Source organism: Collinsella sp. AM18-10, assembly GCF_003471585.1.
In the GTDB taxonomy this organism is placed as follows: Bacteria; Actinomycetota; Coriobacteriia; order Coriobacteriales; family Coriobacteriaceae; genus Collinsella.
Map to the genome: position 1 here is coordinate 1 of NZ_QRJO01000011.1, position 57,671 is coordinate 57,671.

The 57,671-nt window shown below is 57.6% G+C and carries 51 protein-coding genes and 2 tRNA genes (1 of these 53 running past the window's edge); 11 read left to right on the forward strand and 42 right to left on the reverse strand.

Annotation, left to right across the window (positions count from 1 at the left end):
- Positions 1-79: 79 nt before the first annotated feature.
- From DW211_RS07205 to rpsP, 8 genes are read right to left on the reverse strand one after another with little or no spacing between them, the layout of a single operon-like run.
- Positions 80-955: a pyruvate, water dikinase regulatory protein gene (locus DW211_RS07205; RefSeq protein ID WP_118260042.1), complete on the reverse strand. Its 876-nt coding sequence runs from the start codon at positions 953-955 to the stop codon at positions 80-82.
- A gap of 34 nt (positions 956-989) precedes the next feature.
- On the reverse strand, positions 990-3,086 hold the full coding sequence (gene glyS / locus DW211_RS07210; protein WP_118260043.1) for a glycine--tRNA ligase subunit beta: 2,097 nt from the start codon (positions 3,084-3,086) through the stop codon (positions 990-992).
- A gap of 3 nt (positions 3,087-3,089) precedes the next feature.
- Positions 3,090-4,001 carry a glycine--tRNA ligase subunit alpha gene (locus tag DW211_RS07215; RefSeq protein WP_006236091.1) on the reverse strand — a complete coding sequence of 304 codons (912 nt, stop codon included), beginning with the start codon at positions 3,999-4,001 and terminating at the stop codon, positions 3,090-3,092.
- Positions 4,002-4,060: 59 nt separating this feature from the next.
- Positions 4,061-4,624: a signal peptidase I gene (gene lepB, locus DW211_RS07220; RefSeq protein WP_118260044.1), complete on the reverse strand. Its 564-nt coding sequence runs from the start codon at positions 4,622-4,624 to the stop codon at positions 4,061-4,063.
- 2 nt (positions 4,625-4,626) lie between these two features.
- Positions 4,627-5,385 (reverse strand): tRNA (guanosine(37)-N1)-methyltransferase TrmD, encoded by a 759-nt coding sequence (gene trmD / locus DW211_RS07225; protein ID WP_006236088.1) that lies wholly within the window; start codon positions 5,383-5,385, stop codon positions 4,627-4,629.
- A 10-nt stretch (positions 5,386-5,395) separates the two neighbouring features.
- Entirely contained in the window at positions 5,396-5,917 is a 522-nt protein-coding gene (gene rimM, locus DW211_RS07230) for a ribosome maturation factor RimM (protein WP_118260046.1), read from the reverse strand.
- A gap of 4 nt (positions 5,918-5,921) precedes the next feature.
- The gene (locus DW211_RS07235; protein WP_171021534.1) at positions 5,922-6,167 is read right to left on the reverse strand and encodes a KH domain-containing protein; all 246 of its coding nucleotides are present in this window, start codon (positions 6,165-6,167) and stop codon (positions 5,922-5,924) included.
- A 42-nt stretch (positions 6,168-6,209) separates the two neighbouring features.
- Entirely contained in the window at positions 6,210-6,551 is a 342-nt protein-coding gene (rpsP, locus tag DW211_RS07240) for a 30S ribosomal protein S16 (RefSeq protein WP_022094749.1), read from the reverse strand.
- Between the two features lie 201 nt (positions 6,552-6,752).
- Between rpsP and dinB the strand changes: the two genes are divergently transcribed.
- Positions 6,753-8,006, forward strand: coding sequence for a DNA polymerase IV (gene dinB / locus DW211_RS07245; RefSeq protein ID WP_089573447.1), 1,254 nt, complete (start codon positions 6,753-6,755; stop codon positions 8,004-8,006).
- A gap of 98 nt (positions 8,007-8,104) precedes the next feature.
- Here the strand turns inward: dinB and rsfS are convergent, their stop codons facing one another.
- From rsfS to DW211_RS07340, 19 genes are all read right to left on the reverse strand, one after another.
- Entirely contained in the window at positions 8,105-8,560 is a 456-nt protein-coding gene (gene rsfS, locus DW211_RS07250) for a ribosome silencing factor (protein WP_006236081.1), read from the reverse strand.
- Between the two features lie 28 nt (positions 8,561-8,588).
- Positions 8,589-9,122, reverse strand: a complete 534-nt coding sequence (gene yqeK / locus DW211_RS07255) for a bis(5'-nucleosyl)-tetraphosphatase (symmetrical) YqeK (protein ID WP_199576729.1) — start codon at positions 9,120-9,122, stop codon at positions 8,589-8,591.
- A gap of 86 nt (positions 9,123-9,208) precedes the next feature.
- Positions 9,209-9,886 carry a nicotinate-nucleotide adenylyltransferase gene (nadD, locus tag DW211_RS07260; protein WP_117637231.1) on the reverse strand — a complete coding sequence of 226 codons (678 nt, stop codon included), beginning with the start codon at positions 9,884-9,886 and terminating at the stop codon, positions 9,209-9,211.
- Between the two features lie 3 nt (positions 9,887-9,889).
- A complete protein-coding gene (gene obgE / locus DW211_RS07265) occupies positions 9,890-11,356 on the reverse strand; it encodes a GTPase ObgE (RefSeq protein ID WP_199576727.1) in 1,467 nt (488 codons plus the stop codon).
- Between the two features lie 84 nt (positions 11,357-11,440).
- Positions 11,441-11,698, reverse strand: coding sequence for a 50S ribosomal protein L27 (gene rpmA, locus DW211_RS07270; RefSeq protein ID WP_006236075.1), 258 nt, complete (start codon positions 11,696-11,698; stop codon positions 11,441-11,443).
- Positions 11,699-11,731: 33 nt separating this feature from the next.
- Positions 11,732-12,106, reverse strand: a complete 375-nt coding sequence (rplU, locus tag DW211_RS07275) for a 50S ribosomal protein L21 (protein ID WP_035138585.1) — start codon at positions 12,104-12,106, stop codon at positions 11,732-11,734.
- Positions 12,107-12,173: 67 nt separating this feature from the next.
- The gene (locus tag DW211_RS07280) at positions 12,174-12,986 is read right to left on the reverse strand and encodes a TIGR03936 family radical SAM-associated protein (RefSeq protein WP_118260050.1); all 813 of its coding nucleotides are present in this window, start codon (positions 12,984-12,986) and stop codon (positions 12,174-12,176) included.
- The gene (locus DW211_RS07285) at positions 12,983-14,860 is read right to left on the reverse strand and encodes a TIGR03960 family B12-binding radical SAM protein (RefSeq protein WP_118260052.1); all 1,878 of its coding nucleotides are present in this window, start codon (positions 14,858-14,860) and stop codon (positions 12,983-12,985) included. The genes DW211_RS07280 and DW211_RS07285 overlap by 4 nt, the downstream gene beginning before the upstream one ends.
- Positions 14,861-14,870: 10 nt before the next feature.
- Positions 14,871-15,800 (reverse strand): YcjF family protein, encoded by a 930-nt coding sequence (locus tag DW211_RS07290; protein WP_117800147.1) that lies wholly within the window; start codon positions 15,798-15,800, stop codon positions 14,871-14,873.
- Positions 15,801-15,818: 18 nt separating this feature from the next.
- Positions 15,819-17,045 (reverse strand): FtsW/RodA/SpoVE family cell cycle protein, encoded by a 1,227-nt coding sequence (locus DW211_RS07295; protein ID WP_055249988.1) that lies wholly within the window; start codon positions 17,043-17,045, stop codon positions 15,819-15,821.
- Between the two features lie 9 nt (positions 17,046-17,054).
- Positions 17,055-19,124, reverse strand: a complete 2,070-nt coding sequence (gene mrdA, locus DW211_RS07300; RefSeq protein WP_118260053.1) for a penicillin-binding protein 2 — start codon at positions 19,122-19,124, stop codon at positions 17,055-17,057.
- Between the two features lie 13 nt (positions 19,125-19,137).
- The gene (locus DW211_RS07305) at positions 19,138-19,704 is read right to left on the reverse strand and encodes a hypothetical protein (RefSeq protein WP_118260055.1); all 567 of its coding nucleotides are present in this window, start codon (positions 19,702-19,704) and stop codon (positions 19,138-19,140) included.
- Positions 19,705-19,715: 11 nt separating this feature from the next.
- The gene (mreC, locus tag DW211_RS07310) at positions 19,716-20,657 is read right to left on the reverse strand and encodes a rod shape-determining protein MreC (protein ID WP_118260057.1); all 942 of its coding nucleotides are present in this window, start codon (positions 20,655-20,657) and stop codon (positions 19,716-19,718) included.
- A gap of 78 nt (positions 20,658-20,735) precedes the next feature.
- Entirely contained in the window at positions 20,736-21,767 is a 1,032-nt protein-coding gene (locus tag DW211_RS07315) for a rod shape-determining protein (protein WP_006236061.1), read from the reverse strand.
- Positions 21,768-21,894: 127 nt separating this feature from the next.
- Complete coding sequence (locus tag DW211_RS07320) at positions 21,895-23,199, reverse strand: tetratricopeptide repeat protein (RefSeq protein ID WP_233540970.1); 1,305 nt, start codon at positions 23,197-23,199, stop codon at positions 21,895-21,897.
- 11 nt (positions 23,200-23,210) lie between these two features.
- On the reverse strand, positions 23,211-23,753 hold the full coding sequence (locus DW211_RS07325; RefSeq protein WP_118260059.1) for a peptidylprolyl isomerase: 543 nt from the start codon (positions 23,751-23,753) through the stop codon (positions 23,211-23,213).
- Between the two features lie 107 nt (positions 23,754-23,860).
- Positions 23,861-25,003, reverse strand: coding sequence for a zinc ribbon domain-containing protein (locus DW211_RS07330; RefSeq protein WP_158568507.1), 1,143 nt, complete (start codon positions 25,001-25,003; stop codon positions 23,861-23,863).
- 103 nt (positions 25,004-25,106) lie between these two features.
- Positions 25,107-27,824 carry an HAD-IC family P-type ATPase gene (locus DW211_RS07335; RefSeq protein ID WP_118260063.1) on the reverse strand — a complete coding sequence of 906 codons (2,718 nt, stop codon included), beginning with the start codon at positions 27,822-27,824 and terminating at the stop codon, positions 25,107-25,109.
- A 75-nt stretch (positions 27,825-27,899) separates the two neighbouring features.
- Positions 27,900-27,976 (reverse strand) — tRNA-Arg (locus DW211_RS07340).
- A gap of 204 nt (positions 27,977-28,180) precedes the next feature.
- Between DW211_RS07340 and aroF the strand changes: the two genes are divergently transcribed.
- From aroF to glf, 9 genes are all read left to right on the forward strand, one after another.
- The gene (gene aroF, locus DW211_RS07345) at positions 28,181-29,203 is read left to right on the forward strand and encodes a 3-deoxy-7-phosphoheptulonate synthase (RefSeq protein WP_118260064.1); all 1,023 of its coding nucleotides are present in this window, start codon (positions 28,181-28,183) and stop codon (positions 29,201-29,203) included.
- A 3-nt stretch (positions 29,204-29,206) separates the two neighbouring features.
- Positions 29,207-30,121 (forward strand): prephenate dehydrogenase/arogenate dehydrogenase family protein, encoded by a 915-nt coding sequence (locus DW211_RS07350; protein ID WP_117564237.1) that lies wholly within the window; start codon positions 29,207-29,209, stop codon positions 30,119-30,121.
- A gap of 36 nt (positions 30,122-30,157) precedes the next feature.
- On the forward strand, positions 30,158-31,264 hold the full coding sequence (gene aroB / locus DW211_RS07355) for a 3-dehydroquinate synthase (RefSeq protein ID WP_118260066.1): 1,107 nt from the start codon (positions 30,158-30,160) through the stop codon (positions 31,262-31,264).
- Positions 31,258-32,577 carry a 3-phosphoshikimate 1-carboxyvinyltransferase gene (gene aroA / locus DW211_RS07360; protein ID WP_118260068.1) on the forward strand — a complete coding sequence of 440 codons (1,320 nt, stop codon included), beginning with the start codon at positions 31,258-31,260 and terminating at the stop codon, positions 32,575-32,577. The genes aroB and aroA overlap by 7 nt, the downstream gene beginning before the upstream one ends.
- Position 32,578: 1 nt before the next feature.
- Positions 32,579-33,676 carry a chorismate synthase gene (gene aroC / locus DW211_RS07365; RefSeq protein WP_117635292.1) on the forward strand — a complete coding sequence of 366 codons (1,098 nt, stop codon included), beginning with the start codon at positions 32,579-32,581 and terminating at the stop codon, positions 33,674-33,676.
- A 43-nt stretch (positions 33,677-33,719) separates the two neighbouring features.
- The gene (pheA, locus tag DW211_RS07370) at positions 33,720-34,865 is read left to right on the forward strand and encodes a prephenate dehydratase (protein ID WP_118260070.1); all 1,146 of its coding nucleotides are present in this window, start codon (positions 33,720-33,722) and stop codon (positions 34,863-34,865) included.
- Positions 34,866-36,116, forward strand: coding sequence for a shikimate kinase (locus DW211_RS07375; RefSeq protein ID WP_118260072.1), 1,251 nt, complete (start codon positions 34,866-34,868; stop codon positions 36,114-36,116). It abuts the gene before it with no gap.
- 86 nt (positions 36,117-36,202) lie between these two features.
- Positions 36,203-36,640 carry a type II 3-dehydroquinate dehydratase gene (gene aroQ / locus DW211_RS07380; RefSeq protein ID WP_118260074.1) on the forward strand — a complete coding sequence of 146 codons (438 nt, stop codon included), beginning with the start codon at positions 36,203-36,205 and terminating at the stop codon, positions 36,638-36,640.
- A gap of 78 nt (positions 36,641-36,718) precedes the next feature.
- Complete coding sequence (glf, locus tag DW211_RS07385) at positions 36,719-37,843, forward strand: UDP-galactopyranose mutase (protein WP_118260076.1); 1,125 nt, start codon at positions 36,719-36,721, stop codon at positions 37,841-37,843.
- A gap of 155 nt (positions 37,844-37,998) precedes the next feature.
- On the opposite strand, the gene DW211_RS07390 is transcribed toward glf, so the two are convergent.
- The 3 genes from DW211_RS07390 to DW211_RS07400 all read right to left on the reverse strand — a co-directional run bounded on the left by DW211_RS07390 (position 37,999) and on the right by DW211_RS07400 (position 39,754).
- Positions 37,999-38,075, reverse strand: a tRNA-Arg gene (locus DW211_RS07390).
- 53 nt (positions 38,076-38,128) lie between these two features.
- On the reverse strand, positions 38,129-38,896 hold the full coding sequence (locus DW211_RS07395; protein ID WP_117635297.1) for an ABC transporter ATP-binding protein: 768 nt from the start codon (positions 38,894-38,896) through the stop codon (positions 38,129-38,131).
- 12 nt (positions 38,897-38,908) lie between these two features.
- Positions 38,909-39,754, reverse strand: a complete 846-nt coding sequence (locus tag DW211_RS07400; RefSeq protein ID WP_233540971.1) for an ABC transporter permease — start codon at positions 39,752-39,754, stop codon at positions 38,909-38,911.
- Positions 39,755-39,915: 161 nt separating this feature from the next.
- Between DW211_RS07400 and DW211_RS07405 the strand changes: the two genes are divergently transcribed.
- The gene (locus DW211_RS07405; protein WP_118260080.1) at positions 39,916-40,845 is read left to right on the forward strand and encodes a glycosyltransferase family 2 protein; all 930 of its coding nucleotides are present in this window, start codon (positions 39,916-39,918) and stop codon (positions 40,843-40,845) included.
- A gap of 31 nt (positions 40,846-40,876) precedes the next feature.
- Here DW211_RS07405 and DW211_RS07410 read toward each other — a convergent pair whose 3' ends face one another.
- The 12 genes from DW211_RS07410 to DW211_RS07460 all read right to left on the reverse strand — a co-directional run.
- Positions 40,877-42,718 (reverse strand): glycosyltransferase, encoded by a 1,842-nt coding sequence (locus tag DW211_RS07410; protein WP_118260082.1) that lies wholly within the window; start codon positions 42,716-42,718, stop codon positions 40,877-40,879.
- Positions 42,719-42,750: 32 nt separating this feature from the next.
- Positions 42,751-43,938 (reverse strand): LicD family protein, encoded by a 1,188-nt coding sequence (locus DW211_RS07415; RefSeq protein ID WP_118260084.1) that lies wholly within the window; start codon positions 43,936-43,938, stop codon positions 42,751-42,753.
- 99 nt (positions 43,939-44,037) lie between these two features.
- The gene (locus DW211_RS07420; protein WP_118260086.1) at positions 44,038-45,918 is read right to left on the reverse strand and encodes a glycosyltransferase; all 1,881 of its coding nucleotides are present in this window, start codon (positions 45,916-45,918) and stop codon (positions 44,038-44,040) included.
- A 111-nt stretch (positions 45,919-46,029) separates the two neighbouring features.
- Positions 46,030-47,478 carry a sugar nucleotide-binding protein gene (locus DW211_RS07425; protein WP_118260088.1) on the reverse strand — a complete coding sequence of 483 codons (1,449 nt, stop codon included), beginning with the start codon at positions 47,476-47,478 and terminating at the stop codon, positions 46,030-46,032.
- 14 nt (positions 47,479-47,492) lie between these two features.
- A complete protein-coding gene (gene rfbB, locus DW211_RS07430; RefSeq protein ID WP_118260090.1) occupies positions 47,493-48,515 on the reverse strand; it encodes a dTDP-glucose 4,6-dehydratase in 1,023 nt (340 codons plus the stop codon).
- A gap of 24 nt (positions 48,516-48,539) precedes the next feature.
- Complete coding sequence (gene rfbA, locus DW211_RS07435) at positions 48,540-49,439, reverse strand: glucose-1-phosphate thymidylyltransferase RfbA (RefSeq protein ID WP_118260094.1); 900 nt, start codon at positions 49,437-49,439, stop codon at positions 48,540-48,542.
- Positions 49,440-49,455: 16 nt separating this feature from the next.
- Positions 49,456-50,271: a glycosyltransferase gene (locus DW211_RS07440; RefSeq protein ID WP_118260096.1), complete on the reverse strand. Its 816-nt coding sequence runs from the start codon at positions 50,269-50,271 to the stop codon at positions 49,456-49,458.
- Positions 50,264-51,244: a glycosyltransferase family 2 protein gene (locus DW211_RS07445; RefSeq protein ID WP_117776177.1), complete on the reverse strand. Its 981-nt coding sequence runs from the start codon at positions 51,242-51,244 to the stop codon at positions 50,264-50,266. The genes DW211_RS07440 and DW211_RS07445 overlap by 8 nt, the downstream gene beginning before the upstream one ends.
- Before the next feature lie 11 nt (positions 51,245-51,255).
- Positions 51,256-51,648 (reverse strand): GtrA family protein, encoded by a 393-nt coding sequence (locus DW211_RS10440; protein ID WP_117776176.1) that lies wholly within the window; start codon positions 51,646-51,648, stop codon positions 51,256-51,258.
- Between the two features lie 20 nt (positions 51,649-51,668).
- Positions 51,669-53,294, reverse strand: a complete 1,626-nt coding sequence (locus DW211_RS10045) for a hypothetical protein (RefSeq protein WP_147357251.1) — start codon at positions 53,292-53,294, stop codon at positions 51,669-51,671.
- Between the two features lie 142 nt (positions 53,295-53,436).
- Positions 53,437-56,601, reverse strand: a complete 3,165-nt coding sequence (locus DW211_RS07455) for a hypothetical protein (protein WP_118260098.1) — start codon at positions 56,599-56,601, stop codon at positions 53,437-53,439.
- 184 nt (positions 56,602-56,785) lie between these two features.
- On the reverse strand, positions 56,786-57,671 hold the 3' end of the coding sequence (locus DW211_RS07460) for a L,D-transpeptidase family protein (RefSeq protein ID WP_118260100.1). Its footprint extends 2,150 nt past the window's final position; 886 of the gene's 3,036 nt are visible here — the last part of the coding sequence; the start codon falls outside the window, past its right edge; the stop codon is at positions 56,786-56,788.

The following is a 57,671-nucleotide window of genomic DNA, read 5'->3' on the forward strand; positions in this document are numbered from 1 at the left end:
GATGATGGGGCGGAATGTCAATCCTGGTCTAACAGAGCCTTTTTTAATCCCCATCCCAGAAAAATCATCACAGAAAGGACTACTGCTGTTGAGCGCGGCGGGCGGCACGGCGGGCTCTTGCCTCTTGAATCTCTTCGAGGTGAGCAATGATCTCGGCAGCGCTTTCCTCGATGGCTTTGCCGTCGGTACGTACAACAAAGCAGCCTAAGCGCTTCATGAGGGCACGAGCTTCCTCAAGCTCGCTGCGCACGCTCTCAGGCTCGGCATAGGAGCCGGCAACGGCACGGGCGTAGTCATCGCCCAAGCGGCTATCGCGAATCTCAGAAATAACGTCGACGGTCGAAATCAGGCCGAACAGGTGCATCGGGTCAACCTCGTAAATCGACTTGGGCGGCTCCATGCCATGCGCCAGTGGGACATTGGCGACCTTGTAGCCCTGATAGGCTAAATACATCGACAGCGGCGTCTTGGATGTACGCGACACACCCAGCAGCACGATATCGGCACCCGACAGATCGTCGCAACCACGACCGTCATCGTGCTCAACGAAATACTCCATGGCCTCGATACGATGGAAATAGCGGTCATCGGTCTTGTGAATCACGCCCGCAACGCACTTGGGCGGCACACCGATGAGCGACGACAGCACGGCAAGCGTCGGGCCGATCAGGTCGACCGAACGGATATGCAGCATACCCAGGTAATCGAGCACGCGGGCGCGAAGCGCCGGATCGACAATGGTATGGAACACGGCGACATCGCGATGGTCGGCATCGACGCGCGGCCCCACAAATGACTTGACCTGCTCCACCGAGGTCACCTTGGGCAGGCGCAAAACGCGAAAAGCCCCTTCATCAAATTGCCCGGACGCCGCAAGCACCACCTCACAAGCGGTATCGCCGAGCGAGTCGGAGATAACGATAACGGTGGGACGAGCGGTGACCGGGCAATCCATGCGGGGCTCCTTTTGCGCTTATGCGCAGGCTGGCTTACTTTTTGCGGGCAAGCTCACCGATGTTGGCAATGCCGGAGAAAACGGCCTCGAAGCGGTTGAGCAGCTTAAGGCGATTATCGCGAAGCTGCTCGTCCTTGTCCATGACCATGACCTCATCGAAGAAACGGTCGATGGGCGCGCGCAGGGCGGCGAGGGCGGCAAATGCGGCCGGGTAGTCCTCGGCAGCAAGGGCGGCATCGACGGCGGTCTGAGCAGCCTCGGAGGCGTCGGCGAGCGCAAGCTCGACCTCGCCCATCAGGCTGCGGTCATACTCCGCACCCAGCTCGGGCTTGGAGATATGCGCGGCGCGGGCATAGGCGGTCGCCAGGTTGTCGAACGTCTCAGCGTCGTTCTTGCGGGCCTCGTCGAGGGCGGCGCAGCGGGCGAAGAAGACGGACGGGGCGATGATGTGCACCGCGGAGACGGCGGCGACGGTATCGGCCGGAATCTTTTCGTCGCGGGCCATGCTCACCAGGCGGCCATGGAAGAAGTCACGAACCTGCTGGGCGACCTCGGCGGCGTCGAACTCAATGCCCTGCTCACTGTAGAGTTCGAGGGCAAAATCGATGAGCGACGTGGGGTCGATCGGCAGACGGTCGCGCAGGATGTTGATAATGCCGATAGCGGCACGACGCAGCGCGTAGGGGTCGGAGGAGCCGGTCGGGGGCTCGCCGATGGCAAAGATACCGGCGATGGTATCGAGCTTGTCGGCGCAGGCCACGATGCAGCCAGCGGTGCCCTCGGGCAGCTCGTCACCGGCAAAACGGGGACGATAGTGATCGCGAATAGCATGGGCGACCTCGTCGTTCTCCCCCATCGCGGTCGCGTAATAACCGCCCATCACGCCCTGCTGGCTCGTGAACTCGACGACGGCGTTGGACACCAGGTCTGCCTTGCACAGGTGTGCGGCGCGAGCAGCGTCGGCGGCAAGATGGGCGCCCAGGTGAGCCTCGCGGGCGATAGCGAGCGCGAGCTGCTCGATGCGCTCGGACTTGGCGAGCACGCTACCGAGCTTCTCCTGGAAGGCAACCTTGGACAGACGCTCACGGAACTCGTCGAGGGAGATCTTCAGGTCCTCCTCGTAGAAGAACTTGGCGTCGTCCAGACGGGCGCGCACGACGCGCTCGTTGCCGTCGATCACGCGCTCGGCATTCTCGGGCTTGCTGTTGGAAACGACCACGAACTCACGCGTAAGCTTACCCTCGCCGTCATAGATCGGGAAGTAGCGCTGGTTGGTGAGCATGGACTCGCAGATGATCTCGTGCGGGACCTTGAGGAACTCCTCATCGAAGGTACCGACGAGCACCGTCGGCCACTCGCAGAGGTTGATGACCTCCTCAAAAACCTTCTTGGGCGTGTCGACATGGCAACCGGGGCGAGCAGCCTCGACCTCGGCGATACCGGCAAGGATGGCCTCGCGACGGCGCTCGGCGGAGAGCACACCAGCGTTCTCGAGTACCTGCTCGTAGACGGCGGGGCTGACGACCACGTGGTCACCGGGGCCAAGCACGCGATGGCCGCGCGTGGTGTTGCCACTCGTCACATCGGCAAACGACACGGGCACAACGTCCTCGCCCAGAAGGCAGCAGATCCAACGCACCGGACGAACAAATGTAGCGTGCTCGTGACCCCAGCGCTGAGAGCGGTAGTTGGGCCACTGCAGGCCGGCGATGGTCTTCTCGCACAGAGCGGTCAGAATCGGCGTAGCCGGTGCAGACGGAATGTTCTTCTCGGCGAACACATACTCGCGACCGTCAGTGTCCTCGCGACGGACCAGGTCCTCGGCAGCCACACCGCACTTGCGGGCGAAGCCTTGGGCGGCCTTGGTGGCGTTGCCGTCGGCATCAAAGGCAATGTTTGCCGCAGGGCCGCGCTTGACCTCGTGAACCTCATCGGTCGCGGTGGCGACGTTGGCCACGAGCGCGGCCAGACGACGCGGACTCGAGATCACGCGGACCTCGCCATGGGCCAGACCGGCCTCGTCGAGGCCCTTGGCGATCATGGTGCCAAGCTGCTTGACGGCATTGTTCAGCGGTGCGGAGGGCATTTCCTCCGTACCGATCTCAAACAGGAAATCCTTAGCGTCTGCCATGGCTTACGCCACCTCGCCTTCCTGGTCGGCATTCTCGTTGACTCCGGCGACCTCGGCCATATAGGCCTCGCAGCACGCCTTGGCGACGGCGCGGACGCGCAGGATGTAGTTGGCACGCTCGACCGCGGATAGTGCGCCGCGGGCATCGAGCAGGTTGAAGGCATGGCTGCACTTCATGACGCAGTCGTAAGCGGGCAGCGGCAGCTTGCGCTCAAGGCAGGAGTGGCACTCGGCCTCGTAGTCGTCAAACTTCTGACGCATCATCTCGACATTGGCGACCTCAAAGTTGTAGGCGCTAAACTCACGCTCGTTCTCCAGGAACACGTCGCCATAAGTCATCGGCGTGCCGTCGGGCAGATAGCTCCACACCAGGTCGTAGACGGAGTTGACGCCCTGGGCGTACATGGCGATACGCTCCAGGCCGTAGGTGATCTCGACGGGCACGGGGTCGACCTCGATGCCGCCCACCTGCTGGAAATACGTAAACTGCGTGACCTCCATGCCGTTGAGCCAGACCTCCCAGCCAAGGCCCCAGGCGCCCAGCGTCGGGCTCTCCCAGTCGTCCTCGACAAAACGGACGTCATGGTCGTTGGGGTCCAGGCCGATAGCGGCAAGAGACCCCAGGTAAAGCTCCTGGGCGTTAACCGGCGACGGCTTGATGAGCACCTGGAACTGATAGTAGTGCTGCATGCGGTTGGGGTTCTCGCCGTAGCGGCCGTCGGCAGGACGGCGGCAAGGCTGAGCGTAGCAGGTGCGCCACTCGGCGGGACCGAGCGAGCGCAGCGTGGTCGCGGTGTGGAAGGTACCGGCACCGACCTCGGAGTCATAAGGCTGCATAATAACACAGCCCTGCTCGCCCCAGTACTGCTGGAGGCGCAGGATGATGTCTTGGAAGGAAAGCGATGAAGCGTTCATGCCTCTAATATCCCCTCGTCGAAACGATTACACGGTTAGGTACTGTACTATAGCGGTTTTTAGTCGATAGTGCCGATGCGGTTGAGCGGCCAGTAGCGCACAAGCGCCACGGCGATCAAATCAGAGCGATCGACGGGGCCAAAGTAGCGCGAGTCGGCAGAGTTTTCGCGGTTGTCGCCCATCACCCACACGCACCCGTCGGGAACGGTGTAGGGATAGCTTACCTGAGCGCCGGGAGCTTGGGCCGAAAGCGGCCAGCTCATGCCGGTCGTATAGCCCTCGTCGAGCGCTTGACCGTCAACGACCACCTTGCCGTCCTGAAGGTCGACCGTCTGGCCGGCCGTGGCAATAACACGCTTGACGAGAACATCGTGCTCGGAGGTGCCATCGGGGTTGTGGAACACCACGATATCGCCTTGGCTGACGGGCTGGCCGAGCTCAAGGCTCACCTTTTGCGCCAGGATCTGGTCGCCGATCTCGATCGTGGACTCCATGGAGCCGGTGGGCACCACAAAGGGTTCAACCACAAAAGAGCGAATCAAGAAGGTAGCGACCAGTGCGATCGCGACGACCGCGATCCACTCAAACGCACCCTTTAGCACGGAATGCTGCGATGGAACCATTCTCACTCCTTGCTCTGCGAATACGACGCGTCCAGAATGTCCTGCGCGTATGCGCGCTCCTCGGGCGTAAGCCGCGCCGTCTCGATCAGGTCGGGACGCCAGCGGCAGGTGCGCTCGATGGCATTCTTACGGCGCCAGGCGTCAACCTTGGCATGGTCACCGCTCACGAGCACCGGCGGCACGCCCTCGCCGTTGAACTCGGCGGGACGGGTGTACTGCGCGTACTCGAGCAGGCCACCGTCCTCGGCAGTCGAGAACGACTCATCGACGTTGCTCATCTCGTCACCAAGGGCGCCGGGAATCAGACGCACGACGGCGTCGGCAACGACCATGGCGGGAAGCTCGCCGCCCGTAAGCACGTAGTCGCCGATCGACAGGCGCTCGTCGGCATACGCATACGCGCGCTCGTCGACGCCCTCGTAGCGGCTGCATACAAACAGTAGACGCTCGCTTTTGAGCAGGCGCTCGGCCACATGCTGCGTAAAGGGTTCGCCGCAGGGCGTAAAGAACACCACGGTGGGCTTGGGGCCCTCGGAGCTAATAGCCTCGATGGCCTCGGCGATGGGCTCGACCTTCATGAGCATGCCCTGCCCGCCGCCGTACGGCTCGTCATCGACGGTACGATGACGGTCGTGCGTCCAGTCACGCAGGTTGTAGGCCTTAAAATCAAAAAGGCCGGCCTTGCGGGCGCGGCCCAAGATCGATGTGGACATGACGGGCTCAAACATCTCGGGAAAGACCGAAAGGGTCTCGATCAGCATGTTGTCCTCCCTACTTGTCCATATCGATCAAACCGTCCATAACGTGGACGGAAATTGTCCCCTGATCGGGAAGATCGAGCACAACCTGCTCGATCACGGGAATCAGCGCCTCGCCGTACCGATCGCCCTCGACAACCCAAACATCGTTGGCGGGCGTCGACATGATCTCGACAATCGTGCCGAGCGAGCCAAAGCGCTCGTCAACCACCTCGCGACCCATCAGGTCGGTATAGGCGGCGTCGAGCGAATCGAGCTCAAAGTCGTCACGATTTGCCAGCACGTAGCATCCGGTGATGCCCTCGGCGGCCGTCAAGTCGTCAATGCCCTCAAACGAGACCAGATCGCCATCGCCCGTATCGGTGACGGATGTGACCGTGCAAAAACGGTCGCGCTTGAGCGCCGGTGGCGTCAAGGCGACGCGCATACCCGGCGTCAATACAGAAGGAAGCCCCCGCAGCGGCTGCGCGAGGACCTCCCCCTTCCTTCCGTGCGGCTTGACCACACGGGCGATGTTTTTGTACTGGGACCTCAAGGTCCTAGCCCAGAACCTCTACCTCGACTGCAGTGTCGAGGCGAGCGGCCAGTGCACGGGCGAGCGTGCGAATGGCCTTGATGGTACGGCCACGACGGCCGATGACCTTAGCGACGTCATCCTCGGCAACCGAAACCTCAATCGTGGAGGCGTCGTCACCGTCGATGACCTCAAGGCTCACGGAATCCGGGTCGTCGACGATCTGAACAACGAGATATTCGACGAGATCGGCGATGCGATCTGAGAGCATTGCCTCACCCTCGAGCTGTGCAGCGTCAACCTCAGGCACGATTTACTCCTCGGCGCCCTCAGCGGCCTCAGCGGCAGCCTTAGCGGCCTCGGCCTCTTTGGCGAGCTGCTTCTTGGACTTCTTGACGACGGTCTCGGTCTTCTCGCCCTCGTTGGCGGCCTTGACCAGAGCAGCGACAGCGTCGGTGAGCTGAGCGCCCTTGGACTGCCAGTCGGCGATCTTCTCGAGATCGAGGTTGATGGTCTTGGGGGCGGTCATCGGGTTGTAGCGGCCAACCTCCTCGATGATACGACCGTCACGCGGGGCGCGGGAATCGGCGACGACGACACGGTAGTACGGACGCTTCTTAGCGCCGTGACGAGCAAGGCGAATCTTGACTGCCAAAGGAAACTCCTCCAACCAAGCAGCTTTAGGCTGCAACTACAAACAAACAGTTGAACATAATACGCCATCGACGCGGGCAGGTGAAGTCCGTGAGACCAACTTCTTCGGTGTAGTCGAAGGCAAATCCATATCTTAGACAAGAATTCGCGATTTGCAAGCACATCCACGCACCCCACATGAGCTGCGCGGTATACTCATGCCATGAAAAGACGCGAACATACATACGGTTATGAAGATGCTGCGGGCGTCACGCCGCCGCCCTGGACGGGGCCGGCGGTGGGCCTCATGGATCTCGATGCGTTTTTTGCGAGCGTGGAAATGCTCGACCATCCCGAGTGGCGCGGCAAGCCACTCATCGTGGGTGGCGATGCCGATTCCCGCGGCGTTGTATCCACCTGCTCATACGAGGCGCGTCGCTTTGGCGTGCACTCCGCCATGCCCTCGGCCGAGGCACGGCGCCTCTGTCCGCAGGCCATTTGGACGCATGGGCACTTTGATCGCTACCGCGAGGTGAGCGCGCAGGTCATGGCGATTCTTGCCGAAGAGACGCCGCGCGTTGAGCGCGTATCCATCGACGAAGCCTTTATCGATATCACACCGGGTCGTTTTGCGCCCGAGGACCCGCTGCTGGTTGCACGGCGCATAAGCGACCGCGTGGCAGCGCTGGGAGTGACCTGTTCCATTGGCGTGGGCTGCAACAAGACGGTCGCAAAGATCGCAAGCGAGCGGGATAAGCCGTTTGGGCTGACCATCGTGCGCCCCGGAACCGAGCAGCGCTTTTTGGCCGCGCTGCCGGTATCTGCCATGAGCGGCATCGGGCGCTCGGCCGAGGAGCGACTGCGCCGCATGCGCATCTACACGCTCGGCGAGCTGTCACGCGCGCCGGAATCCACGCTAGCTGCAATTTTTGGCGTCAACGGCGAACGCATGCGCCAGCGTGCGCTGGGGCTCGAAATATCCGAAGTAACAAGCCTCGATGAGGAACGCGAGGTTAAATCCGTGAGCAATGAGCGCACCTTTGCGAAAGATTTGACTGAGCGTGGGGACATCGAAGCGGCGATTGCGCTGTTGGGAGAGTCGGTTGGACGCCGCCTGCGCCGTCAGGGACTGACGGGCGGCACGGTAACGCTCAAGCTTAAGTATTCGTATGGCAGCGGACGCACGGCGCAGCGGCGGCTTCCCCACCCCACCGACGACGAGAATATCTTTGTGGCGGTTGCGCTCGAACTGCTCGACAACATCTGGCAGGAAGGCATGCATGTTCGCTTAGCAGGCATCGGCATGAGCGACTTTGACCATCAAGGCGGCATCCAGACCGACCTGTTCTGCGAAGTCGACGACCGCGGAGCCCAATCAAGCGACCGTCGCGACCTCTCCGTCGCGATCGATGCCGTCCGAGACAAGTTCGGCGACACCGCCCTATCTTTCGGCCGCCAATCCCGCTTCGACGATTAACCGCCTTTGGGCAAAAAGAAAGCCGGGCAGGTGCGGAAAACCGCAACTGCCCGGCGAAATGCGCGAGGCTAGCTAAAAGCCCCATATTAAATGAGCCACTAGAGGAGGTCGAGGGGGAGCTGGGGGGCGTCACCCCAGAGCTTTTCTAGGCGGTAAAAGTCGCGGGCTTCGGGAGTGAAGACGTGGACGACAACCGAACCGTAGTCCATGAGCATCCAGGTCTTCTGCTCGCGGCCCTCGATGGAGAACGGATGCTCGCCGCAAGCCTCGGCAACCTTCTCCTCGATCTCGTCGACAATCGAATCGACCTGGCGGTTGTTGGTACCGGTGGCAAGCACAAAGTAGTCGCACACGTCGGAAAGCTCGGTCAGGTCGAGCACCTGCACGTCCTCGCCCTTCTTGTCGTAGGCGGCCTGCGCGGCGGCGCGGGCGACATCCTCGGCGGCGACACCGCTCGCGGACAGCGAGGCGGCGGTGCGGTCGGACGTGGCAACGAAACTCTTGTGCTCCACACCTTCAAGAATCTGCTCGTCAGTCATGGTCTCGTCGGCCATGGAATACCTCTTTCTAGACACACCCGAGCTAGCGCAGCTGGGCGTAATGGTTGTAAATCGTAATAGCCGTGGGATAAAGATAGCGCCCGGACTGGATCACATAGACCAGACCCTGCGCAAAACAGGAGAAGAACAACTCATCGAGCGAGAACTTCCCCACCATCTTGCGCAGCGCATGGGCATAGTCGCCGTGACGGTTGGGCTCGATGGCATCTGCCACAAAGACCACCATATCGAGCGGCGTCATGTCGCAGGCACCCACGGTGTGACGGTCGACAGCCTGGAAAACGGCCGGTGACAGCTCGGGAAAAAGCTGCGGAAGCTCATAGGCGGCAACAGGGCCATGCAAAAGCGGCGTCGCGGCGGAAGGAGAGCCGGCAACCTTGATGCCATAGTGAAGCGCGCGGGCCACGAGCTCGTCATCGGAAAGAACCTTGTCCCAGTCGTGAATTAAGCCGGCGGCAGCCGCATCAAAGCGGTCAACGCCGTAGACCTCGGCCAGATGAAGTGCGGTCTCGGCAACACCCAGCGAATGCACATAGCGCTTGCGCTTATCTTTCATGCGAACATCGAGCAGCTCTTGAATGCGCTTGAGCAGCGCGCGCTCATCGCCCTCAAACTGATCCTCTACCGACAACGTAGCCCCCATCACTCAAAATCTTCTTGGCCCAAATCGGCATATAGCCTGCGCTTGCGAATGTAGCCGAGCACGGACTCGCTCGTAAGATAGCGCACGCTCATGCCGCGGGCAACTCGCTTACGAATGTTCGTCGAGCTGATCGCCAGCGCCGGAATCTGAATATAGCGCACGTCGAACGGCAGCCCCGACTCTTTGATTCGGGCACGCGCCGTATCGATATCAAAGCCCGGTCGCGTCGCCGCAATAAAGGTAGCAAGCTCAGCGATTCGTTCGGCATCATGCCAGGTCACAATATCGATAATCGCATCGGCGCCCGTAATAAAGTAGAGCTTTACCTGCGGCGGGTAAAAATCGCGAAGGGCATGAAGCGTATCGGCCGTATAGGTTACACCCGGACGGTCAATCTCGAACCGGCTCGCCAAAAAGGCCGGGTTCGCGGCGGTGGCGAGGACCGTCATGGCATAACGGTCCTCGGCAGGCGTAACCGGCTTGTCAAGCTTAAAGGCGGGAGAGCCCGCCGGCATAAAGAGCACAGCGTCCAAGTCGAGCGACTCGCGCGCCTGCTCGGCAGTCACCAGGTGCCCGTAATGAATCGGGTCGAATGTGCCGCCCATAATGCCAAGCCGAAACTCCTTGCCCTCTTTTATGGGCAGCTCGGGCAAACCGATTCCACCGCGCAGCGACATGGCTTACTCGCCCTCCGAGGTCTCGGCATCGTCCGCGGCATCCGCCGCATCGATAGCCTCGACGCCCTCATCCGCAGCATCGGCCACGTCAATGGCCTCAACGGCAACGTCCTCGCCAGCGTCCTCGAGCTCCTCGTACTCCGAGAAGTCCTCAGCGCCCTCAAAGTCAAAGGCGCGCTGGCAAATGCGGACCTCGTCGCCCGCACGGCAACCGGCCTTCTCGAGCGCGTCGTCAACACCCATGCGCGCAAACTTGTGCTGCAGGTAGATGACGGCTTCCTCGTTTTCCCAGTCGGTCTGGATAACCATGCGCTCGATGGCGCGACCGGCCACGCGGAAGGCACCGGGCTCTTCCTGAACAATGCGGAAACGCTTCTCGCGCTGCAGGCGACGGCGCTCCCACTCCTCGTCGCGAAGATCGACCGGCTCATCGGAGACCGCCAGCTCGGCGCGCAGCTTAGCCACCTGCTCGCCCACGGCAAGCATCAGCGTGTTGAGGCCGGCGCCCGTCACGGCGGACACGGCAAAGAACATATGTCCATCGTCGAGCGCGGCGCGCTTAAGGTCGGCAATCTTGTCGGCCGTGCCCGGCGCATCGCACTTGTTGGCGACGACGATCTGCGGACGCTCCGAAAGCTCGGCGCCATACTGCTCGAGCTCACGGTTGATGATACGGTAATCCTCAACCGGGTCGCGATCCTCAAACCCGCCCGTCATGTCAACGACATGCATGATGAGCGCCGTGCGCTCAATGTGGCGCAGGAACTGATGGCCCAGGCCCTTGCCCTCGCTTGCGCCCTCGATCAAACCAGGAACGTCGGCAACGACGTAAGAATACTCACCGGCACGCACCATGCCGAGGTTCGGCACGAGCGTTGTAAACGGATAGTCGGCGATCTTGGGACGGGCGGCACTCATGCGCGCGATGAGCGAAGACTTACCCACCGAGGGAAAGCCCACGAGCGCAGCATCGGCCATAAGCTTCATCTCAAGCTCAATCCAATGCTCCTCGGCCGGTTCGCCCAGCTGAGCGAACGCGGGCGCGCGGCGCACCGACGTCACAAAGTGCGTGTTGCCCAGGCCACCGGCACCGCCGGGCGCCACGACAACGCGCTCGCCATCATGCACCAGATCGGCAATCTCGAACATCGGGGTCTGCGTCTCGGGGTCGAGCTCGCGCACCACGGTACCCATGGGAACCTTGAGAATAAGGTCCTCGCCGCTCTTACCGTTACGACGGGCACCCTGCCCGTGCGTGCCGCGTTCGGCGCGGAAGTGATGCTTAAAGCGGTAATCGATCAACGAAGACAGCTGAGCATCGGCCTGGATGACGACATTGCCGCCACGACCGCCGTCGCCGCCATCGGGGCCGCCCTTGGGGACAAATGCCTCGCGCCTAAACGACATGCATCCGGCTCCGCCGTCGCCGCCGCACACGTTAATGCGGCTGATATCGGTGAACTGTGACAACAGAATCGCCTCCTACAAAAAGAGGGAGACCCTTGAATCCTAAAACTCAAGTGCCTCCCACATATGTGCTCTATGAAGGGTGAATTACGCGTTCGCGAGCGGGCGTACGCTGACCCTGTGCTTGATACCCTTGTGGAACTCAACGGTACCGTCGACCAGCGCGAACAGCGTGTCGTCCTTGCCACGGCCAACGTTCTCACCCGGGTGGATGTGAGTGCCGTGCTGACGGACGAGAATCGTGCCCGTGGTTACCGTCTGGCCGGCATAGCGCTTCGTGCCAAGGCGCTGACCGCGGGAGTCACGGCCATTACGGGAGGAACCGAGTCCTTTTTTGTGTGCCATTGTGTATACCTACTCTTTCGTTACGAGTGTAATCTACTCGGCGACGGGAGCCTCGGCAACAGCCTCGGCCTCTGCCTTGACAGCCTTCTTGGCGCGGGACGTAGCCTGGACCTTCACGATCTTCAGCTTGGTGAGCTGCTGACGGTGACCCTTCAGACGACGATAGCGCTTGCGCTTGTGGAACTTGAAGACCAGCTGCTTCTCGCCCTTGAACTGCTCAACGATCTGAGCGGTAACCTTGGCCTTGGCCAGCTTGTCGGGATCGGTGACGATCTTCTTACCATCGTTGAGGAAGATGACCGGCAGGGTGACCTTGTCGCCCTCATTGCCCTCGATCTTCTCGACGGTGATGACATCGTCGGTGGCGACCTTGTACTGCTTGCCGCCCGTGTTAACGATTGCGTACATGTTTACTTGCCCTTCATGCATCAGTTAGTGCAACAGTCGAATATAGTAGCAGGCGAAAATACCCCCGTCAACGAGTATGTGGAGCAAATCCACAAGTTCGCACAGGTATGGGGCTGACGAGTCGGCCCTCGTTGTCCTCGCATGCTTGATTCTGACGCTCGACATCGTAGGAGCAGATGGTCACGAGGTCTTGCATACCGGTGGAAACAATAGGTGCATCCACGCCCGGGGTCAAGCCCTGCAACAAAACATCAGCAGCAGAAAGCAAAATTTCCGGACGCATGGAGCCCTCGTTGTCGGCATGGGTGTCGAGCATGAGCACCAAATGGTCCGGGCGCTCCCCCGCCGTGAGCTCATAGCCCACGAGCGTGTGATCCAAATCCAAGCGCTTGCTCTTTTTGCCGCGCGCGTAGTCGATGCCATGGTCCGCGCGCAGCGTGTCGATCGCACGACGCACCTCGTCGGCGCTTACGGGCGCCTCGGGATCCAAGTGCAGGTCGATGCGATACGACAGACGCGTGAGTTGCGCCGTCAACGCCGGCGTGCGCACGTCGATATACGCCGCCTCGATGGGCGCCAGATCGGCCGGAGACGCCGCAGCCAGGCGCCCAAACGCCTCGTCGAGCGCCACGAACTCGGTCATAAACAGGTCATACCACTCGCAGATCGACGACGTACCCACCGGTAGCGCCGAAGAGAAGCCCACTCGCATGTGCGGAGAGAAGCCCTGCGTGACGGCATAGGGAAGTCCCGCACGGCGCACGATGCGCTCAATGGTATGGATTACTTCGAGATGGCCCAGGTACTTAAGGCGATCGCGCTTGCCATAGCGAACACGAAGTCTAAAGAGCGTGGGGTTGTCGGTCAGGCGCTCACTCATGCGCGATCACCCATCAATACATTCTTGGCGTGGAGCGTGGGGCAGATTCCGCAGCCGGTGCACGACGTGCGGGTGCAGTCGGGAGTCGTGACACCCTCGAGCGAGCGACGGTACTCGCGCTCGAGGAAGCCGCGCGTGCAACCGGGGCTCACATGCTCCCACGGCAGACGCCAGTCCAACTCGTAGGGCAGGTGCACGAGCTCATTGAGGTCGATGCCGTTTTTGGCAGCAGCCTCCTTCCAGTTATCGAGCGAGAAATGCTCTACCCAGGCGTCAAAGCGAGACCCCGAGCGCCAAGCATCGATGATGACGGGCGTCATGTCACGACCGGCGCGGGAGAGCGCGGCCTCGACGAGCGAGGTCTCGGCATCGTGGTAATGCACGCGTACGGCGCGATTGCGCACGCTCGTGATGAGCAGCTTTTGGCGACGCTTGACGTCGTCATAGTCGAGCTGCGGGCACCATTGGAACGGCGTTGCCGCCTTGGGAATAAACACCGAAACTGAGATGGACACCGAGATGGAACCGCGACGCGCCTTGGGCACCACGGAACGGCCAAGCTCCAGCACGTGATCGGCCAGGTTGGCGATGGCCACGATATCCTCGTCGCGCTCACCGGGAAGACCCATCATAAAATAGAGCTTCATGCGGTTCCAGCCTGCCTCGAAGGCCGCCTTGGCCGCGCGGTCCAGGTCCTCCTCCGTCACGTTCTTGTTGATGATATCGCGCATGCGCTGGCTACCGGCCTCGGGGGCAAACGTCAGGCCGCCCTTCTTTTCACCGGCGACCGACTCGGCCATATCCACGCCAAACGAATCCAGGCGCTGCGAGGGAATGGATACGCGAATGCCCGTATCTTCCAGACGGCGGTTAAGGCGACCGAGCACATCGCGGATGCAGGAGTGATCGGTGGTCGAAAGCGAGGTAAGCGACACCTCGTCATAGCCGGTCTTTTCCAGACCCTGAATCACCGAGGACACGATCTGATCAGCCGAGCGCTCGCGCACCGGGCGATACGTCATGCCAGCCTGGCAAAAACGACAGCCGCGAGCGCAGCCGCGCAGGATCTCGATAGACAGGCGATCGTGGACGAGCTGTGCGTAGGGCACGCACGACTGCGACAACGGATTGGTAGCGCCAAAGTCCTCGACGACGCGCTTGTAGACCACCGGCGGCACGTCCTTACCCTCGCGCGGCACGATATAGCCGTGGGGCGAACAAGGCTCGTCGTGGCGCACCTCGTACAAGGACGGCACATAGGTACCGGCGACCGTCGCGAGCTGCTCGACAATCTGGACGCGCGGGACGCCCTCGTCACGCAGGCGGCGATGCAGCTGACAGATCTCGAGCAGCGACTCCTCACCCTCGCCGATGAGGATGGCATCGAAGAAGGCCGCGTACGGCTCGGGGTTGTACACCGAGGGGCCGCCGGCGATGATGATGGGGTCGTCTTCACCTCGGTCGGCCGCTAACAGCGGAATGCCAGCGAGATCGAGTGCCTCAAGGAAGTTCGTCACCGCCATCTCGTGCGGCACATGCAGGCCGACGATATCAAACGAAGCGACCGGCGCTGCACCCTCGAGCGAGAGCAGCGGAATGCCTGCCTCGCGCATAGCGTCACCCATATCGGGCCACGGCACATAGCCACGCTCGCAGGAGATGCCCTCGGCCTGGTTAAGGATGTTGTAGAGGATGGCGATACCCTGGTTGGGCAGACCAACCTCGTACACATCCGGGTAGATCAGGCAGCAACGGTAGTCGGCATCGGCCTTGGAAAGTGTGCCCCACTCGTGATCGATATAGCGACTCGGCTTTTCGACCTTGGCGAGCAGCGGCTCAATTAAATGAAAACAGTCTTGATACGGAACGCGCAACGGAAAACCCCTAAGCAGCGAGATCGGACGCGTCTTGGTAGGACGCCATAGGACGGGTAGCGCCCGCGACCGTGGTCACCAGATCGCGAACGCGGGAGAACGTGGCAGTGACCACCTCGTTGGCACGGCTGTAGTCGACATCGCGCTCGTAGAGCGAAACGAGCGCACGGCCCATGCCATAGGTGCCCGCGGCAGCAGTGAGCGCCTTGACGGCAAACCCAATATGCGGCGTCTGCTTGACGAGCGCGCGGGTGACCGCGCGGATCACAAGACCGCCGACAAGCACGCCCGCGACCTCGTAGCCGCGCTCAGGCTTAATGCCGCGTCCAAAGACGGCAGCGAGCTCAAAGAGCATGCCCACCTGCGCCAGCGCCATAACGGGATAATCGGCGCCCGGCAAAAACACCAGCGCACCGGTCGCCATATTGGTGAGCGCGCACGAGGTGATGATACGATTGGCCGCCGCGATGCGCATGAAGGCAAAGTTCGCCGCAAAAGCCGTTTCCTTTTCGGTGCGATCGAGAATCCAGCGGGCAAGCGTCTCGAGCAGATACGTCTTATCGGTTGCCGCTACCACGCCGAGCACAGGCGTGGACTCCTCGATAAACGGCACCTCCACAGCAGACTCGGCAAGCACGCACACGGGGGCGCCGGCGATCACGAGCTCCTGCACGGCACTCTCCAAGCGGTCGGAGCCGCACGAGAGCACCAGCACCACATCGGTATCGGTCTTTGGAGCAATTCGCTCCTCCCCCAGACGCTCGACGCGCACAATGCCCGAGGTCGTCTGCGGTACAAAGGCGTCACGCACCGTCTCGGCCAGAAAGCGCGAGGCGGACGAATCCAAATAGACCGAGACGCGCACCGGCGTATCGGAATCCTTCTTAACGGACGCGCCCATCTTAAAAGCGCGGGTCAGCTTATCTACGGGAATTTTCATAGCAAACCCCTCCAGCGGTTACGCGGCGCCCGAACGATGCCGCCATATGGATTGTACGATACCCACCGTCAGCAGCTGAATCATCATCGAAGACGAACCGAAGCTAATAAACGGTAGCGGAATACCGGTAATCGGCATCATGCCGATGCACATGCCGATGTTTTCGAAGGTCTGGAACGCCCACATGCCAACGATGCCCACACACGATAGGCGCAAGAACAGCGACTCACACTTAAAGGCGACGCGAATCGTCGAAAAGATCAGCAGCACGTAGAGGCACAGGAGCAAAAAGGAACCGCAAAAGCCAAAGGTCTCGGACAGGAAGGCGAAGACGAAGTCGGTGTGGAACTCGGGCAGAAAGCCGCCGGCCGACTGCGTCGCATGGCCCAAACCCTTACCAAAGAAGCCGCCCGAGCCAACGGCGATAAGCGACTGCTGCAGGTTGTAGGCATCGTCCGAATCGGCATTATCGGGGTCGATAAAGACCGTCAGGCGGTTCATCTGATACTGCTTGATGAGCACATCGTGGCCGAGCAACGAATCAAAGACCGAATCGAGCGCCAGGACGAGGGCCACCAGGCCCACAAGCAGGGCCAGGGTCGACAGCACCCATTCGCGGCGCGCACCGCTCATGCAGATGACGATGGCGCCCGAGACCAGCACGACCAGGCCCGAGCCCAGGTCGCCCATGGCAACGACGGCCAAAAACGGGATGGACAGCATGCCGCAGAGCTTGACGTAGTCGCGAACGGTATCGATGCGGCCGTTATACTGCGAGCCAAGCGTGGCGATAAAGAAGATGGTGATGAGCTTGGCAAGCTCAACCGGCTGGAATGTCAAGCCGATACCGGGAATCTTGATCCAGCCCGTCATGCCCAGACCGCCCGTATAGGACAGGCCCGGAATCTTGGGCGAGAAGATCACGATCAGGTCGATGACGAGCAGCGCCGTCGAGAAGTTAGAGATGCCGCGCAGATCGGTACGCCAGACGAGCACCGCAAGCACCGCGCCAATGCCAATGCCCAGCAGGTGGCGCGAGAATGAGGCGTCGGCCTTAAACTGTGACGCCGACCAAATAATGATGGCGCCATAGGCAACGAGCGCGACGGTAGCCAGCAGCACACCGATATGCACCTTTTGGCGAAACGTACCGCGCGAGGCCGAAAGTTGCTTGTTGACGCGGTCCAGGCTGCTGCGAGAGCCGGTCTTGGTTGAACGGAACAGATCCGCCGGAGAAAAATCCATCGCAACCTCCTATCGAACCGAAGAATCGCCCGAGGCCGAAGAGGTATCGGGCTCGTCATAAATCGCGCCGAGCACGTCGCGCACGACATGCATCGCGGTATCTGAGCCACCGCCGCCCTGCTCCAGGACAGTAGCGATGACATACTTGGGATCATCGGCCGGCGCATAGGCGCAGAACCACGCGTATTCGTCCTCGCCGCTTTTCTCGCCCGTGCCCGACTTGCCGTATACCTGCGGCGTCAGGGTGCCAAAGTGAGCCGCCAGGGACGTCGATGCCGTGTAAATCACGTCGTGCATGCCGTTGCGAACAAGAGCCAAATCCGAATCGCTGTTGATCTTGGCCTCCAGGCGCTTCTTCTTGCCCTTGCCGTTGTACTTATAGGCATCGCCGTCGCCATCGCGCGACACGGCAGACAAAAACACGTGAGGCACGTACTGTTTGCCGCCGTTGGCAAGGCCCATGTAGGCGCATGCCATCTGCAGAGGCGTCACCAAAATGTCGCCCTGGCCGATGGCGATGTTGGTCATATCGCCGGCATTCCACTTGCGGTCTTCGGCAGAGGCGTCGGTAAAGTACGACTCTTTCCACTCGGCATCGGGAATACGGCCCGCGCCCTCACTCGGCAGATCGATACCGCAGGTCTTGCCTAGGCCCCAGCGACGAAAGACCTCCTGCAGCCCCTCGGAATGTTGCTCGTCATAAAAGAACGCCTTGCCCATGTCGTAGAAGACGGGGTCGCACGAGTTGGCGATACCCGACTGCAGCGTCATGGTGCCGTGGCCAGACGTCAACCAGCAGCGCTTGCCCCAAGCCTTGCCCAAGCCCGTCCAATAGCCCGTGCAGTTGGTTGTCTGTGTTGAAGTGTAGGTTCCAAACTCAAGACCGGCCAGTGCCGAGAGCGGCTTGATGGTCGAGGCCGACATGTACTGTCCGCTAATGGCGCGGTTGAGCAGCGGGTGCGAACCCTTGTCATCATTGAGCTCGGTCCACACGTCATTTGAGACGCCGCCGATAAAGACGGAAGGATCGAACTTGGGCTCGCTCGCCATGCCCAGGATCTCGCCATTGTTGGGATCGAGACACACCACAGCGCCGTTGCCGGCATTGCTGTAGCCAGTGGTCTTGGCAAGCTCGATGGCGCTCGCCAGCGCCGTCTCACAGGCCTGTTGGATCTTAAGGTCGAGCGTGAGCTTAATGTCGGAGCCGGCCTTGGCGGGCACGGCGCCGGCCTGACCGGTCACATTGCCCGAGGCATCGACCTTGACGGTCTGCTCGCCACGAATACCCTGCAGCAGGTTTTCGTAGTAGCTCTCAACACCCGCCTGGCCCACGATATCGCCCGACTGGTACGTAATCCGGCCAGCAGAAGCATCATCATCGCCAGAGGTTTTCTTATTCTGGGCCTCGAGCTGCTCGGAGGTAATGGTGCCGGTATAGCCCAAGATATGGCATGCCGTCTCGCCATATGGATACTGGCGCTCGGTACGCTCGGCAATCTTGACGCCCGGGAACTCGCCGGCGTGCTCCTGAATATAGGCAACCGTGGAGCGACGGACGTCCGTCGCGATGGTATGCAGGCTCTGAGCACCCTCGGAATTGTCCTGAATATTGCGCAGAACCGCCACGTAGGGCATACCGAGCACGTTGGCAAGATGGCGAACCAGAACCTCATCCTCGGCAAGGTCGCGGTAGGCCACGACAGCAAGTGAGGGACGGTTCTGGACAAGTGCCACGCCATTGCGGTCGAGGATGCGGCCGCGCACAGCGGGTGTGGTAACGGTGCGCGTCTGATTGCTATTAGCCTGCTTTTCGTAATAGTCCGACGAGACCATCTGCATGCCCCACAGCTTAACGGCAAGCGCCGCAAACATCGCGCCCACACCCGTGGTGAGGATGGAAAAGCGGCCCTTAAAGGCGGTCGCCGCGGTATTGCCCTCGCCCTCGGTGGCGCGCGGGGCCGTTCCATGCTGCGTATCGTAGGTAAATCGGGAATCGCCACGACGCATGATGACCAGCGCGACCACGATGGCCACGACCAACACGATACCGGCGATAATAACCGTCAACTGGGAAGACATCTACGGGCCTCCCCTATTTGAGCTTGCGAGTCTTGGGCTTAAAGCGCATACCCGTCTGGCGTCCGCCACGTGCGGAGAATCCATAGCCGGACTGCGGCACGACGCCGGACATCAAAAACGGAATGGCAACCAGACCCGTCAGGATCGAAGACGGCAGCGCATGACCGAAGATCGCCACGACAAAGCTCGTCTCCAAACCCATAAACAGCAAGATGATGCTGTAGATCACATTAATGACGAGCGCAAAGGCGCCCACAGTGATGCCGCGCGCACTCGGGGTACCGCTCGTTTGACCGGCAGCGCTGTGCACCAGGGCAAAAGAACCCACGGTCAGCAGGAGCGACATAACTCCCACCGGCACGGCAGCGGACAGGTCATAAAACAAGCCGCTGCAAAAACCGCACACGACGGCACGGGTCGGGTCGCCCGAGAACACGCTTAGGCACACCAGGATAATCATGAAGTTGACGCGACCGCCCGCAATGGAGATCTGCGGTGCCAGGCCTGCCTGCAGCAGCACGCACACGATGGCGGCGATTACAAACGTGCGGGAGCTCATCCCCTGCTCGTGTAGATCCATGGACATGCCCCCTATTCGCTCGAGCCGGAATCGGTCGTCTCGGACGTGTCGGAACCGTCATCCGAGCTCTCGTCCTTCGTCTTGGTCGCAGCATCGCGCGACGTTCCCTGCGGCGTGCTATTAGCGGTGCTCACGTCCTCATCCGAGGCCGACTGTTCGTCGGTCAGCGAGGTGATGACCAGCACTTCCTCGTTGTTCTCGGCCGTCGTCTGGGCGCGTACCACAATGGTGTAGTACACGTCGTTTGCCGATTTCTCAACCGACGAGACGGTGCCGAGCGGAAGGCCCTTGGGGAACACACCGCCAATGCCCGAGGTCACGATGATGTCGCCAACCTTAACGTCGGAGTCGACGCTCACGTACTCAAGACGCAGCGTGCCGTCAGCCTGACCCTGCAGCATGCCCTGGGCGCGCGTGTCCTGCACCATAGCGGACACGCCCGAGTTCTCATCGCCGATCAGACGCACGGTGGACGTCTTGGCCGAGACTTCGATAATCTGTCCGATAACACCAGCCGAACTCGTCACAGGCATGTTGATGGTAAGCCCGTCGGCAGAACCTTTATCGATGGTAACGGTCGAGGTCCAGGCATCGCCCGAAGCGCCGACGATACGAGCTGCAGTGGACTTGAGGTTGTAGGTCGACTGCAGACCGACCAGACCCTCCAGTCGCTCGGCGGTCTTTTGAGCCTCGGAGAGCTCGGCAACCTTGGAGGTCAGCTCCTCATTTTGCTTCTTAAGCTCGTCAAGCGTGTCCTGTGACGCCGTAAGGTTAGAGAACACGTTACCGATCGCATTGAAGGGAGCCGCCACAGTCGAGCCCAGAAAACGCACCGGCGAGGTAATCGTCGTCATGCCCGAACGAACGGCATGAATCGGCCCCGTCTCGCCCTCACGAATATAAAACGTGAGCAGCAACACCGAAATCAGGCTGAAAACAATCAACGGGCGCATACCCGTTGATTGTCGCTTGGTATTCAGATTTGTGGAGAAACCCGAAGATCGTGCCAAATGGAATCCACCTTTTGGAAATTAAGCATTGGTCTGGACGAAGCCGCCATCAAACGCATTGGCCTCGAGCACGCGGGCACAGCCGTTAACAACGTTATCGAGCGCCGTGGGGCTGACGTTGACCGAAACGCCGGTCTCATCGCGCAGGCGCACGTCGAGACCGCGCAGCAGCGCGCCGCCACCGGTCAGCAAAATGCCGTAGTACATAAGGTCCGAGGCAAGATCGGGAGGCGTAGCGTCGAGTGCGTCCTTGACGGCCTTGGCCATCTCGTCGAGCGGCTTGTTGAGCGCGCGACGAATCTCCTCGCTCTCGATGCGCACGGTCTTGGGCAGACCGGTAATCACGTCGCGGCCGTTGACCTCGACGTCGAGCTCATCCTTGAGCGGCACGGCGGAGCCGACCTTGATCTTGATGTCCTCTGCCGTACGCTCGCCGATGGCCAGGTTGTAGGCATCACGAACGTGCGTGAGGATGGCCTGATCGAACTCGTCGCCGGCAATACGGATGGACTGCGAGACGACGATGCCGCCCATAGCGATAACGGCAACCTCGGTGGTACCGCCACCGATGTCGATGACCATGGAGCCGGTGGGTTCCTCGACGGGCAGGTCGGCGCCGATGGCAGCCGCCATGGGCTCTTCGATCAGATAGGCCTGGCGGGCACCGGCCTGGATCGTGGCCTCAAAGACAGCGCGCTTCTCGACCGACGTGACACCGGAGGGAACGCAGACGACAACACGCGGACGTGGAGTCCACGGATAGCGCTTCTCGGACGCCTTGTCGATAAAGTAGCGAAGCATGGCCTCGGTAACATCGAAGTCGGCGATGACGCCGTCCTTCAGGGGACGAACGGCCACGATGTTGCCGGGCGTACGGCCGAGCATGCGCTTTGCCTCGATACCGACCGCCAAGATGCGCTCGTCGTTCTTGTCGATGGCGACAACAGAGGGCTCGCGAATGACGATGCCCTTGCCGCGCACGGAGACAAGCGTATTGGCGGTGCCGAGGTCGATGGCAAGATCGCCCGCATAGCTACCGAAGAACATATCCATCAAAGAAAACAACGCAACTCCTGATGTGTTGGATGATTGCTGGAAAACTACTAGCTCATCATACTAGCGCAAGCCCGGCACCTCACTTGCGGTGAAGCGCCGGGCAAAGCTAAATCCCATAAGGTCACTACTGGTTGTCAGCAGCCGAGAAATCCATATCAAGCGAAGAAACGGCCCAGCCGATATGGTTGTCGGAGCGCACGAATTTGACGGTGTACTCCTGCTCGCCGCCCTTGGACAGCGATGCCCTCACCTTGGCGGTCGTCTCGGTCATGGACTGATCCATGCCCTCGACGGACACGGTGGCACCCTGCGGAATCGAGGAGATGATCATCGACTTAGCGTCCTCGGACAGGCTCGAGGCCAGGCAAGACTCGGCCTTTGCGGCGTCACCGTCGCCGGCAGCCTGGAACAGATCGGTAACGACAGACTCCTGAGACGGGAAGCCAAAGCCGCGCGTGTAGGCAAAGCCCAGACCGCCCGCGGCGATCAAAATGAGCAGAAGCAGCACGATGAAGACTTTAAGACCCGTGTGGCGATGGCGACGACGGACCTTGGCCTGCTTACGATCCTGACGGTCCTGCTGGACCATCTCGGACTCGGACAGCGTAAAGAAGCCGGTGTCCGAGGGATCGGGCATAAACTGACCGGTCGCGCCGGTAGGATCGAGCGGATCGACGGCAGAAGCGTCCATCGCGGGCGCCGGAGCCGTGGCCATGGCCGTCTGGGCAGACAGCGCGGCAAGCGAATCGTGCACGCGGGCAAGCTCGTCGGCCTGCTCGGAGGTGAGCTGGTAGATGCCATCGGCAGTAGCGGCGTTAAAGGCGTCGAGTGCGTCGGAGGGACGGCCGGCGGCAGAAAGCGCCTGACCCATGCCGGCGTTGAGCGCACGCGTGTCGTCGCGGGGGCCGGCAAAGTCGATAGCCGTGCGGTAGGTCTCCACGGCATCCGCCGGACGGCCGAGCTTAATGAAGCAACGACCGAGCTCGCCGAGTGCGGCGGCAGGAGCCGGATTGGCGCCGTCGATGGCAGCCTGACGGAAGGCGGTTCCTGCGTTGGCATAGTCGCCCGACTGGAACAGCGCATTGCCCAGGCCCAGATAGGCCTTGAACGGCGTGGCATAGGAAGCATCCTGCGTAGCAGCAGAGAACGCCTGAGCGGCCGTCGTGTAGTCGCCCACGGCGGCAAGCGCCTTGCCGCGGTTGGTGAGCAGCGCGCCGCGCTTGCCGTAGGTGCCGTCGTTGAGGGCGGCGGCATAGGCCTCGGCGGCCTCGGCATACATGCCCAGGTGCATCAAGGCGTTGCCACGAAGGTGATCTGCCTCGCCCATAATCTCATCGGGAGTCTTTGCCGCCCCAAGCATCTGGGCTGCAGCGGAAAAATCACCCGCGCGGTAAGCGGCGCGGCCCTGTTGGATCAGCTGGCTATTCAAGGAAGTCCCCTTTACTCGTGAACGATCTCGATATGGACGATCTCGTCGCCGGCACGCAGCTGCGAAATCACATCGAGACCCTCGACCGTGGTACCAAAGACGGTGTAACCGGAATCGAGGTTATGCTGGGCACCCAGGCAGAAGTAGAACTGCGAACCCGCGGAATCAGGATCCATGGAGCGCGCCATGGCAAGGGCGCCATCGACATGGCTGTTGCGCGGATTAGTGGCAAACTCGCCCTTGATGCAGTAGCCGGGGCCACCAGTACCGGGCATGCCGTCGGGGCCCTCAAGGCCGGCAGCGACGTCGGCGCCGGACATGTCGCGGGTATTGGGGTCGCCGCCCTGGATGACAAAACCGGGCACATAGCGATGGAACTTAAGGCCATCATAGAAGCCCATCGTTGAAAGCTCGCAGAAGTTCGCGACATGAATGGGAGCGCCCTCGCCGTCAAACTTGACCTTGATGGTACCCTTCGACGTCTCGATTACGGCGCACTCGTCGCCGGCAAGCTGATACTCGGGCGTGTAGAGCTCTTTCTTAAAACCAAACATGTGGTTCCTTCCTCGTGCGTTTAAAGCATATTTGTACGAATTGTAGCAATAAGCACAGGCTTACATCAATTGCGCACGTAGGTTATGCCGACTATGGCGAACTAATTTTAGGAACGCTGCTGCGGCCTCCAGGAGCCCACATTGGCGTCGTACTGATTCAGCGCGCTGTTGCCGCCCTGTGCGATGGGCGCCAGGATCTCGCTTTGGTGGGAACTCATCGACTCGCCATCGGGAATGGCCAGCGAGATATCCCAGCTCTGGCAGATCACGTCAACGCGCTCATACATCCACTCGGCAAGCTGCTTTAAGTGGGCGATGTCATCCGCATAGACCGTATCGTCCTGTACTTTCAGGTTGTTAAGCTCATCTTGCGTCTTTTTGATCTGGTCGCGCAGGGCGTAGGCACCCTGCGACAGCTCCTGACGGGTGGACAGCGGCGTTCGGAGATAGCCGTTGTTAAAGGAATCGATGACCTCGCCGATCTGGTCCTCGTCAGCGTAGGACACGATGGTCTGATACAGACCGTCGAGCCTGGTATAGAGCTGATCATCGGTGAGCACGGTTTCTTCCTGGACCACCTCGGCAGAATCGTCCTGCTTGGTATCGTCCTCAGTGGCCTCGCCCTTTTGGCGCGTGGGGAAGGTGGTCTGTGCAGCTTGGCCAAACTGGTCGTAGAAGCCGGGCATGACACCCATGGGATCGGTCGTCACGAACCAATAGGCACCGCCGCAAACGACGGCAAGGACCGCGATGACGCCGAGCGGCTTGGGGATATGACGCTTATGCTTGTGATAGGCGTCCTCGTCGGGGTGCACCTTGCGCTTGGGTTTTTGAGCATCGTCATGCAGGGAAACGGGCGTGGGAATATCGACCTTGGGGATACCGAAATCCTTATCGAAAGCCGGCAGCACGCAGGTCTCATTGGGGTCGGCGGCGTCCGAAAGCACCGCAGCGGCAGAGGCCGGCGCATGCGGCACCTCGGTATCGATCTGCTCTTGCGTTAGGCGCGGAAAGCCCGCCGTGCGGCCCGCTGCCAGGTCGGATGCTGCCGCGTCCTCGGAGAGGATACCCGGAGCGGGGCGTCCACATTTGGGGCACGTACGATCATGCGGAGAAAGACGGGCACCGCAGCCCTCACAGAACACAAACTCGGTGTGCTCGGGACCATCGCCCGGACCCACATAGGCGTTGCAGTAGGGGCAGAACGAGGCGCCGTCCTCGATAGTCTTAAGGCAATGCGGGCAGATCACGGCATCCTCTTTTCGAAGCAATTCAAACAATCGAGGTTAGAGCATAACATCGCCACGGCCCCACAGGAGCAAGGCACCAATTCAACATCGCCAGGGCGCGTAGCTACTTCTTCTTTTTGCTTGGCATCGAAACTTTGATGCCTTGGGCGGACTTGGTTACGCGGGAGCGCTTGGCGCCCGTGGGCTTCTTTTTCTTGGGCTGGGCCTGGGCCACGCCCTCGAGTGCGCGGGCCTCGGCCTCACGAACGGTGCGAGCTTCGCGGCGCTGCGCCATGTCGGCGGCGACGCGCTTGGCAAAACGCTCCGCCGTCGAACCCGTCGAGCTCACCTTGCCGCCACCGCGACCCAGGCGGACGCGAACACCGCGGCCAAAACCAGTTGCGGCATGACGACGACGCGGCTTGAGCGAATCCATCATCGTGGCGAGCTTAAAAAACACCGAGCAGGTAAAGACCACGACGGCAGCCAAGATAACCATCTGGCCCATTGTCAGGTTGGCAATAGACAGCAGCTCCGGGAATCCGATAACGCCCACCAGGATGCCGGCGACTACAAACACAAAGAGCACCACACGTAAGGGCGTGAGAGGCTGCGAGATGCGCCAGATCAGGCTGACGCTCGCCGCGCACGACGTAAGCAGGCACATCGTAGACAGCGTGAGCTGGCTAAAGCCAAACACCCGCGCCACAAAGATATCGAGCGCTGCAGCCAAAATGACCGCAATCGACGCCGGCAGTGCCCGCTTGAGCACGTTCGTCAGGAACGATCCCTTCACGCGAGCATTGTTGGGCTCCAGGCCCAACACAAAGCCCGGCGCGCCAATACAGAAGAAGTTAATGAGCGTCATCTGGATGGGCTCGAAGGGGTACGGCGGCAGCGCGATGCACAGCGCCGCCAAGCCCATCGAGAACAGCGTTTTGGTCAGGAACAGCGCCGCGGAGCGCTGCAGGTTGTTGATGGAGCGACGGCCCTCGGCCACCACGGCGGGCATCGAGGCAAAGTCGTTGTCGACGAGTACGATCTCGGCCACGTTACGCGCGGCGTCGGAGCCAGCCGCCATGGCGACGGAGCAGTCAGCCTCCTTGAGCGCTAGCACATCGTTAACGCCGTCGCCCGTCATGGCCACGGTGTGCTCGCGGCGCTTGAGTGCCTGCACGAGCTCGCGCTTCTGCTGCGGGGTCACACGACCAAAGACATGGTAGCGGTCCACTGCGGCATCGAGCTTGGCCGGCGTATCGAGCGTCGTGGCGTCCACATAAGCGTCAGCCCCCGGCACGCCCACCACGCGCGCAATCGACGACACCGTACGCGGGTCGTCGCCACTGATCACGTTGAGGGTCACGCCCTGCTCGTTAAAGTACCCGATGGTCTCGGTGGCCGAGGTGCGGATCTCGTCGCGAATGGTCACAAAGCCCACGGGCTCGGCCTCGCCCACCATATCGCCATCGGGCGTAAAGCCGTCCACGCAGGCCACCACAAGCACGCGGCAGGTGTCGGCAAGTTCGGCCACGCGGTTCTCGACCTGCGAAAAGGCGCGCTCTGAAAGCACAAATTGCGCCGCGCCCATCACATAGGAGCCCTGCGCAAACGAGGCACCGCTCCACTTTTTGGACGACGAGAACGGAATGACCGACAGCGGCTCAGACACCTCGACCGGGCGGTCGGCGTAGTAGTTGAGCAGCGCCTGGCAGGTCTCGTTGGCATCGGCCGAGGTCGCACGTGCGACGTTAGCCAGAGCAAAATCGAGCACCGTGGTATCGACGGGAACGGCGGCGTCGCCCTCCCCCGCACCCATACCCTCGACCGGCAGCGGATAGGTACCCTCGACCTCCATGCGGCCCGACGTGATGGTGCCCGTCTTGTCCAGGCACAGCACGTCGACGCGCGCGAGCGTCTCAATGCAGTAGAGCTGCTGCGCGAGTACCTTGCGGCGGGCCAGGCGCACCGTGGCGATGGCGAGCACCGACGAGGTCAGCAGCACCAGGCCTTGCGGGATCATGCCCAGCAGCGCGCCCACCGTGGACAGCAGCGCCGACGAAGGCACATGACCAGCCAACAGCTCGGAGAAGCACCACGAAAGCGCGCTATTGCCTGGGGTTCCCGCGGCATCCCACAGCTCGCTCACGCTCGAGGCAAACAACGCCAAACCGAGCGGGATCATGATGATGCTCGCAAAGCGCACGATGGCGTTAAGCGCGTTCATGATCTCGGAATTGACCTTTTTGACGTACTTGGCCTCGTTATTAATTTTGGCCACGTAGTTGTCGGCGCCGACATGGATCACGCGGGCGCGCAGCAGACCCGAGTCGATAAAGCTGCCGCTCATGAGCTCGGAACCGGGCTGTTTCTTAATAAGATCGCTCTCGCCCGTCAGCAGGCTCTCGTTCACGAGCGCCTCGCCCGAAACCACCACGGCGTCAGCGGGGATCTGGTCGCCGCGCCCCAGGCGGATGATGTCGTCGAGCACGATCTGGTCCAGGTCGAGCTCCACCTCGGAGCCGTCGCGCACCGCGATGGCCTTCTTGGAGGTCAGCAGCGTGAGCTTATCGACCATCTTTTTGGAACGCATGGACTGAATGACGCCAATAGCGGTATTGAGGAACACCACGAACAGGAACGTCAGATTCTTAAACGAACCGGTCAAAATGACCAGGAACGCCAAGATCACGTTGATCAAATTGAACAGCGTGCAGAGGTTCTCGATGATGAGCTCCTTGACCGACTTGGTCTTGAGCTCCATGTTGCGGTTGATCTTACCGGCGGCGATGCGCTCCTCGACCTCGGCGGTCGAGAGTCCGCGCTCGATATCCGTTGCTGCCATACCACGTCCCATCACGTCGCGTCGGTATAAGAAAACCGCCCGGACCATGCGAGGTTCGGACGGTCTCACGTTCGATGGTGCCCCATGTTGGATTCGAACCAACGGCCTTCTGCTCCGGAGGCAGACGCTCTAATCCCCTGAGCTAATAGGGCCAACGCTTGGCATTATACCCAAGTGCACCACGGGCTATCAAAATAAAAGAAAAAGCTTTGCAATTCCGAGGAAGACGCGGCTCAACGGCCCACTTTAGAAGGCAAAAGCGAGTCAGATAGTATAAACTCTCATGCACCATATGTACACGGCTCGCGATGCGGGCCGTTTTTGCAAGGGTTATCCATCGAGGTGAGAGGCACACCATGATTGCAATTTTAAAAGAGAGCGCCAGCGACGAGGCCGTCAGCCATATCGTCAGCTGGATTGAGAAAAAGGGCCTGAAGACCGACGTCTCGCGCGGCGAGAACGAGACGATCATCGGCCTGGTGGGCGATACGACCAAGATCGACCCATTCCTGCTCGAGTCCATGGACGTCGTCGAGCGCGTGCAGCGCGTCTCCGAGCCGTTCAAGCGCGCCAACCGCAAGTTCCACCCCGAGGACTCCGTCATCGACTGCGGCCACGGCGTACATGTAGGCGGCGATCAGTTCCAGGTCATCGCCGGCCCGTGCTCCGTCGAGGGCGAGAACCTCATCCGCATCGCCCGCCGCGTGAAGGCCGCCGGTGCCACGATGCTGCGCGGCGGTGCCTACAAGCCCCGCACTTCCCCGTACGCCTACCAGGGCATGGGCCCCGCCGGTCTGGACCTGCTGTGCGAGGCGTCTGCCGAGCTCGACATGCCGATCGTCACCGAGATCATGGACCCGCGCGACGTGCAGGTCTTCCTGGACAAGAAGATCGACGTCATGCAGATCGGCGCCCGCAACGCCCAGAACTTCCCTCTGCTCAAAGAGGTCGGCAAGACCAAGACTCCGATCTTGCTTAAGCGCGGCATGTCCGGCACGATCGATGAGCTGCTCATGGCCGCCGAGTACATCATGAGCGAGGGCAACGACAACGTCATCCTGTGCGAGCGCGGCATCCGCACCTTCGAGACCCGCACCCGCAACACCTTCGACCTCAATGCCGTGCCGGTGCTGCACCACCTGTCGCACCTGCCCGTCGTCGCCGACCCCAGCCACGCCACCGGCTACACCCGCTACGTTGAGCCCATGGCGCTCGCCGCGACCGCCTGCGGTGCCAACGGCCTAGAGATCGAGGTCCACGACGAGCCCAGCCGCGCATGGTCCGACGGCGCTCAGGCCCTCACCCCCGATCAGTTCGACGACACCATGCGCCGCATCCGAGCCATTCGCGAGGTTGTCTGCCATGAGACCATGGAGTAGCCCATGGGTACAGTGAGAAACGCGCGCGTTAACCAGGGCGGCCCCAAGTGCGCCGGCATCGTCGGCCTGGGCCTCATCGGCGGCAGCTTTGCCCGCGGCTATGCGCAGGCGGGCGTCCGCGTGCTGGCCTGGGACCCCGATGACGATGTCATGACGGCCGCCAGCATGGGCACTGTCGCCGGAGAGCTTAACGACAAGACGCTCGGCGAATGCGACATCATCGTCCTTGCCTGCTATCCCGAGGCATGCATCGAGTGGCTCGAGGCGCACGCCCAGGCGCTCGCCGACGCCACCGACACCGAGGCCATCATGGGCCCCGTGGTGATCGACACGGTGGGCGTCAAGGGCATCGTGTGCGAGCGCGCCTTTGAGCTAGCCCGCGAGCACGGCTTTTACTTTGTGGGCGCGCACCCCATGGCGGGCACGCAGTACTCGGGCTATGCGCACTCCCGCGCCGACCTGTTCCAGGGCGCCCCGCTCGTGCTCGTACCGCCCGCGGTGGACGATGCGCTCAAACTGGAGCTTTTGGGCCAGGTGCGCGAGATGGTACGCCCCTTGGGCTTTGGCAAGTTCAGCGTGACCAGCGCCGCCGAGCACGACCGCGTCATCGCCTTTACGAGCCAGCTCGCGCACGTCGTTTCCAACGCCTATGTTAAGAGCCCGACCGCTCAGGTCCACCACGGCTTTTCGGCCGGCAGCTACCGCGATCTCACCCGCGTGGCGCACCTCAACCCGCAAATGTGGTCCGAGCTCATGATCGACGACGCCGACGCGCTCGCCTTTGAGATCGACCATCTGATCGAATCGCTTGGCGCCTACAGCCGTGCGCTCAAGGACCGCGACCAGCGCTATCTGGAGAATCTCCTTGCCGAGGGCGACCGCATTAAGCGCGCACTCGACGACGAGGCCTCCCACTAGACAACCCATCACGCCAGGTCGAAAGGACCGAAGCTTATGGCGATTACCATCGATATCGACACTGCACGCCCCTACCAGGTGCATGTTGGCACGTTTTTGCTGGAGCAGGCGGGACCGCTCGTGCGTGCCACCGCCGGCGGCACCAAGGCCGTCATCGTGACGGACACCAACGTGGGCCCGCTCTACCAGATGCCCGTTAAGCAGAGCCTGGAGGCGTCAGGCTACGAGGTGAGCATCTGCACCTTCGAGGCCGGCGAGGCCCATAAGCGCGCCGAAACCTATGTTGCCATTTTGGAGTTTGTGGCCGAGCACGAGCTTTCGCGCTCCGACGTGATCGTGGCACTCGGCGGCGGCGTCGTGGGCGACGTGGCGGGCTTTGTGGCCGCCACCTACATGCGCGGCTGCAAGTTTGTGCAGATCCCAACGAGCCTGCTCGCCATGGTGGATTCGTCGGTGGGAGGCAAGACCGCCATCGATCTGGCTGCCGGCAAGAACTTGGCCGGCGCCTTTTGGCAGCCGAGCGTGGTTATCGCCGACGTGGGGTGTCTGGCCACACTCACGCCCGAGCAGTTCGCCGACGGCTGCGGCGAGGTCGTCAAGCACGCCGTGATCGCCGACCCGGAGCTTTTCGCCGAGCTGGAGAAGACCCCGCTCACGCTGGAGCTGCTCAACCGCGATGTGGCCCGCGTAGCACTCATCATCGCCCGCAACATCGACATCAAGCGCGCCGTGGTCGTCGCCGACGAGCGCGAAACCAACCAGCGCAAGCTCCTCAATTTTGGACACAGCGCCGGGCACGCCGTCGAGGCCTGCGAGCACTTTGAGCTCGGACACGGCAACTGCGTTTCAATCGGCATGGGCATCATCACGCGCGCCGCGGCCCTGCACGGCACTTGCGATGCTGCACTGCCCGATCGTATTGAGGAACTCTGCGCCCGCCATGGCCTCAAGACCCGCTGCGACCTAGATGCCGATACCGTCTTTGCCGAGGCGCTCCACGACAAGAAGCGCGCGGGTGACACCATCGATCTAGTGATTCCGCACGGCATTGGCCGCTGCAGCATCGACCGCACACCGCTTTCCACTTTCCACGAACTCATTGCCGAGGGCCTCGGCCAGAAGGGAGACGCATCCGCATGCTAGCCCGCATCACCCCGTCCCCGCTCAAGGGCACCGTTCCCGCCATCGCGTCCAAGTCGATGGCGCATCGCCTGATCATCTGCGCTGCGCTTGCCAACGGCGAGACACACGTCACCTGCAACACCACCTGCGCCGACATCGAGGCTACGGTGCGCTGCCTTACGGCCCTGGGTGCTCGCATCGAGACCGTCGAGGACGGCTTCCAGGTCCACCCCACCATGAAGAGTGTTGAGTTTGGCCTGCTCAAGGCCCTTGCCGGCAGCACGCTTGACTGCGATGAAAGTGGATCCACGCTCCGCTTTATGTTGCCCGTCGCCTGCGCGCTGGGCGCAGAAGCAACTTTTGTGGGTCAGGGGCGCTTGGGCGCCCGCCCGCTCTCCCCGCTCTCGAACGAGATCATCGCCGCCGGCTGCGACCTACAGGGTCTGGGCGGTTTTCCGCTCAAGACGAGCGGCCGCATGCGCCCGGGCACCTTTGTGCTTCCGGGCAACGTGAGCTCGCAGTACATCTCGGGCCTGCTGCTGGCAGCCCCGCTGCTGGCCCAGCCCTCCTGCGTGCAGGTAACCGGCCTCATCGAGAGCCGCCCCTACATCAACCTGACGATACAGGCCATGAAGGCCTTTGGCGTCGAGGTCAACGTCGAGCGCATTCCGGCCAAGGACGGCCAGCCCGAGGTCACGAACTTCCGCGTGAGCAGTGGCTCGTACCGCACGCCCGGCAGCGTGGCCGTCGAGGGCGACTGGTCCAACGCCGCCTTTTGGCTGTGCGCCGGCGCCATCGGTACCGACCCAATCACCGTCGAGGGCGTGTCGCTAAGCTCCGCACAGGGCGACCGTAACGTGCTTGCCGCGCTTTCGCGCTTTGGCGCCCGCATCGTGCGCTCCACCAACGCCGCCACCGTGCAGTCCGACAAGCTCGCCGGCTTTGAGATGAGCGCCCACGACATTCCGGACCTGGTGCCCGTCATCTCGGCCGTGGCCTCGCTGGCACAGGGCCGCACCTTTATCCGCGATTGTGCCCGTCTGCGCATCAAGGAATCCGACCGCTTGGTCACCACCACCCGCGAGCTCACCGCGCTGGGCGCGCAGGTGCGCATTGCCGGCGACGACCTCATCATCAAGGGCGTCGACGCCTTTACCGGCGGCGAGGTCGATTCGCACAACGACCATCGCATCGCCATGATGGCCGCTATCGCCGCGAGCCGCGCCACCGGCGAGGTCGTGATCCACGGTGCCGAGGCCGTCAACAAGTCCTATCCCGATTTCTTCGACCACTACCGCCTGCTGGGCGGCAAGGTCACACTCGAGGAGGAATAGCATGTCCTCGACCTTTGGCAACGTCTTGCACTTAAGCATCTTCGGCCAGTCGCACTCCCCCGCCATCGGCTGCTCCCTCGATGGCATCCCGGCGGGCATCGCTGTTGACCAGGAGCGGCTGCAGGCCTTCCTTGACCGTCGTGCCCCCGGTCGCGACGAGACCGCGACCAAACGCCGCGAGGCCGACGCCGCCCACATCATCGCCGGTGTGGTCGATGGACATACCACGGGAGCACCCATCGCCGCGATTATCGAGAACACCAACACGCGTTCAAAGGACTATTCCGAGCTGCGCCGCAAGCCCCGCCCCGGACACGCGGATTTTCCGGCGCGCGTGAAGTATCACAACATGCACGATGTCGCTGGTGGCGGGCATTTCTCCGGCCGCCTGACGGCACCCCTGTGTATCGCCGGCGGCATTGCGCTGCAGGCACTCGAGGCCCGCGGCATTAACGTGATGGCGCACGTCGCGCAGATCGGCGGCATCTCCGACCTGCCGATGGACGATATGGTCTATCGCGAGGCCGACCGCAAGGCGATCCTAACGAACGATCTTCCTTGCATTGACGCCGCCGCAGCCGGCCGCATGCGTGAGGAGATCCTAGCCGCGCGCGACGAACTCGACAGCATCGGCGGCATCGTGGAGTGCGGCATTTACGGGCTTCCCGCAGGCATCGGCGACCCCATGTTCGACGGCATCGAGAACCGCATCGCGCAGATCGCGTTTGGCATTCCCGCCGTAAAGGGCGTGGAGTTTGGCATGGGCTTTGCCGTGGCCGCCATGCGCGGCAGCGAGAACAATGATCCGTATCGCATCGATGCCGAGACCGGCGAGATCGAGGTCGAGTCCAACAACGCCGGCGGCATCCTGGGCGGTATTTCGACCGGCGCGCCCGTCATGTGGCGCATGGCCGTAAAGCCGACGCCCTCCATTGGCCGCGAGCAGCAGACGGTGGACATGGACGCTATGGAAAATGCCGAGCTCTCGGTCCACGGCCGCCACGATCCCTGCATCGTCCCCCGAGCTGTCCCCGTAGCCGAGGCGGCCGCCGCCCTTGCCATCTGGGACGCCCTCCTCGAAGACGCCGCCCAGCGCTAACTACCCACCCCTCAACATCCCCCGACACGTGAAAGGGGTCTCCATGGACCTTGCTGACATCCGCCAGGCCATCGATGGCATCGACACCACGCTCCTCAACAGCTTTGTCGAGCGCATGGACATTGCCACCGAGGTCGCCAAGTCTAAAATCGAGATGGGCAAGGCCGTCTTCGACCCCGCCCGTGAGCGCTCCAAGCTCAACAATCTCGCCAGCCGCGTGCCCGAGCGCTACGAGGCCCAAGCCATCACCCTGTTCCGCCTCCTCATGAGCATGAGCAAGGCCGAGCAGCAGCGCTACATCAACGAGCTCAAGGGCATCACCGTCTCACAAAAGGCCCACGCCACGGCTGCAGCCTTTGACACGCCTTTCCCCCAGACGGCTAGCGTCGCCTGCCAGGGCGTCGAGGGCGCCTATAGCCAAATTGCCGCGTGCAGGCTCTTCGACGTGCCCGACATTGCGTTCTTCGAGACCTTCGAGGGCGTTATGCGCGCCGTGCGCGACGGCTTCTGCGAGTTTGGCGTGCTGCCCATCGAGAACTCCACCGCCGGCTCAGTCAACGCCGTCTACGACCTGCTCGCCCAGTTCGACTTCCACATCGTGCGCTCGCTTCGCCTCAAAATCGACCACAACTTGCTCGTCAAGCCCGGCGCCAAGCTTGCGGACGTGCACGAGGTCTACAGCCACGGCCAGGCCATTGCCCAATGCGCCGGCTTTATCGAGGCGCACGACCTGCACGCCACCAAGTACCCCAACACGGCCATGTCGGCCGAGATGGTCGCCAGCTCCGAACGCACCGATGTTGCCGCGATCGCATCGCGCAGCTGCGCCGCACTCTACGGCTTGGAGGTGCTGGAGCCCAACATTCAGGACTCGGACAACAACTACACGCGCTTTGTCGTCATCAGCCGCGAACCGCGCGTCTATCCCGGTGCCAACCGCACCTCGCTTATGATCACCACGGCTAACGAGCCGGGCGCGCTCTATCGCGTACTCGAGCGCTTCTACGCACTCAACATCAACCTCATTAAACTCGAGAGCCGCCCCATCCCCGGTCGCGACTTTGAGTTTATGTTCTACTTTGACCTGGACTGCCCCTTTGGCAGCAAGGCCCTCGACGACCTGCTCGACTCGATCGACGACGTATGCGAGAGCTTCACCTACTTTGGCAGCTACACGGAGGTGCTCTAGATGACCGATACCGCCGCAACCCGCCCCTACGGCGTGCTGGGCCGTGTGCTGGGCCACAGCTACACGCCGACCATCTACAAAGAGCTCGCTGGGCTCGAGTACGTGCGTTTTGAGCGCGAACCCGAGGACCTCGCGGCCTTTATGACGGGCAATGAATGGGAGGGTACCAACGTGACCATCCCCTACAAGCGCGCCGTTATGGAGTATCTGGACGAGCTGAGCCCGCTCGCCGAGCGCATGGGAAACGTCAATACCATCACGCGCCTGCCCGACGGCCGTCTGCGCGGCGACAACACCGACTACTTCGGTTTCCAGTGTCTGGTCGAGGAGCTGGGCGTTGAAGTTGCCGGCAAGAAGGTCCTCGTGCTTGGTGCCACCGGTGGTGCCGGCACCACGGCAAGCATGGTGCTCGGCGATCTGGGCGCCGCAGTCGTGCCCGTGGGCCGCACGAGCGAGGTCAACTACGGCAACATCGCGCAGCAGTCCGACGCCGCCTTGCTCGTCAACTGCACGCCTGCCGGTATGTTCCCCCACTGCCCTGACGCGCCTTGCACACTCGAGGGGCTCGATGCGCTCGAAGGCGCTATCGACATTGTCTACAACCCCGCCCGCACGGGCCTGATGCTCGAGGCTGAGCGCCGCGGCATCCCCTGCATCGGTGGCCTACTGATGCTCGTGGCCCAAGCGGCACAGGCCGTCGAGCGCTATACCGGCCAAGTCACCCAACGCAAGCGCATCCTGGACGTAACGGAGCACTTGTCACGCCGCGAACAGAACATCGCGCTGATCGGCATGCCGGGTTCGGGCAAAACCCGCGTGGGCGAGCAGATCGCCCTGCTCACGGGTCGCGAGCACATCGATCTGGACCGCGCCCTCGAGGAGCGCCTGGGGATGCCCTGCGCCGACTATATCGTCGAGCGCGGCGAGGCGGCCTTCCGCGAGCAGGAAACGGCGGCGCTGGCCGACATCTCCAAGCGTAGTGGCCTGGTGCTTTCCACGGGCGGCGGCGTGGTCACGCGCGACGAAAACTATCCGCTGCTGCACCAGAACAGCCAGATCGTGATGCTCAACCGCAAGCTCGAGGAGCTCGCCCACAAGGGCCGCCCCATCACCGCCCGCGACGGAATCGATAAGCTGGCTGAACAGCGCATGCCGCGCTACCGCGCCTGGGCCGACTACATCATCGACTCACGCGACTGCGCCGCCAACACCGCGGCTACCGTCCTCGACACCCTTCCACCAGCCCTCTAGCAAAAACCACCACAAAGGGGACAGTGCACCTTTGAGGTGGTTTTCCGTTCCGCCTCACCGCCCGCCCAACCACAAAGGAAACAACCATGAAAGCATTCGTCATCAACGGACCCAACCTCAACATGCTCGGCATTCGCGAGCCGGGCATCTATGGCAGCGACAACTACGACCGCTTAGTGCAGATTTGCCAGGAAGCGGGCGCTGCACAGGGCTTCGACGAGGTCGATGTCTTCCAGTCTAACCACGAGGGCAGCATCGTCGACAAGATCCAGGAGGCATACGGCAAGGTCGACGGCATCGTCATCAACCCGGCTGCCTACACGCATACGAGCGTCGCGATCCTCGACGCCCTCAAGGCTGTCGCCATCCCCGCTGTGGAGGTCCACATCAGCGCCGTCGAGACCCGCGAGGACTTCCGCCAGGTGAGCTACGCACGCCTGGCCTGCTTCGCCACCATTACGGGCGAAGGCCTGATGGGCTACGCCCACGCGCTGGAACTGCTGAAAGAGTATCTGCTACACTAATCCATGGGACTAAATAATCAGGTTTGTTTGTCCCAAAGCTTAAGTAGCTGTCCAATTGACATACAAAGGAGCATATCCATGTCCCAGTACGATTACCTAGTCGTCGGCGCCGGCCTCTCTGGCGCCGTCTTTGCCAACGCCGCCAAGCGCGCCGGCAAGTCGGTCCTGGTCATCGACCGCCGCGACCACATCGCCGGCAACATCTACACCGAGGACGTCGAGGGCATCCAGGTCCACCGTTACGGCGCCCACATCTTCCACACCTCCATGAAGGACGTCTGGGACTACGTCAACCGCTTCGCCGAGTTCAACAACTACGTCAACTCGCCGGTAGCCAACTTCCACGGCAACATGTACAACATGCCCTTCAACATGAACACCTTCGCCAAGATGTGGCCGGGCGTCGTCACGCCGGCAGACGCCAAGGCCAAGATCGCCGAGCAGGTAGCCGCCGAGAACATCGGAGAGCCGCAGAACCTGGAAGAGCAGGCGCTGTCCCTTGTGGGCCGCGACATCTTCGAGACGCTCGTGAAGGGCTACACCGAGAAGCAGTGGGGCCGCGACTGCCGCGACCTGCCCGCGAGCATCATAAAGCGCCTCCCCTGCCGCTTTACCTACGACAACAACTACTTCAACGACCGCTACCAGGGCATCCCCATGGGCGGCTACACCAAGATGGTCGCCAACATGCTCGAGGGCGTCGAGGTGCGCTGCGGCGTGGAGTACAAGGAGCTGGCCGCCGCCGAGCCCGATATCGCCGCCAAGACGATCTACTGCGGCCCCATCGACGCGTTCTACGACTTTAAGCTGGGCACGCTGGAGTACCGCAGCCTGCGCTTTGAGACCGAGACGCTCGACGAGCAGGACCACCAGGGCGTGGCCGTGGTCAACTACACCGAGCGCGAGGTCCCCTACACGCGCATCATCGAGCACAAGCACTTCGAGTTCGGCACGCAGGACAAGACCGTCATCACTCGCGAGTACCCGGCCGACTGGAAGCCCGGCGACGAGCCCTACTACCCCATCAACGACGCCAAGAACGAGGCCCTCTACAAGCAGTACGAGGAGCTGGCTGCGCAGGAGGGCGACGTGGTCTTTGCCGGTCGTCTGGGCGGCTACAAGTACTACGACATGGACAAGGCCATCGCCGCAGCCTTCGAACTCGTCCGCAACGAGCTGGGCGTGGAACCGACTAAGGCGTAGGGAGCTCGACGACTCGAGACCGACAACCAAATTCGCAAGAAGCAATAAGCCCGGTGCAGCGATGCTACACCGGGCTTATTGTTGAGGGAGAACTGCACGCCCACATGCAAAAAAAACAAAGACCCGGCATTAAACCGGGTCTTCAAAAACTCTATTGGTGCTCCATGGCGGATTCGAACCGTCGACCTTGGGATTAGAAGTCCCCTGCTCTATCCAACTGAGCTAATGGAGCGTAAAGCCGGGCATCCAAGCGGGTGCAAGTTCGCACGGCAAATAAATTATAACCTACTTGAACTGGTCGTGGTACGCCTTGCAGACCTCGTCCACGGGACCATCCATGCGCAGGTCACCCTTCTCGATCCATACGGCACGTTGGCAAATGCGCTCAACCTGCTCCATGGAGTGAGAAACGAACAAGACCGTGACGTCGCCACTCTCAATAAAGTGCTGAATACGGCGCTCGCATTTCTGCTGGAAAAAGACATCGCCAACAGAAAGCGTCTCATCAACGATGAGAATATCGGGCTCGGTAATCGTAGCGATAGCAAAGGCGATACGCGCGACCATACCCGACGAGAAGTTCTTCAAGGGCATGTCAACGAAGTCTTTAAGCTCGGCGAACTCAATAATCTCGTCAAAACTAGCGTCGATAAACTCCTTGGTATAGCCAAGCAGCGCACCGTTCAGATAGATGTTCTCACGAGCCGTAAGCTCCGGGTCAAAGCCAGCACCAAGCTCAATCAGCGGCGCAATATTGCCGTGAACCTTAACCTCACCTTCGCTGGGCTCCAAAACGCCAGCGATGATCTTGAGCATCGTAGACTTGCCGGAACCGTTAGTACCAACAAGGCCAATGACCTCGCCGCGATGCACATCAAATGAAATGTGCTTAAGCGCACGGAATTCCTCAAAGAACAGCTCATGTTTTGCGAGCTTAATAAAATACTCTTTGAGGTTCGTAAGCGACTCGGACGCCATGTTAAAGATCATGGTGACGTCTTTGACCTCAACAGCAAGGGGCTGCTTGCTGTAATCAATAGCAGATTCAGTCATGAGCAGCACTCCTTAGATGTAGAGGATAAACTTGTGCTCGGTCTTGTGAAAGACGGCGTAACCAATAGCAAGAGCAAGAATAGCCCAAACAACACACAGCCCAAAGGTAAGCGCAGAAGGCACGGTATTAAACAGGAAGATATCACGCATAAACTGGAGGTAGTTGTACATGGGATTCACAACCACAAGGACCTGGATCCAATGTGCCATTTGGCTAATGAAGTCGGTTGTCCAGAAAATCGGCGTCAGATACATCCAGGCCGTGATAACAACGGTCCACAGGTGCATAACATCGCGGAAAAAAACCGCCAGCGCAGACAGCATCATGCCCAAGCCCATGCAGAAACACATGAGCAGGAGCAAGCAAACCGGCAGCAGAATTAAATGCCAGGTGGGAAGCACGTGGAACCAAAGCATAACCAAGGCGACGGCAACCAAAGAGAAGGCGAAGTTAACGAGCGAGAACAGCACCTTCTGCACCGGAAAGACCCAACGGTGCACCTTAACCTTCTTAAGCAGAGAGGAAGCCCAAATGATGGACATAAGCGCTTGGTTCGTCGATTCGGACATGACGGAGAACGTAATGTTACCAACAATCAGATACAACGGATACATTTCGGGCGTAATTGACCCATTGCGGCTCTGGCCAAAAATCGTCGAAAACACGATCGACATAACAATCATCATCAGCAGCGGGTTAAGCACGGACCATGCCACACCCAGAACACTGCGACGATATTTAATCTTAAAATCTTTGGTGACAAGCTGCTTAAGAATGAACTTGTCCTTTTCAAAATCATTTTTAGCGTGAGAGGCCGGTTTAGCCACCGCTTTCTGACTCTCTACGTTGTCAGCCACGGACCATCTCCTTGTCTCGTAAAACATAACAGTGGAAAGTATAGCCCTCCCACGTTGACGATAACTCACCGCAACAAATCTGGAGAACTAACCCATATCTAATCAAAGGGGCAGGCGATAGGTATACTTTCGACCCGTTGATTCATTAAAGGAGGTCCCACATGGACTATTCGAATACCGCCGTCATAATCCCCTGCTACAACGAAGCGCTGACGATTGGCAAAGTTGTCGACGATTTTCATCGAGAGTTACCCGGTGCAACCGTCTTTGTATATGACAACAACTCGTCTGATGGCACTTCACAGGTCGCCAAGCAGCACGGGGCTACGGTGCGCCACGAGCCTAGGCAGGGCAAAGGCAACGTGTGCCGCCAAATGTTCCGTGATGTCGACGCCGAATGCTATCTAATGGTTGATGGAGACGACACTTACCCCGCCGAGGCGGCAAAGGCGCTTTGCGATCCCATCCTTAACGGCGAAGCCGATATGACCGTTGGCGATCGCCTGTCAAACGGCACCTATGCCGAAGAGAACAAGAGGGCCTTCCACGGCTTTGGCAACAATCTTGTTCGCGCCATGATCAAGTGGATTTACGGCTACAGCTTTGACGACGTGATGACCGGCTACCGAGCCATGAGCAGACCCTTCGTCAAGACCTTCCCCGTTTTGAGCGAGGGCTTCCAGATCGAAACCGAGCTCTCCATCCACGCTGTCGATCACCGCTGGCGAATTAAAGACGTGCCGGTGGAGTATCGCGATCGGCCCGCAGGCTCCGAGTCCAAGCTCAACACCGTTAGCGACGGCATCAAGGTCATCGCAATGATTGGAACGCTCTTTAAAGACTATCGTCCGCTCAAGTTCTTTACCCTTATAGCGCTCATCTTCGCCATCATAGGCCTTGCCCTCGGAATTCCAATTGTTGCGGAGTACTTCCAAACCGGCTTAGTCCCCCGCTTCCCCACGGCCATACTTGCGGCCTCATTCATGTTCCTGTGTGGGTTGAGCCTAGCAACGGGACTAATCCTCGACTCGGTTGCGAAGGTCGAAAGAAAACAATGGGAGCTACAAGCCTATAAAACCTATTCAAAATAAGAAGAGGTCCGGACTTAATCCGGACCTCTTCTTATTTCAGACCTAAATACTGTTCCCAGAACTCTCGCGAAGTCATGTACGGCATGGCATCTTTCCACGCCCCCCTGACGCTCTTGCCTTCTTTACGATATCGCGTCATCAGTTCGTGCTCTCGGCGCCGAATACTCTTGAACCGCAATCGATCCATCGTACGGACCGACCCCTTCTCGCGAGTCGGATCCAGAAAGACCAACGTCATGCAACGCGTCGAGTTGCCCTCAAGCGTACAGCTGCCGTTCTTGACCACATAGCCGGGCTTTCCGCGCAACAGCGCATCGGGAAGATAGTGCTTGTCGTAAGGAATAGATCTCCAGTACTTCATAAATTTCGAAGGATGGAATTCCAGATTAACATTAGCGAGCACTTGTTCCGTAACCCCAGCCTTGCGAAGAAGCTCTGGATCCATTTCGGAAACAGGAATCAGCTTTTCGTTTAACTTACCCTTGCCGATCATCGTCGCGGCGCCATCAAGCTTCTGGAGATACTCAGGGCCGCGCAGATAGTCCTCAAAGCCGTCAAGGATAAACTCAGCAGCCTGATAATCCATATCGCGCAAATTCTGACGTACCCCTCGCTGAATACGAAGGACAAACATCTTCTCATCAGCACAATCATCGAGAGCAATCATGGCACAGAAGTTGCGGAAATATTGATAACAATCCACCGAAGCCCTGAAACGCCCCTCAAAGCTTGCATGCCACACACAAATGCAATTCATGGTCATGTAGACAGGCTTATTGCGCATGCCAAACTCAACGTCGTCACAGCGGATAAAGAAAGGCATGGGAAGACCGTTCTTTTCGATAGCCTTCACCGGAATACAGCTATACCACCAGGCTCCGTAAGCCTGGTCAACCTCGACGTTTGTGCGTTCATTTTCGAGGATGTCAGCCAGCTTGCCAACATTCAAGTCCTCTTTTACGCGACGATAGGCACCAGTGGTCGCCACATACGAAACATCCTCGAACTGACGAGTAGGGTCCTCCATTGAGAGCATGGCGCCGTTAATAAAGGCATCCTTATACTTGCCTTTAGCAAGAGAGAGGAGATTGAACGTGCGGATCAAACTCTCGGGCATAATAGAGACATCGTCATCCATCAAAATGATGTGAGTGTACTGATCAGGAGTTTCAGTAGCCGCCATCATTCCACGTGCGAATCCTCCCGAACCGCCCGTGTTGGGGTTCGGGAGCACGGTGACCAGATCATCGGAAAGCGATGCAAAATCGAGCGTCTGCCCATTGTCGACGACAAACATGTGGAAGTGGTCGCGAATAGGACCGTCCTCTTTGGAGATGCCCGCTTTAACGAGTTCAATATTCGGAAGAATGTACTGCTCATTCCTAAATGTAGTAGTAGAAAGAGCAAGATTGATCTGGTTAATTGAATCCTCAGGAACATCAGTCAGATAAGAGGCGTTCAAGAGGCCTACGGAATAGCCCTCATCACTCTCAATCCTAAAACCGATCAAGTCGTAACCGGTTGTATCGATATCAATATCGAGAACGCAAGGAACAACTTCATCGCCATCAAAAGGATTCGATTTAAGCTCGACAGGATTCAGCTCGCTAGATCTCACTCCATGAACGACAACCCGGCCCCTGCCAAATAAAGCCATATGCAAGACAACGCCGTCAACAGATGCATACTGATGCCATTTGCCAGCAGATAAGCCATTCACATACGTCAGAAAGTCAACATTTCCATTGATATGAAGTGAATGAAAATCGTCACTATATGAGGTATCACCGGAGAGCACGCGATAGTAGAGTTCGGGAAAATCCTTTGCATGCTTTTCAACTTCAAGTACAACATTCGCAAGTTTAAACTGCATTTTAAATACCTTAATCAAAGCCGTTGTAACTACTAATTACATTCGTCGACAAACTTTGCCATCGCGGAGCGAACATCGGGATCAGACAAAACATCCTTTGCAAAATGATCATGCCCACAGATGTCCATTGGCATGTAAGGCCATCCAGGATAGCAATCATCAGCGACCCTTTCCGCTTTCGCGGGAACCAAAAAAGAGAAGCTGTCAAACGGATGCTTTCTTACGGGAAGGATATCGTTGCGGTCCCAAATTATTTTACGTTTAGGGGCATCAAAAATGTTATCAATCGCGTATGCAAAATCACCACGAGACTCATCGGTTAACAAACCTAGATCATGAGCCTTTTCGTTAAACGAATCGAATACGCTCTGGACAAGATCAATCTCCGCAGAAGAAACAACTGTTCTCTGAGCTTCCAAGTCAACATCTCCGCACTGCACGCTAAGACCACTGTGTGGATGAACCATCCAAGGATTATCTTTCCAAAAACTAAACTCACGTTCATTTTTGTCAAAGAAATCCATAAGCTCAATTCTGAGTTGCCTAAGTTGATCGTTCGCGCGCTTGGAATTCTCGGCCGCCCGGTCGTAAATCGAAATGTCCACAAAACAAGGTATAAGCGAATTAGTTGAACAAAAGCGAACTTGACGACACTTTACAAACCAGTCATATACGAGGGTGATTTGATATTCAGGGTCGTCTATTAAAGCGGCAGTGAGCTTATCCACATCGGACCTAAGCATGCAGATATCAATATCGTCGTCCCAAGGAATAAAACCCGATCGAGACAAGGTGCCAACAAGAGAACCATAAGAAAGCCAGTATTGAATATTATTGGCAACACAAATCGCGTCTAGCTTACTCATCAAGGCCGCGTTTGCCTGCTGCATCAATCGAATATCACCCTCGGCGTCGGGTAATGCATCAAAGATTTTGCAACGGAGCTCAAAAGGGGTGAGATCGGGGTACGCACGTCGCGCTAACAATTCAAAGCGAAGCCTCATTTGTTCTGACAGACTTTGTTGGCGTTGCTTGAGCAATTCAATTTCTGGAAATAGCCGAGTATCGAATTTGTAATTGATATTCATATTGATACCGTTATCGGCCTGCTCAATACGTGCGAAAACCTCGTCAAAACGACGGTCCATATCCTCATGCATAGCATGCAACGATCGGGATGAGCCAGGGAGGATCTTTTTAATAGTAGAAAGCAAGGACATGGCTTAACCTTCGCAACGACAAACAATGAACGAAGCACAATTATTCATATGATACAAAAGAATGAGTGGGTCCCACCTTGAAACCCACTCACATGAAGACTAATCCGACGCCTCTTTCAAATACTGTTTCCAGAAATCGATCGAAGTAAAGACATCTCTATACGAAGCGTATTCGGTATAAATCTTATCTTTGTTACGCTTGAATTCCTTCTCGGCTTTACGAAAACGACTCCAAACCTCTTTGAATCGCTTCTTATCCATATGTCTAATGGCACCCTTTTTATTAGGCATATCTACCACAATAAGCGTGTCAACATCCCTGATTTTACCTGCAGGATAAACCCATCCCGCAGCGTCGATGACAGCAACTTTGTCTCTGCGCTTAGCGGAGTCGTTAACAAAACGGTGGCCATTAATGGTCAGATAATCCTTAAATGCCTGGAGCCTAGACCTGTCGCCCCCAAGGCTCAAATTGCCAAAAGTCAGTTGCGTCAAGTCGACACCCAGTTCTAACGCCTGAGGGATGAGCTGCTCGATGGGAATCAACTGTTCCCTTTCACGATTTGCCGCCATAAAGCGGGATTCAGCGACAGGATGAGAAATCCACTCGGGACCTCTCAAAAAATCTTCAAGACCTTTTACGGCAAGAGCAGCTTCATCGTAATTAAATTTCTTCAAGTCGAGCTCAACTTCACGACGAATCTCATAAAGAAAATCAGAGAGAGGCGCAGCGCCAGTTGTCGCCTGACTGATTAGCGTATTTCGGCTTACCTGATAACGCTCCACGGCAGCACTATACTTAAACTTAAAGGAATTATGCCAAACGCAAATACCATTCATGGACATGAACTTGGGCTTGCAGCGAAGCGCGTACTCGGCGTCATCCGAACGAACAAATAAAGGCAAAGGCAGCCCCTCGCGCTCAATCGTTGCGGTAGGTATAACGCAATACCACCAGCCAGCATACTGTTGGGCAGTGTCCTCATAAAGGCCAGTTGGGGCCTTATATATCTCGGTCTCAACGACATCATGAAGTGAGGTCATATAGCCTGCAGGCTTAAGGGGAGAAAAAGTTCCCTTAGCAGTAAAGAACCCTAAATCCTCGGTACGCAAATTGGGCTCTTCCAAGCTCATCATGGCACCCGATAAAAAGGCCTCAGCATATTCTTCTTTGAGAAGAGAGAGCAGGTTGAAAGTGCGGATAAAACTCTCGGGAAGAACCTCGACATCATCGTCCATCAGAAGAACATGAGTCGCTTTAGGATTCTGCTCAAGTGACTCAATCATCCCCCGAGCAAAACCACCAGACCCGCCAACATTAGGATTTGGATGAACAGTAACACGCGATGAATCCAGGTTTGCACTATTCAGCGAACGGCCATTATCAATAATGTGTACGTGGAAATGATCAGCAATCTCTTCATCAGAATCAAGAATGTTCTTTTGTAAAAGAGATGCGTTACGGACAATATAGTCTTCTTTTTTAAACGTAGTAGTTGCAAGCGCTAGCTCAACTGGATGAATATCCAGTTCTTCACAATCGCAATAATAATACGCATTCCGAATATTAACAGGGCCTTCAGTACTGATATTAAAAGCGTGCAGAATCTCTCCCTCACAAAGGGAGAGTTCGATTTCAGCTGTACTCCATTCATCGGATCGTTGCAAACTAACCGCAGAGCCATCAATTGTAGAAGGATTCCAAGAATAATTATTTGCATACGTCTGCTGAAGCGTTAAGGCGGAGCCGCAATACTCGATATGAAGATAAAACGCCTTTGCAGTAGTGTACTTTCGCCACTTATAAATGGATAGCGCATTAAAATATGTTGTGAAATCAACATTGGTCGATTTCATGATTTCAATAGCGTCATTCGAAGTTGGAATAACAAGACCCTCCGTTGCCCTATAGCAAAGCAATGGATACTGCAACATCGCATCAGATCCGTTAAAAATCAAATTTGCAAGTTTAAAATGCATTGAAAACCATCCAAAAAATTCCTGGTGCAACTTGGCAAAATGGCATAAATGCCCATGGCATTGTTTGCATTCTCACTGATTTTAAGAATGCAAACAATGTACTAAAGGCATCTAATCAAAATGAAGTTTTAGCTCTTCCTCCCAGTCGGGCATTCGGAAGCCGACCGACTCGAGCTTGGAAAGGTCGAGCGCGGAGTGGACCGGGCGCGGGGCGATGGGGCCCTCGGCACTCGCGTAGTAGTCGGCGGTCGAAACCGGCACGACCCTGTCGCCGTTGCCGTTGGCGGCCTCGAAGACGGCGCGGGCGATGTCCGCCCAGCTCTTCACGGCGCCGGAGCCGGTGCAGTCGTAGGTACCGTAGGGGGCGTGCGTCCCCAGCACGTGGAAGATGGCCTCGGCCATGTCGCGCGTGAAGGTCAGGCGGCCCAGCTGGTCGTCGACGACCGTGACCTGCGCGAGCCCGTCCTCCGGGTCGGCGACGCGGTCGGACAGGCACTTCATCGTCTTGACGAAGTTGTGTCCCTCGCCGATGACCCAGGAGCTGCGCATGATGTAGTGGCGCGGGCACCCGGCCACGGCGATGTCGCCGGCGGCCTTGGTCTGGCCGTAGACGGACAGCGGGGAGAACGGCTCGTCCTCGTCGTGGACCTCGGCCGTGCCGTCGAAGACGTAGTCGGAGGACACGTGGACGAGCGTGATCCCGTGCCCGGCGCAGACGCGGGCGAGAAGGGCGGGGCCGGTCGCGTTGGCCTTCCAGGCGATGACACGGCCCTCGGGGGTCTCCGCTTTATCCACGGCCGTGTAGGCGCCGCAGTTGATCACGGTGCCGTAGAGCGACCAGTCGTACTGGGAGTAGGCCTCCGGGTCGGACATGTCGAAGGTGTCGATGTCGCAGAAGTCGAAGTCCTTGGCGACGCCGCGCTCCTCGGCGAGCGCGCGCACCGCGCGGCCCAGCTGGCCGTAGCAGCCGGTGACGAGGGTGCGCTTCGGCGCCATGGGGACGACGTCCCTGAGCATCGGGTGGTTGAGGTCGGCCTCGGAGACGGTGGCCTGGTCCAGCGGGATCGGCCACTGGATGGCGAGCTCGGGGTCGGCGAGGTTCACGAAGGTGTAGGTCCTCTTGAGCTCGAGCGACCAGTGGGCGTCCACCAGGTAGGTGTAGGCGGTGCCGTCCTCCAGGGCCTGGAAGGAGTTGCCCACGCCGCGCGGGACGTAGATGGCCTTGGAGGGGTCCAGGGTGCAGGTGAACACCTTGCCGAAGGTCTCGCTGCCCTCGCGCAGGTCCACCCAGGCGCCGAAGACCGAGCCGCGGGCCACGGAGATGAACTTGTCCCAGGGCTCGGCGTGGATGCCGCGGGTGACGCCGCGGCTGTCGTTGTAGGAGACGTTGTTCTGGACGACGCGGAGGTCCGGGATGCCCAGGGCGCACATCTTGGCGCGCTGCCAGTTCTCCTTGAACCAGCCGCGCGAGTCGCCGTGGACGGCGAGGTCGACGACCATCAGGCCCTCTATGCCGGTCTCGGCGGCGGAGAGGTCCTTCTCGAATGCGATGTCTGCCATAGATCTATCCCCTCCTACTGCCCCTGAGCCCTATACCTGGCCTCGGTGGCCTCCTTGGCCGGGCGCCACCAGGACTCGTTGGCGACGTACCAGTCGATCGTCTGCCTCAGGCCCCCGGCGAAGTCGGTTTGGGCCGGCCTCCAGCCCAGCTCGCGCTGGAGCTTCGTGCTGTCGATGGCGTAGCGGCGGTCGTGGCCGGGGCGGTCGGCGACCCAGTCGAAGTCCTCGGGGTCCTTTCCCATGGTCTCCAGAATCATGCGCAGCACGGTGATGTTGTTCTTCTCGCCGTCGGCGCCGATGAGGTAGGTCTCCCCCATGCGGCCCTTGGTGAGGATGTCCCAGACGGCGCTGGAGTGGTCCTCGGTGTGGATCCAGTCTCGGACGTTCTCGCCGCGGCCGTAGAGCTTGGGGCGGACGCCGTCGATGATGTTCGTGATCTGCCTGGGGATGAACTTCTCCACGTGCTGGTAGGGGCCGTAGTTGTTGGAGCAGTTGGAGATCGTGGCGCGCAGGCCGTAGGTGCGGGTCCAGGCGCGCACGAGCATGTCGGAGCTGGCCTTGGTCGAGCTGTACGGCGAGGACGGGTGGTAAGGCGTCTCCTCGGTGAACTTCGCCGGGTCGTCGAGCGCGAGGTCGCCGTAGACCTCGTCGGTGGAGACGTGGTGGTAGCGGACGCCGTACTTCCTCACGGCCTCCAGCAGGCGGAAGGTTCCCTCGACATTGGTGCGCAGGAACGGCTCGGGGTCGGCGATGGAGTTGTCGTTGTGGCTCTCGGCGGCGTAGTGCACGATGGCGTCGTGGCCGGGGACGATCCTGTCCAGCAGCTCGGCGTCGCAGATGTCGCCCACGACGAGCTCAACGCGGTCGGCGGGCAGCCCGGCGATGTTCTCGGGGTTGCCGGCGTAGGTCAGCTTGTCCAGGACGGTGACGTGGACGCCCGGGTGGTTGTTCACGACGTAGTGCACGAAGTTGCTGCCGATGAAGCCGCAGCCGCCCGTGACGATGATGTTCCTGGGCTCGAAGAGCTCTTCAGACATGTTTCTATCTCCCATTGGATCGGATTAGTACTCGCGCGGGCTGTTGACGATCTCGCCGGCGGCGACCTTCTTGAGGTGCCGGCCGTAGACCGACTTGCCGTAGGCCCTCGCGGCCTCCTCGAGCTCGGCGGTCGTGATCCAGCCGTTCTCCCAGGCGATCTCCTCGGGCACGGACACGGGAAGGTCCTGGGAGTGCTCCACGGCGCGGACGAACTCAGCGGCCTCATGCAGGCTCTCCATGGTGCCGGTGTCGAGCCACGCGTACCCGCGGCCGAGGGTGACCACGGACAGCGTCCCCTCCTCCAGGTACATCCGGTTGAGGTCGGTGATCTCCAGCTCGCCTCGGGCCGAGGGCCTGACCTCGTGGGCCTTGGCGGCGACGTCGCCCGGGTAGAAGTACAGGCCGGTGACGGCGTAGGAGCTCTTGGGCTGGGCGGGCTTCTCCTCGATGGAGACGGCACGGCCCTCGCCGTCGAACTCCACGACGCCGAAGCGCTCGGGGTCGTCCACGTGGTAGCCGAAGACCGTGGCGCGGCCCGACTCGGCGTTCTGGACGGCGCGCGTCAGGTGGCGCGACAGACCGTTGCCGTAGAAGATGTTGTCGCCGAGGACGAGGGCGCACGGCTCGCCGTCGATGAAGTCCTCGCCGATGGTGAAGGCCTGGGCCAGGCCGTCGGGGCTCGGCTGCTCGGCGTAGGAGAGGTTCACGCCGTAGCGCGAGCCGTCCCCGAGCAGGCGCTCGAAGTTGGGCAGGTCGGTCGGCGTGGAGATGACCAGGATGTCCCGGATGCCCGCCAGCATGAGGGTGGACAGCGGGTAGTAGATCATGGGCTTGTCGTAGACCGGCAGCAGCTGCTTGGAGGTCACGAGCGTGAGCGGGTACAGGCGGGTGCCGGACCCGCCGGCGAGGATGATGCCTTTCATTCAATCACTTCCAAAGTCAGTGAACGGAAAAATAAATCCGTTTAGCAATGTTCCTGATTGAGAGCGACAATTTACGAGCGGTTAAATCAACCGACGATATATTGATACCATCGAGTGAACAGATTGCTCGCACAAAATCAAACTCATCGCGTTTCAATTGCTCTTTTTTATCCTTAAAAAGTGAGTTCGTAGTAGATTCGTTACACACTCTAAAATAGGAATAAATTGAGTCTAGATAGCAGACATCACCATTAAGTGATAGACGAATCCAATACTCCCAATCAGGGGAGTAACACAAAGAATCATTAAAGGGTCCAACCTTTTGCCAGCAATCTCTACGAAACATGACATTAGAAGGCTCTCCATAAATATTATGAGTTCGAAATGTCTTGCGGGCAAAATCAGAGCCTTTTAAAACCATATCCCGCTTAAAAGGTCTCCTCTTCATTGTAATGGCACCATTCGAGTCAATAACACATGAAGCGCTGAAGCAGAGGGAGCACTTTGGATTAGCATCCAGTGCTGCAACCTCAGACTCAAGAGCCCCGGGTAACAAAATATCATCCTGAAAGAGGAAATGAATATACTCGCCAGAAGATTTCTCAATGGCATTATTCCAGTTTCCAACAAGACCGAGATTACTGGCGTTTCTAAAAACCTTAATTCGAGAATCCGTTAGCTTGGAAACAATCTCAAATGTTCCATCAGTTGACTGATCATCGAAAATTAATAATTCGAAATCGCGGAAAGACTGGCTTAACACCGAATCAATTGCCTTCAAAATGTACTTAGCACCATTAAAACAAGGCATCAACACACTAACTTTAGGCATCCTTGTCCTCCTTATCGGACAAAAATTCCTCAATAAAATAGCGAGGACGATGCTTCGTCTCCATATAAGTCTTTCCAACGTACTCGCCGATGACACCCAAAGCCAAAAGTTGGAGTCCGCCAAGACACCAAATTGACATAATAATGCTTGTCCAGCCAACTTGTACATCGCCAATAAAATGACCAATTAAAAGATATACAAGTGCAAATAAACTAAAAATAGAAATGATTAAACCGGTGAGAGTAATTATCCTAATCGGTTTAGTACTAAAAGACGTTATACCTTCAAAAGCAAATGACAACATTTTACCGAGCGTGTATTTAGATTCGCCGGCAAACCTTTTCCCTCGCGAATAATAGACGCAGCAAGATTTGAAACCAACTAAAGGAACCAAACCACGAAGAAATAGATTAACCTCACGGAATTGAGACAATGCAAGAACAGCACGCTTGGACATCAATCTATAGTCAGCATGGTTATAAACAGCATCGACACCCAGCGAAGACTGTAAGCGATAAAAAGATTGTGCGGTAAAACGTTTTAGAAAGGAATCGCTAGAACGATCATTTCGTACACCATATACAACTTCATAGCCTTCGCGAGCTCTTGAAACCATTTCATCAAGCGCATTGATGTCATCTTGTAAATCAGCGTCCATCGATGCTATTAAATCAGCAAACTCCGCTGCCTTGTGTAACCCAGAAAGTAAAGCCTTCTGATGGCCACAATTCCTAGAAAGCTTAAGCCCACAGAATAAGGAATTAGATTGATGAAGACTTTCGATGATCTCCCAAGTCTTATCGGATGACCCATCGTCAACTAACAAAACCTTACTGTTCGCATTAATCTGAGACAATTTTACTAAAGTGGAAAACTTCTCAAAAAGCCTTTTAGAGGTTTCCCGCAAAACGCTCTCCTCGTTATAACAAGGAACCACGAGATAGAGAATCGGCAATATGTCCATCTTTGTCATGCAAGCACCTATCACTTAAATGCCCAATACTTACTTAAAATATAATTAAGAGGATAAGTTACAAACAAGTTAAGCAGTGGACCAAGAATAGAAGAAATTCCAAGCACACTAACCCAAAAGTACAAAAGGATGTTGTTGATAATCAATCCAGTAAAAGCACTCGAAGCAAGCAGCTTGGAAAAACTTGAAATAAGTGAACTCAAATCCGATCTCTCATTATCAAAAACAAATTTATTGTTCCAATAGAAGGAATTGATGACACCAGCAAAATATGAAACTATATTGGCGACAATATAGTTCACTCCAATAAAAAGGAGTGCCGCGTAGACTAAGTAAGAAACGATTGTATTTGAAAGTCCAACAATCGAAAACTTCAGAAATTGAATCACCGAATCTCGTTTCATTAAAGACCCTTTTCCCACTGTTATCTATAAAGGACATAAACAAAACAAGAGGTTCCATCATCGATTTGAGTATATCCGGGCAGTTTTTTAAAACCACTATATCCTAGTTCATCTTTCAGTTGAGAAAGAACCTCTTCTTCGCAGTCGTGATTATTCATGTAAACAACCAGATCATCAGAATCAATATAATTTCTATCGCAAAAACTGCTAATAGCTTTCTGATCAGGAATCAGCGCATGAATGCGAGACAATTTGGCAACTTCTAATAGCTTCGCAGTGAGCTGATAGTAATCATAAGAGACAAAGAGCCCCGTTGAACCCGCGTACTTCTCTACTGCGGCTTCATTGTCAGCAGATTTCGGATATAAATACAAAGCATTGGAAGAAAAGAAAACAGAATCTGCAGCAATAATTGCGCAAACAAATACAACAGAAACTAAAATAGTGCCCCGAAAATTGAAATCAGTATTATTTCTATAGCGAATTTGCAAATATCTAAATAGATACAAGAACATTCCAAATCCAAATAACAGTAATCCTGGATATGCTAAGCATATGTATCTTGACGAAGTAAAAGGAGATACATAGCAAGCTGTGACGTAAAAAACAAGGGATGAATTAAATAATAAAACTATATAAATCGACTCAGGATGCTCACGATTAATTTTTTTATTCCATAGTAAGTAGAAACAAAGGGCAATTGACAAACAGAAGCTGGCAATCAAAAGAAGCCTTGATCCGAAGAACAAATCAACGGACGACGAACCTAGAAATTGCCAAATTCGTCTAAGTAATACCATTACCCCTGATTGCGATGAGGCCGATTCGACATAGTGATTCCCAAACATGTTGCTTAATGCTGGAGGAAATATGATAAATGACAGACAAACCGATAAGACAATCGTGACTCCATATTTAAAGGAGAACATCCACCCTTTTCTTGCCCAAAAATAAATACTAAAAAAACAGGAAACAAAAAAGAGATAAATATAGAAATAGAAGTGGGTTAAAAACCCCAATAAAGAAATAACAAATAGGCGGAAATAAACCGATCGATTGGCGAAAGCAACATTAAACATATCGTATAACGTATCAAGAAATGCTAGGGCAAGTGTCACCAATAACAGATACATTCGAATGTAGGTCACTAGATTTAACGCTATGGGACTGAAAGCCCAAAGTGCCATTAAAATTAGAGCGACTGGCTTACTCTGAAACACTTTGTAAGAAAGCTTAAATAAAAATACTAAACTGAGTGAATAGAAACATAGATTAGGAACCAAGCCAAACCATTTGCTAAATTCATTCGGAAACAGTGAGCAAACGGTATGAATAATGAAAAAATAGAGAGGAGGATGTGCGTCATTACTCAGATTATATAAAACCGAATCAAACCGAAACACATGCCCTGTATCAACTGTCAAATAAGACTGAATGAACGTAGGATCCATCCAGTTGGCATCCATATTGTTTTCCCAAAAAATATGTGGAAAATAAAAACTATTCGAGAGGCCGAAAGTCCACAGCTCGTCAACATGAAACCCTGTTTTCAAATTGCAATAATAAATTGCGACTAATAACGCAGCCACAAACATTACAGCAAATAAAACGCCATAAGACTTGCATCGTTTTGCACATGAATTCATAAACGAGTCCCTACAATTAATTAGTAGCTAAACTAAAGGAGTTTACGAAAAATCATAAACTCCTTCAAGATTAAACTAATACAGTTGGACTAAACCACTGAATTACTGCAATAGCGGATAGATGATAGACTTACATCACTTACTATTTATCAACCAACTTAACCTCAAACGCTTCCATATGCAGGGCTTCTCCAGTCGTACCTGCGCACTCGCCCGATTTAACCCAATCGAGCCAACCCTTGCCCTGCACATGCGCCCTATAAACAACGTCATAATGCTTGGAGAGATCACCCGTAAGCTTAATTTCTACAGCTTCAATAGAAAGAGACTTACCCGTGGTGCCGGCCAGCTTGCCGTTCTTGACCCACTTTTGCCAGCCGATATTCTGAACGTGAGCTCGATACTCGATGTTACCGGAATACCCAAGGTCGGGCTTGCTAATCGTCAACGCCTCAATAGCAAGATTTCGACCAGTTGTGCCCGCCGTCATGCCCTCATAAACAGGTTCCTGCCAACCAAGGTTTGAAACATGAGCCTTAATCGAAAACGTTCTCTGAATAGAAGGCTGATTCGTATCCCCTGGAGCAGGCGAACCCTTTTCAACCAAAACGACCTGGTATGCCTCGAGCCTCAAGCCAAACCCAGTCGTTCCGGCAACCTGATCATTGCAGGCCCAACCAAGCCAGCCCTTGTCCTGAACATGAGCACGATAGTAAACGTCATAACGATTAGCCTTCTCACCAGTAAGTCGAATTTGAATAGCCTGGACAGACTTGCTCTGACCCGTAGTACCGGAAACTTCTCCCTCTTTCACATAATCTTGCCAACCGTAATCGGAAACATGCGCCCTGTACTCCAAGCTGCCATCGTAGGGAGCATTCTGCAGGTTGAGAGTAATAGCCTCGACGGCTTTGGACTGACCAACGGTGCCAGAAACACTTCCGCCCTTGGAAGCCGACTGCCAACCGTCATTCGAAACATGCGAAGTTGCCAACACATCAAGCGAGCCTCGTGACACCTTGACGACGTCGTAGCCAGACTCACCCTTTTTGAAATAAGTCAAAGCACCGCTATCGTGCGAATAGATAGCGAAGTCGTAATTGGTCGTAGCAAGTATGGCATCCGAAAACTCCACGAGATAACAGGAGTCACCTTGCATGCAAAGGGACCTGATAGCCGCGTCTGAGTCCTCAGTAATAGGCGAAGCAAACCAATCCATAATCGAATAATCGATAGCAGCGCCGGGCTTCAACGCTTCTGACTTCGTAGAATTCCAAAGTCCACCGGCAGCATCGGCACTAGCCGAGTTATACGTGCTAGATCCATAGCCAGACAGGCCAATCTCCGGATTAAAGAAAAGGATCAGCTCTGCAGCAACAGACGAATCGACATCGGTTATACCAAGACGGTCAAGCTGCTCCTGCTTTTGGGGATACATGCCCGTCGGTGTGTTCGGATGCCCCTTGTAATAATACAAATAGTCATCGCCATAGATAACTTCCGTCAAGTTGGCATAGTCGTCAAAATTCTGCTCATAAGAAACGTACGTTCCAAGCAGCATCATTACCTTTTTACCCTGTTGAGTCGCCGCATCAAAATAACCATCATTAAAGTTGTAGAGGGCCTTAAACGCTTGGACCGTATCTTCTCCCCTAATCTGCAGGCTCGTAAGCATGCCCGAAACGTTCACCTTCTTAACGTTAGGATCGGATGCAATCTTATTCGCAAAGGCATTATTGTCACCACTCGTAAACAGATTAGTTCGAGTCATCCACCACTGAGTGCCAGGCTCAATACTGAGCACAGCATACATAGAATCCCAGTGGTCGTGATAATCGCTATACGACTTTGACACCTCACCGGTTTCGTATTCCTCATTCTTGGCAGCGTTCCATAAAGCAATCAGTTCCGCTTGCTTAGAATCTGGATCCTTAACGTCGAAGGCCTCGTTGGTAAATACATACGTGGCAGATCCATCGGACAACAGCCGAATGGAGTATTGGCCAGTGGGAATCTTATTGGCGTAAATCATCCTATGGATCAACGAGCAGGTGATGTCATTGATATACAGATTGAACTTTGCCTTGGGGTTGATCTTGAAGAGAGCAGCGACATAATCCGCGAACGCCTGATAGCTTGAACTAGAAGCATTCTCCTCATGAGTCAGATACGGAAGGCCATACATCCCGGATGGAAGCGAGCTCCAGTTATAGGCATTTGGGCGATCGAGCATTACGATTGACGGAATGGTCGTTCCAGCAGAAGAGGTGCTGATGTCCCAGAAAGATAGCGAATAGAGAACAACGGGGAAAGAAGCACTCAAAGGGGCAAGGTTGTATTCACTCGCAGAAATGCCGATTGGCTGATGGTCCTCATGAACGATATTTCCGTTCTTCAAATACTGCAACGTAACGTCAAACGGACCATAATCGTTAAATTCAATTTCGCTGGAGCTGGAATCCAAATCTCCGAGTGCAATCGTACTTGAAACGGAACGGGTGACCTTCCCTCCATACGACATGGAGCCCGCCACCCTTATCGAATCAGCGATGCCGAGTCGTTTTATATCCTCGACCTGCGGAATATTCAGGGTTACTTTAGTCGTCTCCCCAACCTGAGAAAGAGAGCAATTAAAGACATACGGGACATAGGCACCAGCGGTATCACCGGGCGCCGCATCACCCTTCTTTACAATGACGATCTGTATTGCTTCAACGGCATAAGACCAACCGGTGGTTCCCGCAGTCGACCCATTTGAGGCCCAACCAAGCCAACCGAAATTTGAAGCATGAACGCGATAATACAGGTCATAAGAAGCTGCCCTATCACCCGTCAGCTTAAGCTCGACGGCTTCAATCTGAAGGCCCTTTCCCGTTGTGCCGGAAATAGCTCCGTTGGAAACCCAATCCTGCCAGCCTTCATTTTGCACATGCGAGCGGTATTCGATACCAAGGTCCTCTGAATTAGGAAGAGAAACTCTGAGCGCCTCAAGCCTACGAGACTGGCCCGTTGTGCCAGAGATCGAACCATTCGATGTAAACGTCGACTCCCAGCCAATGCCAGAAATATGAGATTTATAGCTGACATCCGGGATCTCCTCTTTGGACTCCACGGCAGTATCGATCGAAGGCGCTGATTCATCGGCTACAACAGCAGTTTGATCCGAAGAGTCTGATTGGGCCTCTGGAACGGATTCATATTCGTTGGTACCAACATTTTGATCCGCCCAACAAGCCAAAGGGCTCAAAAGCAGCATCGACATGAAGCAGGAAATCAGAACAACAAATGCTCTAAATTGCCTTTTCAAGAGAATCGCCTCCTAGATAGACAGCCGTCAGTAACCATACTATCGGGAGTAGGCTTCATTATTGCCACCAATTAGGTGAACGAAGAAAAAGGAGCCCATCTAAAGGAAAGGGCCCTTTCCCGTTGCCAAGACTACGGCAACAGGAAAGGGCCCTCCAACAAACTCTCGGCGTTTACGGGAATAACTAGTAGATTACCACCTTGGTAGCCAGAGGCACATTATCCCAAATCCATTTAGCGCGATCGATAGGCAAACGCACGCAGCCTTGTGAAATATGCATTCCCATCCGGCCGTCCATGGGATTAAAAGTTCCCTGGTAGTACGGTATTGAATGGAACAGATAGTCCCCGTAAAACTGCGTATAGTAGTAGCAGGTATACCCATGCCCAAACGAGTAGCCCTTGCCGGTGACGGTATACTCACCCGTAGGCGTTGGAGTACTAGGGGCACCAGTAGAGCAAGTCCAATATTGAGCATAACTCCACGACCCGCGCTGTCCACGAAAAACTCCAAGGCGGCATGCTTGCCTGTCAACAGTAATGAGCCAGTTTGTATTGCTCGAATATCTATTAGCCCGATTAAGCACGGTCATCATGTCCGCAGGCAGTAAGGGCTGATCGGTAAACGGGCGCCCAGTAGGACCGGGAGCACCAGCGCCTTTGGGAACAATCTTCACTTGAACCGACTCGACTCTGCAGCCTATCGTAGATGTGCCCGCAGGCTGCCCGTTTGAAGCCCAATCGAGCCATCCGAAGTCTTGGCAATATGCTCGATACCAAACATCAAAGTAGTTCGATAAATCACCGGTCAACCTGATCTTAAGAGCCTCGGTACGCTTTGCGCGGCCTACCGTGCCAGCGACATTCCCATTGGAAGCCCAGCCTTGCCAACCCACATCCTGCACATGAGCAGAGTACTCAATACCGCCCGATACGCTACTGGAAACACTTAGCTTCAGTGCCTCAATCGCAAGTGATCTGCCAGTCGTACCCGCAACACCGCCATTACCAACAGGATTCATCCAGCCAAGTGTGGCGACATGTACTTGAAGCGTCAGAGCTGGCGCCGAG

Bases quoted from the DNA above. Each gene is read 5' to 3' on its own strand.
- DW211_RS07205 (WP_118260042.1), bottom strand. From the start codon at position 955: ATGGATTGCCCGGTCACCGCTCGTCCCACCGTTATCGTTATCTCCGAC.
- glyS (WP_118260043.1), bottom strand. From the start codon at position 3,086: ATGGCAGACGCTAAGGATTTCCTGTTTGAGATCGGTACGGAGGAAATG.
- DW211_RS07215 (WP_006236091.1), bottom strand. From the start codon at position 4,001: ATGAACGCTTCATCGCTTTCCTTCCAAGACATCATCCTGCGCCTCCAG.
- lepB (WP_118260044.1), bottom strand. From the start codon at position 4,624: ATGGTTCCATCGCAGCATTCCGTGCTAAAGGGTGCGTTTGAGTGGATC.
- trmD (WP_006236088.1), bottom strand. From the start codon at position 5,385: ATGCTGATCGAGACCCTTTCGGTCTTTCCCGAGATGTTTGAGCCCGTC.
- DW211_RS07235 (WP_171021534.1), bottom strand. From the start codon at position 6,167: ATGCTCTCAGATCGCATCGCCGATCTCGTCGAATATCTCGTTGTTCAG.
- dinB (WP_089573447.1), top strand. From the start codon at position 6,753: ATGAAAAGACGCGAACATACATACGGTTATGAAGATGCTGCGGGCGTC.
- rsfS (WP_006236081.1), bottom strand. From the start codon at position 8,560: ATGGCCGACGAGACCATGACTGACGAGCAGATTCTTGAAGGTGTGGAG.
- yqeK (WP_199576729.1), bottom strand. From the start codon at position 9,122: ATGAAAGATAAGCGCAAGCGCTATGTGCATTCGCTGGGTGTTGCCGAG.
- nadD (WP_117637231.1), bottom strand. From the start codon at position 9,886: ATGTCGCTGCGCGGTGGAATCGGTTTGCCCGAGCTGCCCATAAAAGAG.
- rpmA (WP_006236075.1), bottom strand. From the start codon at position 11,698: ATGGCACACAAAAAAGGACTCGGTTCCTCCCGTAATGGCCGTGACTCC.
- rplU (WP_035138585.1), bottom strand. From the start codon at position 12,106: ATGTACGCAATCGTTAACACGGGCGGCAAGCAGTACAAGGTCGCCACC.
- DW211_RS07280 (WP_118260050.1), bottom strand. From the start codon at position 12,986: ATGAGTGAGCGCCTGACCGACAACCCCACGCTCTTTAGACTTCGTGTT.
- DW211_RS07290 (WP_117800147.1), bottom strand. From the start codon at position 15,800: ATGAAAATTCCCGTAGATAAGCTGACCCGCGCTTTTAAGATGGGCGCG.
- DW211_RS07295 (WP_055249988.1), bottom strand. From the start codon at position 17,045: ATGGATTTTTCTCCGGCGGATCTGTTCCGTTCAACCAAGACCGGCTCT.
- mrdA (WP_118260053.1), bottom strand. From the start codon at position 19,124: ATGTCTTCCCAGTTGACGGTTATTATCGCCGGTATCGTGTTGGTCGTG.
- DW211_RS07305 (WP_118260055.1), bottom strand. From the start codon at position 19,704: ATGGATCTACACGAGCAGGGGATGAGCTCCCGCACGTTTGTAATCGCC.
- mreC (WP_118260057.1), bottom strand. From the start codon at position 20,657: ATGCGCCCGTTGATTGTTTTCAGCCTGATTTCGGTGTTGCTGCTCACG.
- DW211_RS07315 (WP_006236061.1), bottom strand. From the start codon at position 21,767: ATGGATATGTTCTTCGGTAGCTATGCGGGCGATCTTGCCATCGACCTC.
- DW211_RS07325 (WP_118260059.1), bottom strand. From the start codon at position 23,753: ATGTTTGGTTTTAAGAAAGAGCTCTACACGCCCGAGTATCAGCTTGCC.
- DW211_RS07335 (WP_118260063.1), bottom strand. From the start codon at position 27,824: ATGGCAGCAACGGATATCGAGCGCGGACTCTCGACCGCCGAGGTCGAG.
- aroF (WP_118260064.1), top strand. From the start codon at position 28,181: ATGATTGCAATTTTAAAAGAGAGCGCCAGCGACGAGGCCGTCAGCCAT.
- DW211_RS07350 (WP_117564237.1), top strand. From the start codon at position 29,207: ATGGGTACAGTGAGAAACGCGCGCGTTAACCAGGGCGGCCCCAAGTGC.
- aroB (WP_118260066.1), top strand. From the start codon at position 30,158: ATGGCGATTACCATCGATATCGACACTGCACGCCCCTACCAGGTGCAT.
- aroA (WP_118260068.1), top strand. From the start codon at position 31,258: ATGCTAGCCCGCATCACCCCGTCCCCGCTCAAGGGCACCGTTCCCGCC.
- aroC (WP_117635292.1), top strand. From the start codon at position 32,579: ATGTCCTCGACCTTTGGCAACGTCTTGCACTTAAGCATCTTCGGCCAG.
- pheA (WP_118260070.1), top strand. From the start codon at position 33,720: ATGGACCTTGCTGACATCCGCCAGGCCATCGATGGCATCGACACCACG.
- DW211_RS07375 (WP_118260072.1), top strand. From the start codon at position 34,866: ATGACCGATACCGCCGCAACCCGCCCCTACGGCGTGCTGGGCCGTGTG.
- aroQ (WP_118260074.1), top strand. From the start codon at position 36,203: ATGAAAGCATTCGTCATCAACGGACCCAACCTCAACATGCTCGGCATT.
- glf (WP_118260076.1), top strand. From the start codon at position 36,719: ATGTCCCAGTACGATTACCTAGTCGTCGGCGCCGGCCTCTCTGGCGCC.
- DW211_RS07395 (WP_117635297.1), bottom strand. From the start codon at position 38,896: ATGACTGAATCTGCTATTGATTACAGCAAGCAGCCCCTTGCTGTTGAG.
- DW211_RS07405 (WP_118260080.1), top strand. From the start codon at position 39,916: ATGGACTATTCGAATACCGCCGTCATAATCCCCTGCTACAACGAAGCG.
- DW211_RS07410 (WP_118260082.1), bottom strand. From the start codon at position 42,718: ATGCAGTTTAAACTTGCGAATGTTGTACTTGAAGTTGAAAAGCATGCA.
- DW211_RS07415 (WP_118260084.1), bottom strand. From the start codon at position 43,938: ATGTCCTTGCTTTCTACTATTAAAAAGATCCTCCCTGGCTCATCCCGA.
- DW211_RS07420 (WP_118260086.1), bottom strand. From the start codon at position 45,918: ATGCATTTTAAACTTGCAAATTTGATTTTTAACGGATCTGATGCGATG.
- DW211_RS07425 (WP_118260088.1), bottom strand. From the start codon at position 47,478: ATGGCAGACATCGCATTCGAGAAGGACCTCTCCGCCGCCGAGACCGGC.
- rfbB (WP_118260090.1), bottom strand. From the start codon at position 48,515: ATGTCTGAAGAGCTCTTCGAGCCCAGGAACATCATCGTCACGGGCGGC.
- rfbA (WP_118260094.1), bottom strand. From the start codon at position 49,439: ATGAAAGGCATCATCCTCGCCGGCGGGTCCGGCACCCGCCTGTACCCG.
- DW211_RS07440 (WP_118260096.1), bottom strand. From the start codon at position 50,271: ATGCCTAAAGTTAGTGTGTTGATGCCTTGTTTTAATGGTGCTAAGTAC.
- DW211_RS07445 (WP_117776177.1), bottom strand. From the start codon at position 51,244: ATGACAAAGATGGACATATTGCCGATTCTCTATCTCGTGGTTCCTTGT.
- DW211_RS10440 (WP_117776176.1), bottom strand. From the start codon at position 51,648: ATGAAACGAGATTCGGTGATTCAATTTCTGAAGTTTTCGATTGTTGGA.
- DW211_RS10045 (WP_147357251.1), bottom strand. From the start codon at position 53,294: ATGAATTCATGTGCAAAACGATGCAAGTCTTATGGCGTTTTATTTGCT.